The following is a 51,016-nucleotide window of genomic DNA, read 5'->3' as shown; positions in this document are numbered from 1 at the left end:
GAATGAATTGACTGTGCTGATACTTACGTATCACTTGGTCACTCAGTTTCATTGATTAAATCTTTTAGACTAAATCATTTCACGAGTGCCCACACAGATTGCATGGTCAAATTGTTAAAGAACAATATCGATTTGGAACCGCTGTCCCGTCTCGATGTGGTGCATAATACAGTGATAAATTTTCAAGTCAACACATTTTTTAAAATTAATTTCTGCCAGCCCTTTATTTGTCTGGTCCCTTATAAGTTAACTTTTACTTTATTGCTTTATCTATATAGAAGAAGAAAAAATTATGAAATGATCAAAAAAAGATCGTACTTTACCCCCTAAACGACCAACAAACATCTTACACACCACTTAAGCACAAGTTATCCACAGAACCAAAAAACAGAATTAACACATTGATTTTTAATCACTTAAACTGCAACACCAACTAGTAAAACATCAAAAAACAATAAAAACACCCTGTTAGCATCCTGTTTAAATAAAAAGGCCAAAATATAAACTTTTGGCCTTTAATCATATAAATTACTTAATTTCGAGCAATGAAATAGGGATTCAATAGCTCTGGCCGATGATATGACAACGTTTGACCATCTAATAGTTGGACCGAACCACCAGCACTTGTAAGAACGCACTGTCCTGCAGCGGTATCCCACATCATTGTCGGTCCTAGACGAGGATAAACATGAGCTCGTCCTTCAGCAATTAAGCAGAACTTTAATGAAGAACCGACTTCAATAAACTTATGCTCACCTAACTGGGTAAGATACGCTTGCAATTCAGAAGATGGATGAGAACGACTTCCTACAACCGTTGGTACCGTTGCTGGACGAACCTTTAATACTTCTTTTGTTGCTGATGTAATAAGCCATGCCTGCGATCCATCTGCAATCCAACTTTTTTGCAATGCCGGGGCATGAACAACACTAAGAATAGGTTTACCTTGCTCAACTAACGCAATATTAACGGTGAACTCACCATTCTTACGAATAAACTCTTTCGTACCATCAAGTGGATCAACTAGCCAAAATTGCTGCCACTGTTGGCGAACAGACCAATCTTGGTGAATTAACTCTTCAGATAGGATAGGGATATTGGGGGTCAGTTGACGTAATCGACTAACAATTATTTCATTAGCAGCTAAATCAGCAGATGTGACTGGACTATTGTCGGCTTTTGTCTCTACCGAAAGTTGGCCATGATAATGTTGCAAGATGATATTGCCGGCATCAGTTGCAATGGCAAGAAGCGTATCGAGTGAAATAGCCAATAGAAACCTCCTGTGAACTATTTGCTAATAATATGGCGAGCGTACAGCTCATCAACACACTTCGATACTAAATCTTCTATGTGGTTATCGCTACCAGAAACCAAATGGATCTCAGGCTCAAGCGGTTTCTCATAAATAGAGTCAATGCCCGTGAATTGTTTAATTTCACCAGCTCTGGCCTTTTTATATAACCCCTTAGGATCACGCCGCTCACATTCAACTAATGAGGTATCGACAAACACTTCAATAAACTCACCATCTGCCACTAAATCACGAACTAACTGACGTTCTCTCCGTTCTGGCGAAATAAATGCACTAAGTACAATCAGTCCAGCATCAGCCATTAATGCTGCAACCTCTCCTATACGACGAATATTTTCCCTTCTATCTTCAATAGAAAAGCCCAAATCCCGGCATAACCCATGGCGAACATTATCACCATCAAGCAGATAAGTATGGTAGCCACGCTGAACCAATTCCTTTTCTAATGCACCTGCTATCGTCGATTTACCCGCGCCACTTAAACCGGTAAACCAGAGAATGCAGGGGCGCTGTTGTTTCAGCTCTCCTCGTATCTGTTTATTGACTAAATGCTGATGCCAAATCACATTGTCTTTGACTAAAACTGAAGTCATTGCAACACTCCTTATTAATTAAGAGGCAGAAAATGGGAAAAATAGAGGAATAAGCACAAGTACAGTGCTGGAATAAACTAAAGAGAGCGGCAATCCCAATTTAATAAAATCACGTAGCTGATAATTCCCTACGCTATAGACCAATAAATTAGTTTGATAACCATAGGGTGAAATGAAACTGGCACTAGCGCCAAAAAGAACGGCCATAATAAAAGGCATAGGATCCACACCGTATCCTAAGGCCAAACTATAACCGATGGGAAAAGCGAGAGCAGCTGCTGCATTATTGGTAATCAGCTCAGTAAGAACTAAAGTCAATAGATAGACAGCAATCAATCCACCATAGACGCCAAAACCGTTAAATGCCGTTATTAAAGCATCACCCAGCCGTTGCGAAAGACCCGTACTTAACATTAACTGAGCAAGAGATAAGGCCGAACCGACAATAACAATAATATCGATAGGAAAACGACGGCGGATTTCAGCCAGTGAGATCATGCCAAAAGCGAGTAATCCCACTAAAAGGATAGCCAATCCTTTTAGCAGGGGAACCCAATTTAAAAGCGCTAATGCAATCACCGATATAAAGCTAACCAGAACTAGCGCACTCTTTCTTTGATCAAAACGGGCACTGGAATCAAGACCATTAAACAGGACAAACTCACGTGAAAGTTGAGCTCTATTAGTAAAGAAGGTCTTCCCCGGCACAATCACAAGCGTATCCCCAGCTTCCAGGCGAATATTGCCAAGCCCGCCTGCTAAGCGTTCATGACCACGACGAATTGCAACAACAACACCATCAAAACGCTCTCGAAAATCGGTCTGTTTTAACGTCTTACCACATAAATGGCCAGAATGACTCACCACCATCTCTAACATTGATTGCCCATTAAGGTGATGCTGTCCAAAAAGCTCTAAGCCATGGATCTCTTGTAAGGTAGTAACACTGTCAATATCACCGCAAAAAAGTAAACGATCATTGGCAACCAATTCAGTATCAGGACACACAGGAGCAATGGTTCTCCCCTCTCGAATGATCTCGGCAAGAAACAATCGACGCAATGCACGTAGACCATTATCTGTGACACTTTTACCAATCAACTGCGAATGTGACGCTACGGTTGCTTCAAGAAAATAAGGTAATGAATCATCATGATCATCATCGTAAGTAGGCAGGCTATAACTTAGGGGGATCAAGACAAACAACCCGACCACCAGCACTGCTAAACCAATTCCAGATGGGGCGAAAAAGCTTAAACTGGGCAATCCTGCATTTTCTACAAAACTATTTACAATCAGATTTGTTGATGTGCCGATTAGCGTTAAAGTCCCGCCTAAAATAGCCGCATACGACAAAGGCAATAAGAGCTTGGAGGGAGCATGACGTTGGTTTCGTTTAACCGCACCGATTAGAGAAACCACCACTGCTGTATTATTGGTTAAAGACGATAAGATAGCAGTAGAAAGGCCGAGTTTAGTAACAACTTTAGAGTGGGATCCTTGGGAAATTTGTAATCCAACCCAACTGATCAAGCGCGTTTTCTCTAGCGCAATTGAAATTAGAATCAATAAAACTAAGGTCAGCAGAGAGCTATTAGTAAAATTCCCGGCAAGCTCAGGCAATGACAGTAAATTACTTTGGTAAGCGATGAATGCAATGCCCGCAAATAACCATGCAGGCTTAATCTTGGTCACCACTAAAGCAATGACCAAAACTAACAACATGGATAATACCGCTCCTTGCTCCCAACTCATCAGCCGCTACCCTAACAATTTACTGATATCAGAGCTGTTCCAGTGCGGAAAATGCTTACGAATAAGCGCGTTTAACTCCAATTCAAATTGAGAGAAATTAGCTTGGGTTTGATTATTTTCTAACGGCTGACGAACCATGCCAGCACCAACAGTAACATTGGTTAAGCGATCGATAATAATAAAGCCACCGGTATCTTTACACGCTTGGTAACTGTCAATAGCTAAGGTTTTATTGAATTTCACTTTTGCGAGTGCAATACCATTGAGAGACAGTTGCTCCGTGCTAAATTGAGTTAACTTATTAATATCAATCTGATGTTCAAATCCAATGACTTGGCCTTGGGTTTTATTACCTGCAATTTTAATATCGTATTCACGGCCAACGGTTAACGGCGACTCAGCCATCCAGACAATATCAGCCAATACTTGATTTGCTAAGGTTACAGACTCTGAGGCTGCAACGAGCGTATCACCTCGACTGATATCAATTTCATCGGTTAAAGTCACTGTAATCGCTTGCCCCGCTACGGCTTGCGGTAGATCACCATCAAACGTCACAATACGTTCGATATAAGATTCTTTTTCCGACGGAAGTACCTTAACCTTATCTCCTACAGTTAACGTACCTGAGGCCAATGTGCCCGCAAAACCACGAAAATCAAGATGAGGACGATTAACATACTGCACAGGAAAGCGCATCACTTGTTGTGCTAATGAGTGGTTAACTTCAACTTGCTCTAAAACTGCCAATAATGAGCTCCCTTGATACCAAGGTGTCTTTGCACTTAATTCAACAACGTTATCCCCCTCAAGAGCAGATAATGGAATAAACGTTATCTCAATATTGGGATCCAATTGTTGGGCAAACTCTAAATACTGTTGTGAGATCTGAGCAAACACCTTGGGATCAAAGTCGATCAAATCCATTTTATTGATCGCTACAATAAAATGACGGATCCCAAGCAAAGATGCGATATAAGAGTGACGACGGGTCTGATCGAGAATTCCTTTACGAGCATCAATCAAAATAACCGCAACATCACAAGTTGAAGCGCCTGTCGCCATATTTCGCGTGTACTGCTCGTGCCCTGGTGTATCGGCAATAATAAATTTGCGCTTTTGAGTAGAAAAATAACGGTAAGCAACGTCGATAGTAATCCCTTGTTCACGCTCAGCTTGCAGTCCGTCCACCAACAAAGCCAAATCAGGTTTTTCTCCGGTTGTTCCAACTTTTTGGCTGTCAGCATGAATCGCCGCTAATTGATCTTCATAGATTTGCTGGGAATCATGCAGTAAACGCCCAATCAGGGTACTTTTACCATCATCAACCGAGCCGCAGGTTAAAAAGCGTAATAATGATTTATTTTGATGTTGGTCGAGATAAGCTTCAATGCCAAGCTCGGCAACCTGTTGTTGAATTGCGTGGTTCATCTGCTCTCTCCTTAGAAATATCCCTGACGTTTTTTTAGCTCCATTGAGCCCGATTGGTCATGATCAATGGCTCGACCTTGGCGCTCACTGGATGTCGCCACCAGCATCTCTTCAATTATTTCAGGTAATGTGGTTGCCGTTGATTCAATAGCTCCAGTTAAGGGATAACAGCCAAGCGTTCTAAAACGGACACTCTTCTGCTCCACTTTATCGCTATCAGTAAGTGGCATTCGCTCATCATCGACCATAATTAACATGCCATCTCGCTCAACCACAGGGCGCTTATCGGCCAAATACAATGGAACAATTTCAATATTTTCAAGATAGATATATTGCCAAATATCCAGCTCAGTCCAATTTGAAAGGGGGAATACTCGAATGCTCTCACCTTTATTAATTTGACCGTTATAAGTACGCCATAACTCAGGGCGCTGATTTTTGGGATCCCAAGTATGATTTTCATCACGGAAAGAATAAACCCGCTCTTTAGCCCGAGATTTCTCTTCATCGCGACGAGCACCACCAAATGCAGCATCAAAGCCATACTGATTTAATGCCTGCTTTAGTGCTTGGGTTTTCATAATGTCGGTGTGTTTAGATGAACCATGTGTAAACGGCCCCACCCCCATCGCTAACCCTTCTGGATTTTTATGTACTAATAACTCAAAACCGTATTTCTTTGCTGTACGATCTCGAAATTCGATCATCTCGCGAAACTTCCAATCAGTATCGACATGAAGCAGTGGAAATGGGATCTTTCCTGGATAAAAGGCTTTGCGAGCCAAATGCAGCATGACCGATGAATCTTTACCAATTGAGTACATCATTACCGGATTATCAAACTCAGCGGCGACTTCACGAATAATATGAATACTTTCTGCTTCTAACTGTTTGAGGTGGGTTAAACGTGCTAAATCCATGACTGTCTCCATTTATACCAAGTTCACAACAGCTGCAGATGATGGCTGTGATTGTGTTTGATTAAACCATTGCAATTTCGACTGAAGAGCAACAACTTCTCCAATCACAATCAAAGATGGCGACTGGGCCTGCTTTGCCAATTCTGATAACTGCGATAATTGCCCTACCAGCACTTTTTGTTCAGCTTGGGTTCCTCGTTCAATAATCGCGATAGGGGTATGACTAGATCGCCCATAAGCTAAGAGCTGTTGTTGAATATAAGATGACTTAAGTAGTCCCATATAAATCACTAACGTTTGTCGTCCTCGAGCAAGCGTGCTCCAATCCAGATCATCTTGTTCTTGTTTTAAATGGCCGGTAATAAACATTGCACTTTGAGCATAATCACGATGAGTCAACGGAATACCGGCATAACTGGTTGCCCCAGCTGCCGCAGTAATACCCGGAACCACATCAAACTCAATTCCATGTTCCACCAAGACTTCCAGCTCTTCTCCTCCGCGGCCAAAAATAAAGGGATCGCCTCCTTTTAAACGCACTACTTTTTTACCCTGTAATGCAAACGCCACTAACAATTGGTTGGTTTGTTCTTGGGGAACACTATGACAACCCGCTTTTTTACCGACAGAAACAAGCTGAGCCTCACGGCGAACTAATTCTAAAATTTGAGGCGAAACAAGTTGGTCATAGAGCACCACATCCGCTTGTTGCATCTGTTGTAATGCCTTTAGGGTCAAAAGATCGGGATCGCCAGGACCGGCCCCAACCAGAGAAACATGACCGACTGGATTAGATTGATATGAAAGCGTGATGAGCTCTGCCTTAGCTTGCTCGATATTATTACTGGCAATCAGCTGAGCAAAACGGCCACGGAAGGCTTGCTCCCAAAAATGTCGACGCGCAGAAAAAGAAGGTAATACTTGCTTTAGCTGAGCACGAAACTCCCCTGCTACCTGAGCCATTTTGCCAAGATGCTGCGGCAATAACGTTTCTAATTTTTCTCGTACCAATCGAGCCAATACTGGCGCCTTTCCTGCCGATGAGATAGCAATCACAATAGGCGAGCGATCAATAATAGAAGGAACAATAAAGCTGCAACGTTGTGTATCATCAACCACATTAACCAAAATCTGACGTTGATTTGCCGCTTGATAAACCAACGTATTTACCGCTTTAGAATCTGTTGCTGCAATCGCTAAAAACATGCCATTCAACAACTCAGGGGAAAATGAATCAGCCAGTAGTACCACTTGTTGATTGGTAATTGCGGCTTGTATTTCGGGGCTAACACTCTTTGCTACTAGATGCACATTTGCACCAGCCTGCAATAACATTTGCGTCTTACGCCAAGCAACCTCACCACCACCTACAACTAAGCATGGACGTCGATTGATATCGGCAAAAATGGGGAGGTATTCCATAACCGTTTCCTATCTTCCTGAACTGTTAACCACTATAAGAAGGGATAGTTATTGCCGGAAATTCTAAAATTATCTTTTTTATTCCAAAAAGTTTGGCTGGAATAAAACATCATAAGAAAAGGAACGAATTTGTAACTCTGAGAGAAAAATACAGGAAGGAAGCCAATAATTTCCTGTTTATCTAATGAAAAAAGATTAACTTATAGCCAATTCTTATTAAGAAGCGAAATGAATATGGCAATCGTTTGGCTCTCCTTTGCTGCTTTTTAAACCTACTTAAGTCACAGATAGCGATAATTTCGAGAGCTTAAGCACAATTAAACGATCAGTTCACATTTCTTGCGGCAAAAATTTGCTACTTTTGCCACGCTTTTCTATGTCTATGTTTTTGGAGCAAACAATGAAACTATCTGCCAAGCCACTTTCTATTGCGGTACTTGGTGGCCTACTTGCGATTGCAGGTCCGGCTACTGCAGAAACGATTAAACTACGTATTCTGGAAACGACAGATATCCATACCAACGTAATGGATTACGACTACTACAAAGATAAACCAACGGAAAAAACCGGTTTGGTTCGTACTGCAACTTTGGTAGAAAAGGCGCGTGATGAAGTGCCAAATGCTATCTTGGTAGATAATGGTGACTTGCTACAAGGTAGTCCAATGGGTGACTACATGGCAGCAAAAGGCATTAAGAAAGGCGAAGTTCATCCTGTATATAAGGTGATGAACCAACTGGATTACGAAGTGGGTAATATTGGTAACCACGAATTTAACTATGGTCTCGATTTTCTAAAAACCAGTCTTGAAGGGGCAACCTTCCCATACGTTAACGCCAACGTGTACGACTTAAAAACCGGTAAGAACCTATTTACTCCATACCTTATCAAAACACATACGTTCACCGATACCGATGGTAAAGCACACCAAATTAAAGTGGGTTATATCGGCTTTGTTCCACCTCAAATCATGGTTTGGGATAAAAAGAACTTAGAAGGTAAGGTAGAAGCTAAAGATATCAAGCAAACTGCAGAGAAATTTATTCCGCAAATGAAGGCGGAAGGTGCCGATATCATTATTGCAATTCCACACTCTGGTGTATCTGCCGATCCTTACAAGGTTATGGCTGAAAACTCAGTGTATTACTTAACTCAAGTAAAAGGCATTGATGCCATTGCATTTGGTCACTCTCACGCAGTTTTCCCAGGTAAAGATTTTGCCAAACTGCCTGGTGCTGATATTAAGAAAGGAACAATCAACGGTATTCCTGCCGTTATGCCAGGTCGCTGGGGCGATCACGTAGGTGTAATGGATCTAGTATTAGATAAACAAGGTGATAGCTGGAAAGTTATTGATGCTCAAACTGAAGCTCGTCCAATTTTTGATATGGCCAAGAACAAACCTATTGTCGATGCCGATCCGAAACTGGTTGCCGCAGTTAAAGTCGATCACAATGCCACTCGTGATTTTGTAAATCAGCCACTCGGTAAAGCAAGCGATGAGATGTACAGCTTCCTTGCGTTAGTTCAAGACGATCCTACTGTACAGATCGTTAACCTAGCACAAAAAGATTATGTTGAACGCTTTATTCAAGGTGACCCAGATCTAGCGGATATCCCAGTTCTTTCTGCAGCAGCACCATTTAAAGCAGGCGGCCGTGGTAACGATCCAACAAACTTTACCGAAGTAGAACAAGGTGAGCTGACTTTCCGTAACGCGGCAGACTTATACTTATACCCTAACACTCTAGTTGCTCTTAAAGTGAGTGGCCAAGATGTGAAAGAGTGGTTAGAGTGCTCAGCAGGTCAGTTCAATCAAATCGATCCAAATAAAACAGAGCCTCAAGGTCTGATCAACTGGGAAGGTTTCCGTACTTATAACTTTGACGTAATTGATGGCGTAACTTACAACATTGATCTAACCCAGCCAGCTCGTTACGACGGTGAATGTAAGCTGATCAATCCAGACTCGCACCGTATCAAAGATCTTGAGTTCAATGGTAAAGCGGTTGATCCAAAACAAGCCTTTATTATTGCGACCAACAACTATCGCGCATACAGCGGTAAGTTTGCCGGTACAGGTGAGAAGCATATTGCTTTTGCCGCTCCTGATGAAAACCGCACCGTACTTGCCGAGTACATCAGCCGTGTGAGCAAAGAGAAAGGTCAAGTTGTACCAAGTGCTGACAATAACTGGCACTTCAGGCCAATTAAGAGCGAGAAACCAGTTACCATTACTTTTGAAACCTCACCAACAGAAAAAGCGGCTGAGTTTATTAAAGAAAAAGGTCAGTACCCAATGAAACAAGTTGGTACCGATAAAGTGGGCTTTGCCGTTTATAATCTAGATCTATCAGCGAAGAAATAAATCTCTTTTATTACTCGCAATTGACGACAAAAAATAAAAAATGCCGCAACAAATAACGTTGCGGCATTTTTATATGTATTAGAAATACGACTACTGACGGCGATAACTACCCGTTGGTTGTAGAGCAAAGCTGACCGTACGACCATCATCGGTAATTTGCAGATCTGTAACTTCACCACTGCTATTGGTACGAAAACGCAGAACCTGTCCACGATGAATACGACTAATAGGTTTATCACTACCCTCGACTTTAGCCATTAAGAAAGCATCACGATCATTGAGTGATAGCTTACGGAAAATATTCGCCAGCGTTTCACCAGACTGCACAGTATACGAACGCCAAGGCCCAGCAGACGCTTGAATTTTAGCTTCTTGAGCTGCGGCATTTTTCACTTTTTCCATATAAGGTGCAGAGCCATCCAATGGATAGATTTTCGATGGATAAGGTTTTAACTCTGGACGAGGACCATTATCAACCATACCGCCAGTTGGATGTGGCTGATTAGGATCTTTGACCGCTTTAGCTGCACCCGAAGCTTTATCATCTGGCGCTTTGTCATCTTGAGCACGGTTGGTGGTCGCAGAAATATCCAGTTTAATCGTACCTTGCTTATCACCATCAGAGGTTGAAGAGGTTGTTGATATTTCAGGCTGGGTAACCACACCGCCTAAATCTAAACTGATTTCACGGCGACCGTCACTACTGCCATCATTAAGATCTGATTGGAGGTCATTACTGGTTGGTAAGAAAAAAGCACCTATCATTAATACCCCAACTACCGTTACGGCTCGACGATGAAATGTTGGTAATTTTTGCCATCCGACAGTTAAGGGAGCAATGCCATCTAATAGGCGTTGTTTTAGCGCGTTCATATCTTTGGTATCTCGTTTGGTTCTATTTTTTCTACTTAAACGGCGATTAGCCTGTCCCATAATATCCACTCCATAGCAATTCCGATCACGCAATAGCCGAATCAGACTGACAACAGTTTACCGCAATAGGAATAACCTGTTATCCTGCACCCTTAATTCACTCGACCAAAGAGATGATCATCATGTTCGATGTAAAACTGGATACAGTTGAAACAAAAGCAAGTTACGGTATCGGTCTACAAATGGGCCAACAACTTGCACACAGCGGTCTTGAAGGCCTAAACGTTGCAGCTATCGCAAAAGGTATTGCTGCATCTCTAACTGGCGAAATGCCAGAAATCGAAGTTGACGAAATCAATGATGCACTTCGTGAACTTCACATGCGTGCTGAAGAAATTCGTCAAGCTCAAGCAAAAGCTGCTGCGGCTGAAGGCGAAGCATTCCTTGCTGATAACGCGCTACGTGAAGAAGTAACTGTAACTGATTCAGGTCTTCAGTACGAAGTACTTGTTGAAGGTAACGGCGAAATCCCAACTTCAGACAAGACTGTACGTGTTCACTACCATGGTACTCTAACTGACGGTACTGTATTCGACAGCTCTGTATCTCGTGGTCAACCAGCTGAATTCCCTGTAACTGGCGTTATCGCTGGTTGGGTTGAAGCTCTTCAGCTAATGCCTGTAGGTTCTAAGTGGAAACTATACATCCCACAAAACCTAGCATACGGTGAGCGTGGTGCGGGTGCTGCTATCCCTCCATACGCGGCACTAGTATTTGAAGTTGAACTTCTAGACATCCTATAAGTTAATCCCAACTCAATACTGTCACATTGTCATAAAACGGCGCTTCTTGCGCCGTTTTTTGTTCAAAAAATAACAAATAATTTCAAAAATACCCTTTTAGCATATAAAGTAGTGCCCAATTTCGATTTCTGCTCTAGGATGTACACCATACTAATAAGGAGAAATTGTCATGAACAAGCGCCATACTTTAACTGCGTTAGCTGTAATCGGTATGCTAACCACCAGCACTATGAGCTATGCATTTAGCCTATCAGATATCTTCGGCGGCTCGGATGTGCAACAAACAACCTCTGCAATTGCAAACAATCCACTAACTCAGCTACTAACAAACAAACTTGGTGTATCACCACAACAAGCGGCTGGCGGTGCTAGTGCACTATTAGCGTTTGCTTCAAGTGAACTGCAAGGCGATCAAGCCAAAGAACTGCAAAACCTAATTCCAGGTAGTAAAGCTCTTGCTGATGCGATCCCTGCTGGATTAAGTGGTCTACTTGACGATCCTAGCACACTCAATAAAGTATTTAGTATCTTAGGTATTGATAGCAAAACTGCTGATGAGTTTGCTCCTGTTATTATGCAATTTTTAAAACAGCAAGGCGCAAATCAAAACTTGCTAACGACCCTTGCCAATGTATGGGCACCAACGAACTGATTTAGTTCCCATTAATCATTGAGTTCCTACTAATCATAGCTTCACCTTGTATTAGTAGATACAAAACAGATTAAGAACGAAGGGCTTTAGCTAAAAGCCCAAACGAAAAAAGGACTCGCTAGAGTCCTTTTTTGTATGATAAGCAGGTCAAATTACAGCTTAGAATAACCAAGTTTCAACATTGGCAGGGGCTTGACCTTGCGATAGTGACTTCATGCCTTTGACACAGCGAACGATGTACCAAACATAAGCAAAAATAACGATAAAGAAACCAACAAAGACCGAACTTAAAATACCGCCAACAAACAGCAATAACAGACCGATCCAGAAAGTACGAATTTGGAAGCGGAAGTGATCTTGAAGCCATTGCGGTGCATCGCCTTTATTTACATACGCCATAATCACACCAACAATACCGGTCACCCCGATCACAAGACCTACCAAATATAGGATATAAATGATCTTGGCATTATTTTGTCCATTTGACATAAAGCTATCCCCTTAAATCACCAACAAAAAATATCTGACAAGCATTATTGAGCAGTGTTTTATAAATTGTCAATTGGGTTTTCTAATTGAAGAGAAAAACTCGATGAAAATACCAAAAATCACTCAGTTATAATGGTTAAATACCAGAACCATCTGCTTCTTGATCTTCATGTAAGCCACACTCGCGCTTTAAACCAAAAAAACGCGTTTCTTCTTCTTTCATACCGGGTTGCCACTTTTCACTTGTATGAACATCACCAATGGAGCGATATCCCTGCTCTTTTAAAGGATGATAAGAGAGTTGATGAGCTTCAATATAATGGGCGATATCCTCATCACTCCAATCAATCACAGGTAAAAATTTAAAGACTCCATTTTGAATAGCTAATACGGGTAAAGAGGCGCGAGTACTCGATTGTTGACGACGTAATCCAGAAAACCAAGTCCCCACTTTCAGCTCATCTAAAGCTCGGCGCATCGGCTCGACTTTATTGAGCTGGTTATAACGTTTAATGCCATCAATACCTTGCAGCCAAAGTTGACCATATTTAGCTTCTTGCCACGCCGGACTTAATGGAGCGCGATAAACCTGTAAGTTTAAATTAAGTTGCTGAGTTAACTTATCAATAAACTGATAGGTTTCAGGAAATAAATACCCAGTATCGGTCAAGATAACCGGAATATCTGGTTTGATTTGCGTGACCAAATGCAACATAACAGCAGATTGAATGCCAAAACTTGAAGCTAAAGCAAACTCTCCCGTCAAATGATCTAATGCCCATTCAACCCGTTGCTGCGCGGTAAAGGTTTCAAGCTCAGCATTAATTTCAGCCAAGGCTAAGATTTGACTGACCTTAGGTTGAGCCAGTAATGCTAAAAGATCATAATGGTGTTTAGGCATAAAAGTCCCTCTTTGATACTTCAACAGGAGCGATGATTCCAGCTCGAATCGTAAAATCCCCAAACCCTTCTTGAGCTTCACGTTCTTTAGCCCAACGGCTAACCAGTTGATCAATCTCCGTTAAGATCTCAGCAACAGTAATGTTTTCTCGGTACATTTTAGGCACTCGGGTTCCACTGCGATTTCCACCAAGATGTAAGTTGTAACGTCCAGGCGCTTTGCCGACTAACCCAATCTCTGCCAACATCGCTCGACCACAACCATTTGGACAGCCCGTCACGCGAAGAATAATGTTGTCATCGGTAGGTAAACCATGACGCTGTAGAATTTGCTCAACATCAGTGACAAAAGAGGGAAGAAAACGCTCTGCTTCTGCCATGGCTAAAGGACAAGTAGGTAACGAGACACAGGCCATCGAATTTTTGCGTTGTTCACTCACCCCATCATTGATCAGGCCGTGATCACGAGCGATCTTTTCGATCCGAGCCTTCTCGCTTAAAGGGACTTTTGCCACGATTAAGTTTTGGTTTGCTGTCATACGAAAATCACCTTGGTGGATCTTGGCAATTTCAGCGACCCCGGTTTTAAGCGGTTTATCAGGGAAATCCAATAGTCGTCCATTTTCAATAAACAAAGTTAGATGCTCATAACCATCAATACCTTGTACCCAACCAATGCGATCGCCTCGCTCGGTAAATTCATAAGGGCGACTTGGAGCAAAGCTCACACCTGCACGTTTTTCTACCTCAGCCTTAAAGACATCAACACCTACCCGATCTAAGGTGTATTTGGTTTTGGCATTTTTACGGTGAGAACGATTTCCCCAATCGCGCTGAGTCGTCACTACAGCCTCAGCAATTGCAAGGGTGTGCTCTAGAGCAATAAAACCAAAATCATCGGCACGGCGTGGATAGGTACTCTTATCACCATGAGTCATTGCTAGCCCACCACCGACCAAAACATTAAAACCAACCAACTCCCCTTCTTGAGCAATGGCAACAAAATTGAGATCGTTGGCATGCACATCAACATCATTTTGCGGCGGGATCACCACAGTCGTCTTAAACTTACGAGGCAAATAGGTGCTGCCTAAAATCGGCTCTTTGTCTGTAGTTTCTAGCTTTTCACCATCGAGCCAAATCTCAGCATAGGCGCGAGTTTTCGGTAATAAATGCTCACTAATTTTTGCTGCCCATTCATAAGCTTGTTGATGCAACTTAGACTCAATCGGGTTACTGGTACACAACACATTACGGTTTACATCTCCTGCGGTAGCAATCGAATCAATCCCGATCTGATTTAACGTCTGATGCATCAATTTGATATTGGGTTTAAGGACACCATGAAACTGAAAAGTCTGTCGTGTTGTCAGGCGAATACTGCCATATAAACTGTGCTCGGTTGCAAACTTATCAATAGCCAGCCACTGCTTAGGGGTTATCACACCACCTGGCATTCTGGCTCGTAACATCACATTGTGGAGCGGTTCGAGTTTCTGTTTTGCCCGTTCAGAACGGATATCTCGATCATCTTGTTGATACATGCCATGAAAACGAATGAGCTGAAAGTTATCACTGGTAAATCCCCCAGTAATAGCATCGTTTAGGTCTTGCTCTATGGTGCCACGTAGATGATTACTTTCTCGTTTTAGACGCTCATTGTCTGATAGTTTTTGCTCACTCATTAGTACACATCCTTTTGATAACGCTTTGCTTTTCTTAGTTCTGCCAAGTACTGTTCGGCTTGTTCTGCATTTTTATTACCGTGTTGCTGTACGAGAGTCAGCAGAGCTTGATGAACATCTTTTGCCATTTGACTTGCATCACCACAGACATAAAAATAAGCGCCGTCTTCTAACCATTGCCATACCTGTTTGCCATGCTCTAATAGCCGATGTTGGACATACACTTTCTCGACTTGATCTCGACTAAACGCCACATCAAGTTGAGTCAACAGGCCCGATTTCAAATACTTTTGCCATTCCACCTGGTAGAGAAAATCTTCCGTAAAACTACGATCGCCAAATAGTAGCCAGTTTTTACCCGAGGCTTCACGATTATCACGTTCTTGTAGAAAGCTGCGAAATGGTGCGATTCCCGTTCCTGGCCCAACCATAATAATGGGGGTACTGTCATTTTCTGGTAATTTGAAATGGTTATTGGTTTCAACAAAAACCTTTACCGCATCATCTTCCGCTAAACGTTGTGCTAAAAAGCCCGATGCACCACCCAAACGGATCTGATCTTTCTGCTGGTATTGCACAACCCCTACGGTGAGATGCACTTCTTCACCAACTTCACTCATACTGGATGCGATGGAATAAAGCCTTGGGGTTAAACGACGTAAGAGACTTAATAATTCAGTGGCGGTCAATTGCGCTTTTTTTTCTGCTATCACATCAACAATCTGAGTTTCTGCCGCGTATTGGCGCAATTTATCTTTATTGGTGATTAATTTAAGTAGCCGTTTACTTTGAGATAACTCAGCGTATTTTGTGACGAATAAAGGATTGGCTGCGGTGATCTCATAATGATGCTGCAAAGCTGTCGCAAGCGATAATGTCTCGCCATCAACGTCGACTAACGTTTCCCCATCTAAACCTAACGTGCTCAATAGTTGCGAGACCAACTCAGGATCATTTTGATACCAGATGCCCAAACTATCCCCTGGCTCATAACGTAATCCAGACCCTTCAAGATCAATTTCAATATGGCGAACATCTTTGCTGGAGTTGCGTCCCGTAATCTTTTGCTGCACGCTTAAAGAAGCCGTGAACGGATTTTGTTTGCTGTAGTTAATAGCCTGAGCACTGCTGTGGCTAATAGGTAACGGAACCACTTGAGCTGATGTCGTTAGAGCTTGTTGAATCTGCTCTAACGCTTGTCCTTGCCAAGTACTGATGTCTGCACTGTAATCGACATCACAATCAATTCTTGGCACAAACGCCTTCGCCCCTAATCGCTTAAAGAAAGCATCAAAATCTTTACCCGTCTGACAGAAAAATTCGTAACTCGAATCACCCAACCCAATCACCGCATAATTGAGCGGTTCCAGTTTGGGAGCTTTTTTCGATTGCATAAACTCATACAGTTCGACCGCATCATCTGGTGCTTCACCTTCCCCATGCGTCGATGCCACCAGCACAACATACGTTTCTTTAGCAAGATTTTTTCCTTTGTAATCTCCTGCCGCAACCACCTGGTTTTCAATGTTATGTTGATTTAAGAATGTCGCGACTTCCTGCGCAACACCTTTAGCATTACCCGTTTGAGAGGCATAAATTAGGGTTACTTTAGGGGCGGGGTTACTATGGGCATTAAGCGAAACATCCCCAGTGGCTTGCGCTACGGCAGCAACTGTGGGTGTTTGACTTAAGCCCCAAAAATAACCGCTGATCCAAGCCAGTTGCTGGGGCGATAATTCGGCGGCGGTTTGGGCCAACGTTGCTAGTTGTTGATCATTGAGCGGGCTTAATGCCGTCAATGGATTTGCAGCTTCCTTTGATATCATGACTACTCGATCCCTCTACATTGCTTAGGGTTAGATTAGCCACTTCTATAAATAACAAGAAAGAATAGATAAGAATGTTTTATAACCGTTTGTAAGGTTATGCACAGAAATAAACCACGCCAGATACGACTCCTAATCGCTCTAGCGCAGTAAAAAATGGATAATATATAAGGTGATTAGTTAGAACTCATCAGCAATACGAACTTGATGAAACCCTACCTCAAAAGCCTGCTCTGTAGCGCTATCAATATCACTGTAGCATTGCTCACTACCACCACTGTCGGTAAGCGGAACTAAGCCTCCACGGCGATGGCGAAACTCCACAATCCAACCATCGTGAATCGAAGGTTCAATGACCGCTTCAACCAAATCGCGTTGTGCATATAAACGCTGTAATTCAGTTAATGTCATAAGCCTATCTCCCTGTCCATTCCACGCACACAGCCACCATAGGCAAATACGTGGTATTGATATCATTATCTGTATAGGCGACGCTTGCGCGACTACAGAGAACTATACCAAGTTACTTTTTATAAAAATGGTACAGAATGCAGAAAATAGGCAACAAAAAGCCACGAAAAGATCGTGGCTTTTTTATTATTCAATAAATTCTAAGGCTTAGAAATCCACTTCAGCGCCTAGGAACCAACCGTCTAGTTTCACATCATTACGAGCTTTATCAAAATCGTAATCCATCATGCGGTAACCGCCACGAAGGTTAAGATCTGCAACGACTAGAGGTAGTGTGAATTTCACACCAGCTTGGCCATCAAATGTTTTAGTACTATCGATGTTGCCGTAGTTTAGCTTAGTAAATACAGCAAGAGGAGTCATTGGGATACCAATTTCTGCATTACCGTATAGGCTTGGCTGCCACTTATCAAAATGGTCTGGACCAATATTTACTGAGCTAAAGTTAGTCATAGTTAGACCAAGATCCAGCGCTACTAGATCGTTATCTAGGATCTCGTAGTAAGCAGTGAAATCAGTTTGATCAAATTTTGCGTTATTAGCATCAATGTTGTTGTAACGGATCTCAACATTTGGCACTAGTGGAATAAAGTGCTCAAGAGAAACGTAGTAAGAACCTGATGTAGAATCGTCCGTGTGACCAGCAACTTTAGAGTCAGCGAACCATGCATCAGCACCAACTTTAACACCTAGAAGAGTATCTGCTTGGGCAGGAATTGCTGCAAACGTTGCGGCTAGCACTGCAGCTGATAGCGCTAATTTTTTCATTATTAGAGTCTCCGCTCTTGGTTTATTTGTTTTCGACACCGCAAGAATATACCAGATGCAAAAAAATAGCGCTCAATTCTCTTGTCAGATTTACATAATTATACCCAACTATGACACCTTTCTGACCTACAACTAGTAACGACGGCGGTAATCGTTATCACGACGAGCCTGCTTTTCCTTGTGCTCTCGGTAGAAATAGACACCAATGGCAATCACAATAATCCAAGGTAGCAACTTAATCACTAACCCCAGCATTCCCGCTACCATCATCAGAGCAAAACCTGCCGCTACTGCCACCAAAATACCGATAACACTAATACCTGTGAATACCAATACCGCAGTAAATGCTAATAAAAATAACAGTTCAAACATAACCTTATCCTCTAAATCGTCAGCGTTAATCGCTCTTTTTCTTGTTGTTATTTATTCACTTTATCGCAAGCTATCAGACAAAGACAGCGGCTTTAAAGACTTTGTTATTGTTCGATATTGCACAAACCGAGCCAAGTTAAAGAATTTAAAATTCTCTTATATTTCAGGTAAATAAAAAGGCCACTCACATTACTGTAAGCAGCCTTATCTCAAATACTGGTCTAATTAGCTAACTATTGGCTTTTTTGACGAGCTACACATCTAAATGAGCAGGAATTTTAGCCAGAGCTTGTTGTAGTACTTCAATGCCAGAACCTGGTTTATGAGCATTTTCACTAATATGACGACGCCATTGACGTGCACCAGGCATATTTTGGAACAGACCTAGCATATGACGAGTGATATGACCTAAGTAAGAACCTTGTGCCAATTGCTGTTCAATGTATGGGTACATCGCTTCAACCACTTCACGACGTTTCATTACAGGTTTTGTGCTGCCAAATAAACGCTGATCAACTTCTGCCATAAGGTATGGGCTTTGGTACGCTTCACGGCCTACCATCACACCATCCATATGTTGCAGGTGCTCTTCCATCTCTTCAAAGGTTTTAATGCCACCATTAATGCCCATAGTTAGTTCTGGAAAATCTCGTTTTAGCTGATACACACGAGGATAGTCTAGAGGTGGAATTTCACGGTTCTCTTTTGGACTTAGACCTTTTAGCCAAGCTTTACGAGCGTGAATAGTAAAGTTATCACAGCCGCCTTTTTCCGCTACGGTTCCGATAAAATCAGTCAAAAACTCATAAGAATCTTGCTCATCAATACCGATACGCGTTTTAACGGTTACAGGAATATCCACCACTTCACGCATAGCGGCAACACAGTGTGCCACCAACTCAGCTTCGCCCATCAAACATGCGCCAAACATACCGTTTTGAACACGATCTGAAGGACAACCTACATTTAAGTTAATCTCATCATAACCGCGCTCTTGCGCTAACTTCGCACAACGAGCAAGATCAGCAGGGTTCGAACCACCTAACTGTAGCACTAATGGATGCTCTTCTTCGTTATACGCTAAGAAATCGCCTTTACCGTGAATAATCGCGCCAGTTGTCACCATCTCAGTGTACAACAGAGCATGCTCACTCATTAAACGGTGAAAGTAACGGCAATGACGGTCGGTCCAATCAAGCATGGGAGCGACAGAGAATCGAGCTGATGGATACATAGTTAAAATCTCACTAAATTTCAGCGCCTTAGCTATATAACCCACTATGGCGAAGCTAGATAAATGGTGTTTCTTTGTAATCGAGAGGTCGTTGGTCTTAACTCAGACTCAAAAGCTTGCAAGGTTACAAGAATAGGGAGCGGGATTATACAGATCGAAACCCTATGCTTCAAATTTGCTCTTGCTCAGTTTATATCTCCTCGCAAACGAATACCTTTAAGCCTCGGCTATGGTACACTAAGTTGCTTATCGTTATTTTTTGAGGTCTTATGGCAAATCAAACACAGCTGCTGGAAAAAGCACAACAGCTATGTGATCAACGAGGTGTGCGTTTAACACCGCAACGCCTAAAGGTATTGGCTTTGATTATTGAGCACCATAGCTCAATTACTGCCTATGAACTGCTGGATCTGCTAAAAGTGAGTGAACCTCAGGCTAAGCCACCAACAGTGTATCGCGCACTGGACTTTTTGATGGCTCAAGGGTTTATTCACAAAGTCGAATCCACCAACAGTTACATTGCCTGTTGCGTGCTAGGCCATGCCGATCACTGCTCACAATTGCTGATTTGCGATGAATGCGGTTATGTGGAAGAGTGCCATGACGATGATTTAGCCAAACTATTGCGCCAAAAAACAGAAAAATACGGCTTCAAGGTTGACCACCATGTGGTAGAAAGCCATGGCGTTTGTCGCGACTGCTTGAGCTCAAAACAATAGCCTTAGTGACATTAAGGAAAGAACATCTTTATGAAAGCAGAATTTGTAAACCCATTTCTCGCCTCCTTACTCAACGTGGTACAGACTATGACCACTATGGAGCTTAGCCCGCAAAAACCGCGATTAAAGAAAGACGAAATTGCCCGTGGTGATGTGTCTGGTCTTATCGGAATGATTGGCCCCCAAACTAAAGGGTCGATGTCGATCACCTTCGATGAGAAACTCGCGCTAGAAATTATGCACCGCATGGTCGGCGAACGTCCGGTGGGAATTAATGAAGAAATCACAGATATGGTAGGTGAAATCACCAATATGGTTACCGGTGGTGCCAAACGTATTTTAGCCGACAAAGGTTACGATTTTGATATGGCAACACCAGCTGTTGTATCAGGTCGCGGCCATACCATTACTCACAAATGTGAAGGAGCGGTGATCATTATGCCGTTTGAGTCTGACTATGGACGCGCATTTATTGAGATCTGTTTTGATTAATTATCATGTCTGGCTTATCGGTCGAAATAAGCCAGCATTTTCTCTTTTTTCCTTGTGAATCTTACCTTTGTGACTCTCTCCACCAATTGCATTCCCAACCTCTACCAAGCTCATAAAATCATCACAAAAAACTATTCAGCTTAAAAAATAGCGGCTAGACTTTATTATGTTTGATAAGCATCTGGTTACCTAATTAGCCGATACTCAAAAACAGCAAGAGGCTGGCAACAGCACGTTACAAGCAATCTCATTCAAAGGAAATATCGTAAATGAGTAAACTGACTGGAACCGTTAAGTGGTTCAACGATGAAAAAGGATTTGGTTTTATCTCTGGTGTTGATGGCAAAGATGTGTTCGTACATTACAGTGCGATCCAATCTCAAGGCCGTCGTACCCTGCGTGAAGGTCAAAGCGTGGAATTCATCGTCACTGATGGCCAGAAAGGTCCACAAGCAAGTGAAGTTGTTGCACTGTAAAACAGGTAACCGCTCCATTGTTATACGAAAACGCCGCATCGAGTGCGGCGTTTTTTGTTTAAGCTATCTGCTATTTATGCAATAACGCTTAGCTGCGCCACTGTTTAAACGCATTGATAAGACCGTTAGTTGAGCTGTCGTGAGAAGCTACTGCATCTGCACTGTTTAGCTCTGGAAGGATCTTGTTTGCTAGTTGTTTACCTAGCTCAACACCCCACTGGTCAAAGCTTAGGATGTTCCAGATAACACCTTGAGTGAAGATCTTGTGCTCGTATAGGGCAATCAAAGAACCTAAAGTTTTAGGAGTGATCTCTTTAACTAGGATAGAGTTTGTTGGACGGTTACCTTCAAATACCTTAAATGGTACAAGATCTTTCACTTCATCCAGGCTCTTACCTGCTGCAACAAATTCAGCTTCTACTTGCTCTTTAGTTTTACCAAATGCAAGCGCTTCTGTTTGAGCGAAGAAGTTAGCCATTAGCTTAGGATGGTGATCGCCAATTGGATTGTGGCTAATTGCTGGTGCAATGAAATCACATGGAATTAGCTTAGTACCTTGGTGAATAAGCTGGTAGAACGCGTGCTGACCGTTTGTTCCTGGCTCACCCCAAATGATAGGACCTGTTTGGTAATCTACTGGGTTACCACCACGGTCAACATATTTACCATTTGATTCCATGTTGCCTTGCTGGAAGTAAGCAGGGAAACGGTGCATGTACTGATCGTATGGCAAGATAGCTTCGGTTTCTGCACCGTGGAAGTTGTTGTACCAAATACCGATTAGCGCAAGAATAACAGGTAGGTTTTGCTCAAGTGGCGTTGATGCAAAGTGCTTATCCATCTCATGGCCACCTTCAAGCAATGCAACAAAGTTGTCAAAGCCAATAGATAGAGAGATAGATAGACCGATTGCAGACCATAGAGAGTAACGACCGCCAACCCAGTCCCAGAACTCGAACATGTTGTCTGTATCGATACCGAACTCAGAAACTGCAGGAGCGTTAGTTGATAGCGCTGCGAAGTGTTTTGCTACGTGCGCAGAATCTTGAGCTGTTGCTAGGAACCAATCACGCGCAGTTAGTGCGTTAGTCATGGTTTCTTGCGTCGTGAAAGTTTTAGACGCAATCAAAAATAGCGTGGTTTCAGGGTTTAAACCTTTTAGCGTTTCAGCAACATGCGTACCATCAACGTTTGATACAAAGTGCATGTTCAAACGAGTTTTGTATGGCTTAAGTGCTTCAGTCACCATGTATGGACCTAGGTCTGAGCCACCAATACCGATATTTACGATATCTGTGATCTCTTTACCTGTGTAGCCTTTCCACTCACCGCTTACAATACGGTTAGTGAAGCTTTTCATTTTTTCTAGAACAGCGTTAACAGCAGGCATTACATCTTCACCATCTAGGATGATAGGTGTATTGCTACGGTTACGAAGTGCTACGTGCAGTACTGCGCGATCTTCAGTTTGGTTAATCTTCTCACCGCTAAACATAGCAGTAATCGCAGAAGCTAGATCGGTCTCTTTTGCTAGCGCAAATAACTTATCTAGTGTCTCTTGAGTGATTAGGTTTTTTGAGTAATCAAGAAGAATCTCAGAACCGAATGTTGCAGAGAACTTAGCAAAGCGCTCGCTATCTTGGGCAAAAAGATCAGTCAGTTGTTGATCTTGAACTTCTTCAAAATGTGCTGTTAACTCTTTCCACGCTTGAGTTTGCGTTGGATTGATGTTCTTTAACATGGTGACGTTCCTAGTTTTCTTGTGTTTCATTCGCTGAGCAATCCTATTGCTAAACGAACCCCCGATTGGAATTCTTGCACCCAAATTTAGGTTTATGCGCTAATTTTACATCTAATGACTGAGTATGACGAGATATGATAAGCCTAGTCATTGCGTAAAATCATGAAAAACAAGATTGATAATACCGATAAATAGTCATTTGGAATAGGGATAGATCCCCTGAGGATATACAGATGTGGCAACAGAAACAGATTGAACTGACAGCGAAATCACGGGGATTTCATCTGATCAGCGACGAAATAGAACAACAACTGCCTGAACTGGCGCAATATACAGTAGGGTTATGCCATATCTTTATTTTGCATACTTCAGCCAGCTTAACCATTAATGAGAATGCCGATCCTACCGTTCGTAGCGATCTTGAAGCTCATATCAATAAACTGGTTCCTGAACGTGCGCCCTACTATCGCCATACCTACGAAGGTGATGATGATATGCCCGCTCATATCAAAGCGTCATTATTAGGAAGTAGTGTGATGATCCCGATTAAAAATGGCCGATTAGCATTAGGAACATGGCAAGGTATTTACTTAGGAGAGCACCGTGATTATGGTGGCCGCCGCCATTTAATGGTGACTTTACAAGGTGAGTAACCATTCATAACTATCCAAATAAAAACGGATGCCAAGAACTGATAGCATCCGTCTGATTTTTATTTCGTTATGCTGCTCTGGTCATGATAATCAGATATTAAAACGGCTGATTCACCATCACTCGGAACGTGCTCTCTTCTTGGCCCCATGCCATTTCAGCACGAACAACAACCCCTTCAACTTGGAATCGCATTGCGCCACCTGCGCTCCATTTCATGTCTTGGTGTAAAGTAGAAAGCGAATAACTGTCGGCAACGCGTCCTGCATCAACAAAAGCAACCCACTGCCACCACGGTACATCATACCAATCAAAAACAGGCCAACCACCTAAAGGCTGCCACTCTGGCATTACTCGGTACTCTAAGCTATAACTTAGCGCTGAACGCCCAGCAAATCGTCCACCTTGATAACTGCGTAAACGATATAAACCACCTAAACGTACTGCGGCAAACTCAGGAGGTCGCTGATATTGCTCTTGACCAGAAACGCTCTCGCGATTATTCCAACTTGGGGTATCTGCGGTGTAGACGTTAAAAGCAATCACTTGTTGATCAAACAAATCACCCCATTGGCCCAAATTCCAAAACCAACTTTGATTGATTTCCCATTTCCACCAACTTGGTCGCTCCGATGCCCCTGGATCATAGGTTAACTTAACTTGGGTATGGCTGCCTTCGGTTGGGTTTCGAGTATTGTTTTGATTATCCCAATCTAAACGAGTTTCTAGTCCCCACACACTATCTGCGGTTGAAAACTGAGTTGTTGGCAGCGATGGAGAATGCTCAAACTGACGTGATTGATAGAAAGGACGAAATTCAATGGATGAGACCCCACTGTTCCAAGGCGCATGACCTGTAATTTTACGAGTAGGAATAAGTGCTGACTTGATCGGCTCTTGCTTAGCACTGCCCCATGGCAAAATATAACGAGCACTCAATTGATACCAAGCTTCATTGGCATCGGCGATAACGGCATCATCAGTACTGGAATCATTTCCAGCACCCGCACCAAGAAAGTAATCAAAATCTTGATAGTTTGCGCTATAAAGCTCAGTTCCCAATAGCCAACGTCCTTGCTCAGATGGCGCAAAATTATAGGCCCCCAAATAGGTCATCCATGTGCCTTTGTTGGTTACAAGCCCAGCACCAAGCAATGAAGCCTGTGGTTGACCCGCCCCTTTTACAACTCCGGCCAAGCCAATAGAAAAGCCCATGCTGTCGGTTGAAAAAGCAAAAGGGACGGCAGCGGCATCGTGATACCAAGAAGAGTTCTTATCTTCCTGCTTGTCGTCACCGCTTGCGGCCCCCACAGTTGGAAAGCAAAAGAAAGCCGTAGCAACTGCCACGGCCTTAGATATATGTGATGTCATCAACCTCATCCAGATTCTCTGTTGTTAGGTGTAGGTCATGGCAACGCGCGAAGTCAATTTAGTTACTAACTCATAGGCAATCGTACCTATGTGCTCAGCAACCACTTCAGCTGGTAATCCGTTACCCCATAAAATGGCTTCATCGCCAACTTTATCTTGAGCATCTGGGCCAAGATCGACAGTAAGCATATCCATTGAGACACGACCGGCCATTGGCACAATGCGGCCATTCACTAATATCGGTGTGCCATTGGGCGCAGAACGAGGATAGCCATCACCGTAACCAATCGCAATAACGCCAACTTTTGTGTCACGTTCGCTGGTCCAGTTACCACCATAGCCCACTTGCTCGCCTTTTTTCACATCGCGTACGGCAATCAAGCTTGATGTCAGGGTCATCACAGGCTTTAAGTTATAAGCCGACGCCGACATTTCAGGTTCAGCAAACGGAGAAATCCCGTACATAACAATACCAGGACGAATCCACTCTAAGTGACTGTCTGGCCATGCTAACACGCCAGCAGAAGCGGCCAAAGAGCGCTCCCCAGTACAACCTTCCGTTAATGCTAAGAAAGTCTCAAGTTGCTGATTGGTCACATCGCTTTGCAGATCGTCTGCACAACCAAAATGGCTGATGTAGCGCAGTGGTTTCGCTACGTTGTGACACGCATGAAGACGAGTAATAAACTCATCAATCTGCTCAGGGCGAACACCAAGACGATGCATACCAGTATCAATTTTTAGCCAAACAACAACAGGGCCATCAAGTTTTGCCTGCTCTAGAGCCTCTAATTGCTCGATAGAGTGCACGACTGTATGAATGTTATTGGTTACTAATACAGGTAAATCAGAAGGAGAATAGAAGCCTTCTAGTAATAAAATCGGTTTAACAATTCCACCAGCACGCAGCGTCAATGCTTCTTCAATACGTGCAGCACCGTATGCATCAACCGTTGGCAAGCTCTTTGCCACATGCAATAAACCGTGGCCATAAGCGTTGGCTTTTACAACGGCCAAAATCTTACTGTTGGGTGCTTGAGTTCTCAGCTGGCGCAAATTGTGCGTCAATGCTTCTGTATCAATATGAGCGGTCGCAGCTTTCATTCAAAATCCTAGTTTTGTGGAATTATTTTTATTCTTCATCATTCTTCATCAAATGCCGGACCCGCGTAATTATCAAAGCGCGAGAACTGGCCTTGGAAAGTCAGACGAACCGTACCGATAGGACCGTTACGTTGCTTACCAATGATGATTTCAGCAATGCCTTTTAGCGCACTGTCTTCGTGATAAACTTCATCTCGATAGATAAACATGATCAAGTCGGCATCCTGCTCGATCGCACCGGATTCACGCAAATCTGAGTTTACTGGTCGTTTATCCGCTCGTTGTTCCAAGGAACGGTTAAGCTGAGACAGCGCCACAACAGGCACGTTCAATTCTTTCGCTAATGCTTTTAACGAGCGCGAAATCTCCGCAATCTCTAAGGTACGGTTATCTTGCATTCCCGGTACGCGCATTAACTGTAAGTAGTCGACCATGATAAGGCTGATACCGCCGTGGTCTCGGGCAATTCGACGAGCACGTGAACGCACTTCGGTCGGTGTTAAGCCTGAGCTATCATCGATGAAAATATTTTTCTTTTGCATCAATAAGCCCATGGTCGATGAAATTCGAGCCCAATCTTCATCATCTAACTGACCCGTACGGATCTTGGTTTGGTCAACTCGAGATAACGACGCTAACATACGCATCATGATCTGTTCTGATGGCATCTCAAGCGAGAAGATAAGAACGGGCTTATCTTGATCCATTGCTGCGTTCTCACATAAGTTCATCGCAAACGTGGTTTTACCCATAGATGGACGGGCAGCAACGATAATCAAGTCAGACGGCTGCATACCTGCGGTTTTCTTATTTAGATCGCTAAATCCAGTCGATACCCCAGTCACACCGTCTTGTGGTGATTGGTACAGCAGCTCGATTCTTTCTAACGTTTTTTCCAAGATAGAGTCGACATTCTGCGGCCCTTCTTTATCGTTAGTTCGCTGTTCACCAATGGCAAATACTTTACTCTCAGCCATATCCAGTAGGTCGTCGGTAGTGCGACCTTGAGGATCGTAACCGGCATCAGCAATTTCATTTGCCACACCAATCATGTCTCGAATAATGGCACGCTCACGAACAATATCGGCATACGCTGAAATGTTCGCCGCTGATGGGGTGTTTTTAGCAAGCTCAGCCAGATAGGCAAAACCACCCACATCTTCTAATTTATCATTCTGTTCTAACTGTTCAGAAAGCGTAATCAAATCCAGTGGCTGACCACCATCAAGTATCGCGGCGGCAGATTCAAAGATAAGGCGATGGGGACGACTGTAGAAATCTTTCGCCACTACTTTTTCAGCAACGGTGTCCCACTTCTCGTTATCCAACATTAAGCCACCTAGCACCGATTGCTCAGCTTCTAGGGAGTGTGGAGGCATTTTGATTGCATCCATCTGTTTATCTTTTACTTTGTACGATTTACTAGTTTCTGCCATAAGAATTGCTGTGCGTTACCGAAAGTGAAGCTGGTTAGTATACCCTATCCAATCCGAGACCATTAGTTTTCTTCGTTAGCATTTTAATTATGACTCCTTTTGTGAGGCAATGGAGGAAGAAATAGTGATTCCTAACTAAATGCTGACAAAATCCCGATACACTGCACATTCTTTGCTGCATAAGTGAACGTTATAATCGAGTATCATTCGAAGGTAGGAAAGAGCTCAGGTATACTCCCCTTCCTAAAAATATTCACCCTATACTGTTGAGAGGTTGTTTTGGCTCGCTATTTACTGATGTTATTGTTATTGGCAAATACCGCTGCCTACGCTGAAACAGCTCAAACACCCGATGAAACGAATGAAGAGTCGGTGCCATCACCTCTCACCACAGAGCTGGAACTGGGTTATCAATCGCTCTCAGGTAACTCAGATTCACAGTCGATGAATACCCGTCTTAAATTTATCTACACCAAACAGCGCTTTTATAATACGGCTGAATTTAAATTCTTATTGGCAGAAAAAGACGGTGAAGAAGATAAACGTAAAGGTTCAATTGAAGTTCAGTCAAACATGATCATCGATGACCGAACCTATGTTTTTGGTAACGCCAATTACATCGATGACCGTTATGGCCCTTATTATGCCGACTTTACCTTCTCAAGTGGTTTAGGTTACCGTTTATTTCGTTTACAAGATTTTCAGATGCGAGCAGAAGCCGGTCCCGGTTATCGCCACCAAGAGCCCAATTTAGATGAGATTGGCTCGGGCGACATCATCAAGCGAAACTTGGTCGATGAGCCTATTTTACGTGGCTATACCACCATGACTTGGAAACCATCGAAAACAGTTGAGTTCTCAGCAAGCTTAACGGGTGTGGTAGGTAACAGTAACAGTACGATAGAGAGTGAACTGAATATGACCAGCTCAGTTACCGAGCGCATTGCGATTAAGATTTCCAATACGCAGAAACTGTATAGCTGGGTGCCCGATGGGCTAGAAAAGCGTGACTCAACAACTATGATTAATATGTTGTTTAAGATGTAAGATCGAGAAAGCGAGAAAGCGAGAAATAATACGCACAAACAAAAAAACCAGCCCGGAGGCTGGTTTTTCTATTAAAGCTAAAAGCGATTACTCTGCAGCAACAACGTTTAGTTTAACAGTTGCGAATACATCAGAGTTTAGCTGGATGCTAACTTCGAATTCGCCAGTAGTGCGTAGTGCACCTTCAGGTAGACGTACTTCGCTCTTAACTAGTGCAACGCCAGCTGCAGTTACAGCGTCAGCGATGTCACGAGTACCGATAGAACCGAATAGTTTACCTTCGTCACCAGCTTTAGAAGCGATAACTACAGCTTCTAGTGCGTTTAGTGCTTCAGCGCGAGCTTGAGCAGCAGCTTGTTGCTCAGCAACTTTAGCTTCTAGCTCTGCACGACGTGCTTCGAACATTTCAACGTTAGCTTTAGTTGCCATTACTGCCTTAGCTTGTGGGATAAGGAAGTTACGAGCGTAGCCAGCTTTTACGTTAACTTGGTCGCCAAGGCCACCTAGGTTAGCGATTTTATCAAGTAGAATAACTTGCATTATCTTGTCCTCTATAAAAGTCTAAAAACTACTACCGATTACTGATGCTTGTCAGTGTATGGTAGAAGTGCTAGGTAACGAGAACGCTTGATAGCGCGAGCTAGCTGACGCTGGTATTTAGCGCGAGTACCAGTGATACGGCTAGGAACGATTTTACCAGCTTCAGTGATGTAGTTTTTTAGAGTTGCTACGTCTTTGTAGTCAATCTCTTGTACGCCTTCTGCAGTGAAACGGCAGAATTTACGACGACGGAAGAAACGAGCCATGGGCTATCTCCTGATCTAAATTATGTCAATGTGATCGGCATGTAATACTAATTTACCAATGCCATTACGGCCGGTTTGATAAGAGATAAAACCTCCTACCTTAATATGACTACCGATAGCTAAATCTTGAGTGAGTACTTGTTGACCTTTGCCGCTGACTACCACGTTAATATAACAATATACTTGGCGTGGTAAGCCGGCTTCCTGTTGTATCGAGCGATGCTCAAGCACAAAGTGACAATGAGGTATTCCCGCAGGAGATTGGCTTCGCTTGGGTTGTTTGGCAATAGTACCAACTAACTCCAGACGATTGGTCATTTATAAATTACTCAGCAGCTGCTTCGCCTTCAGATTGTGCTTCTGCACGCTCTTCACGCTTAGTGAAACGCTCTTCTTTAGCCTTCATCATTGGAGATGGCTCAGTGATAGCGCCTTTAGTACGCATGATCATGTTACGGATCACTGCGTCGTTGAAGCGGAAGTTTGACTCAAGCTCGTCAATAACAGCCTGCTCAGCTTCAACGTTCATTAGAACGTAGTGTGCTTTGTGCAGTTTGTTGATTGGGTAAGCCATTTGACGACGACCCCAATCTTCTAGACGGTGAATCTGACCACCAGAATCTTTGATAGCAGCAGTGTAACGCTCGATCATGCCAGCAACTTGCTCGCTTTGATCAGGGTGCACCATGAATACGATTTCGTAATGACGCATTGGTTGCTCCTTACGGATTATTCAGCTTCCCTTGTCGGCTCGGTTATCCTGGGGAAGCAAGGAACGAAAAAAAGAACCGAGAATTTAGAGGCAGGATAGTACAGAGATTGGACAATCTTAGCAAGCAAATTTTCTTGTTGGCGAGACAAAAACAAAAAGCCTAAAGAGCATTACCTCCTTAGGCTTTTCTATCATAGAGTTAAACAAAGAATGTTTCTAAGATTAGCGCTCGATACGCTGACGTACTGCCTCAAACAGACAGATGCCGCTAGCAACAGATACGTTCAAACTCGATACAGAACCGGCCATTGGGATCTTAATAAGATCATCGCACGTTTCACGAGTTAGACGACGCATACCTTCACCTTCTGCTCCCATTACAATAGCAAGCGGACCGGTTAACTTAGTCTGGTAAATATCGTGAGTCGCTTCACCTGCGGTGCCCACAATCCAGATATTTTTCTCTTCTTGCAGATAACGCATAGTACGAGCAAGGTTTGTCACTCGAACCAAAGGCACCACTTCTGCGGCACCACAAGCAACTTTACTTGCTGTAGCTGTTAACTGAGCAGAGCGGTCTTTTGGCACAATAATCGCTACCGCACCGGCTGCATCTGCATTTCGTAGACAAGCACCTAAGTTATGAGGATCGGTTACACCATCAAGAATCAGCAGTAATGGATTTTCTTTACCCGCTAAAATCGCATCTAAGTCGTTTTCATTGAACTGCTTACCAGGACGAACGCGAGCGACAATACCTTGATGGTTTGCCCCATGAACTTTGTCATCCAATGCCTTACGACCCGCTTGCTGCATGGTTACACCCAGCATTTGAAGTTCGTTTAGAATTGGCAGTAGACGCTCATCTTGACGACCTTTTAGCACAAATACTTCGATAAAACGGGAAGGATCTGATGCTAATACTGCTTTAACGGCGTGAATGCCGAAAATCATTTCATTACTCATGGATTATTTCTTCTTTGCTGCTCGTTCCGCTTTACCAGCACGCTGCTTTTTCTTTTTACGTGCTGCCGTCGATGGCTTTGCTTTAGCCTTGGTATCGGTTGATGCTTTCTTCTTGCCGCCTTTGCCGCGACCTTTTGGTGCTTTATCATCCTCAAATTTTGGAATAGCACCTTGTTTTAGCTTCTGGCGAGTTGAACGGCAATCTTTCTTTTTCTCTGCTTGCTGTTGTTCTTGCTTAGCAGGATCTACGACTGCCGCCCCATCCTCAACACGATAAACCTTCAAACTTTGACGTTTTAGGCCTTCAGCTTTACGCATGCGCTGTTTCTTATCACGGTTTTTCGCCGTTTTGCCTTCGCCGCGTACTTTACGTTTACTGCCAACCAAATCAAAGTCAATTTGACGATCATTTAGATTAATTGCAGCCACTTTTACTTTGACAGAGTCACCTAAGCGGTAGATTTGACCTGAACTTTCACCAATTAAGCGTTGGCCAATCGGGTCATATTGATAGTAATCATTCGCTAAATTACTAACATGCACCAAACCATCAATATTTAGCTCGTTAAGACGAACAAAGAAACCAAAGCCTGTCACGTTGGCAATCACACCATCGAACTCATCGCCTAGGTGGTCTTGCATGTATTCACATTTCAACCAATCGGCAACATCGCGGGTCGCATCATCAGCGCGGCGCTCAGTCATAGAGCACTGCTCACCTAGCACATCGATATCATCAAATGAGTAGTGATAACCGCCTGTTGGTGTCCAACGATCTTGATTACGACCTTCCTGCTTAGCGATTAGATATTTAATTGCACGGTGCAAGGTTAAATCGGGATAACGACGGATTGGTGAAGTAAAGTGAGCATACTGCTTAAGAGCCAAACCAAAGTGACCAATATTATCGGCTTGATAAACCGCTTGCTTCATTGAGCGTAGCAGCATGGTTTGAATCAATTCTTTATCTTCACGGCCTTCGATTTGGTGTGCCAATTTCGCGTAATCAGCAGGTGCTGGCTCAAAACCACCATCAAGCTGAAGACCTAGCTCACCTAAGAAGTCTCGAAATCCTGTTAAGCGCTCTTCACCTGGAACATCGTGCACACGATACAGAGCAGGCTCTTTGGCTTTTTCAACAAAACGAGCCGATGCGATATTGGCTAAGATCATACATTCTTCGATAATCTTATGCGCATCATTACGCACTGCAGGCACAATACGATCAATTTTACGATCTGCATTGAAAATGAACTGCGTTTCTACCGTTTCAAATTCAATTGCGCCACGTGCTTCACGAGCCTCTTTTAGCACTTTATACATGCTATAAAGCTCTTCAAGATGAGGAACTAGTGGCGCATAACGTTCACGCAACTCTTCATCACCTTCAAGCATTTTGCTTACTTTGGTGTACGTTAAACGGGCATGCGAATTCATTACCGCTTCGTAGTGCTTATAACCAGATAATTTACCCGTATCGGAAATGGTCATCTCGCACACCATACACAAGCGATCCACTTGCGGGTTAAGTGAACACAGGCCATTTGATAGCACTTCAGGTAGCATCGGAATAACTTGTGATGGGAAGTAAACCGAGTTACCACGTTTAACCGCCTCTTTATCTAAAGCAGAATCGTGGCGAACGTAGTAGCTCACATCAGCAATGGCAACCCAAAGACGCCAGCCGCCTGATTTTTTCTTCTCACAAAAGACAGCATCGTCAAAGTCGCGCGCATCTTCACCATCAATGGTAACCAATGGCAACTGACGCAAATCAACTCGACCTTGCTTCGCCTCTTCTGGCACTTCTTCGGTTAAGTCTTTGATCTGTTTTTCAACATCGGCTGGCCATTCATGAGGAATATCATGGGTGCGTAACGCGATTTCAATTTCCATACCTGGTGCCATATTTTCACCAAGGACTTCCACCACTTTACCTACAGCGTTGTACTGACGAGTCGCTCGTTGGGTGATTTCAACCACCACCACATTACCCATACGGGCACCTAAGCGATCGGCTTGTGGAATCACGATATCTTGCGCAATACGTGAATCATCTGGCACCACATAACCCATGCCATCTTCAATAAAGAAGCGACCAACAATTTGAGCCGTTGTTGGTTTTAATACTCGAACTACGCGACCTTCTTTGCGACCACGTTTATCGACACCTGCCACTTGAGCTAAAATGTAATCACCGTGGATCACACCGCGCATCTGATGAACAGGCAGCAGTAAATCGTCGTCTTTTGACATGTTGCCTTCTGGACGAACAAAGCCAAAACCATCACGGTGACCCATGACGTAACCTTTGATCAGATCCAGACGTTCAGGCAGTGCATAACACTGACGACGAGTAAAAATTAATTGACCATCACGCTCCATCGCACGTAAGCGACGGCGTAATCCTTCGTATTGGTCATCCCCTTCCAATTTCAATTCCGCAAACAACTGATCACGACTGATTGGCGTATCAAAGCCTCGAATCACTTCAAGTAGCATCTCGCGACTTGGAATCGGATTTTCATAGTTAGTTGCTTCGCGATCGCGAAATGGGTCGACCGGTAAATCGGTTGTACCTGTAGACATATGTTGATCCTGTTGGCCCTAACATACCTTAAGTATATTGCGCCGATAGGTGAAAGATGGGAGCCAGTTCACTATCGTGACAAGCTCCACTAAATATTATTTACTGAGAAGTTATAAGTTCAGTAAAAACAGACTGTTAGTCAATATGATTCAATAAAATGCGCAGTGGTGGATTATCATCAACTAATGAGGCCAACGTATGTTTATCCAACTCAGCCAAAAATACTGCGCGCGCGTCCGCTAGCACATTCTTCAAACGACATGCTGGCGTAATATGACAAAACTCATCGCTACAATTAACAATTTGCAGCGGTTCAATGGCACGAACTACATCACCCAGTACAATGCTTTCAGCAGCCATACCTAAGCGAATTCCGCCATTTTTACCTCGAACAGTTTCAACGTATCCTAATTGGCCAAGTTTATTAATAATTTTGACCATATGATTTCGTGAAACATTATAGGTTTCGGTTACTTTAGTAATACTGGTCAACTCACCTTGAGGTAAAGTTGCCAGATATATCAAGGCTCTTAGGCCATAATCGGTAAAACTTGTTAACTGCACAAATAACTCCTCCTTTGCAATATTTTAATCTTGTTCTTGACTAAAAGATACCTATCAGATACAACATATAACATATATTATAAATACAAGTTAGAGAAAGAAGTAATGATTAGCCAACAAACTATCGATATTGTTAAAGCAACAACGCCGGTAATTGCAGAGACAGGTCCTGCCTTAACTGCCCATTTTTATCAGCGTATGTTTCAGCATAACCCTGAACTTAAAGATATTTTCAATTTAAGTCACCAACGAAATGGTGCGCAACGAGAAGCATTATTTAATGCAATTTGTGCCTATGCGACTAACATTGAAAATCTTGAAGCTCTATTACCTGCAGTTGAAAAAATTGCTCATAAACACACCAGTTTTATGATAACAGCAGAGCAATATCAAATTGTTGGTCATCATTTATTGGCCACTATTGATGAATTGCTATCCCCTGGGCAGGAAGTTTTAGACGCTTGGGCCGAAGCTTATGGCGTATTGGCTAATATTTTTATTACTCGTGAAGAAGATATTTACCAAGAAAATGAAGCAAAGCAAGGTGGCTGGCGCGGTACTCGCGAATTTGAACTCGTTGAAAAGCGCCAAGAAAGTGATGTCATTACGAGCTTCACATTTAAACCAACGGATGGCCAACCGGTTGCAGCATTTAAACCAGGTCAATATTTAGGTGTTTACTTAAAGCCTGAGCAGTTCGAGTTCCAAGAAATTCGTCAATACAGCTTATCAAGCGCACCCCAGCCAAATACATACCGAATCTCGGTTAAGCGTGAAGATGGTGGTTTAGTATCAAGTTATCTTCATGATAGCTTAGTTGAGGGTGATAAAGTACTATTGGCTGCGCCTGCGGGTGACTTTTTCTTGGAAGAGAACCCAACGGCTCCTGTGACTCTTATTTCTGCAGGTGTCGGTTTAACGCCAACACTTGCCATGCTAGAAACTCTACAACAACACGATCAATCCGTTTATTGGCTCCACGCTGCGCACAATGGTCGTCATCACGCCTTTAAAGATCACATCAAGCAATTAGCACTAAAAAATGCTCAAATTAAGCCAACTACTTGGTATCAAGAACCACAAGCCGATGATGTATTAAGTGAAGATTATGATTATGTGGGCTTGATAGATCTGACTCAATTAGCAGCAGAATTGACTAAAGATAAAGATATGCAGTTTTATTTCTGTGGCCCAGTTGGATTCATGCAACACGTTGCCAAACAACTTATGGCGATGGGTGTTGAGCAAGACCGTCTACATTATGAATGCTTTGGTCCTCATAAAGTGATCTAATCACTTTACATTGTTGCCAATAGCCTAAAAGAGAAAACCTCCATTTACGGAGGTTTTTTTGATCTACCAAAGCAGCTCTTCTCGCTTGGCTCTGGCGATAATATTAGCGGGCATTTGATGCTCTAGTCGACGACGTAGCTGAGTAATACGCTGATGTTGATTTCGGTTGTCGGTCACACTGAAATAGAGCCACCGATATGCGTCTTCATAATCCAATGGGCTGCCATAATCTTTAAGTAACAGTTCGGCTAGCCGAATTCTTGCTGCAATATTTCCCATTGCAGCCGCTTCACGAAGATACAAGATCGCTCGATCTCTGTCTTGTTGAACCAAAGTACCTGTTGCGTAATAACGACCTAATTGCTCAAGTGCTGCTGGTAAGCCCTGATTTGCCGCTTTCTTCATATAGTAGAGCCCAGTTTCCGCATCTTTGGGCACACAGACTCCCCAAGCTAACATATCACCATAAAGAAACTGGTAAGCGGGAGACTGAACACGTCTTGCTCTAGCTATAATATCTTGGACCAATTGGCAATCATCAGCTTTTACCTGTGCTAACTGACTATTGGTTTCAAAAAGATGGATCAATTGAGAGTCTGAATAAACAGGCACAGCATCGCCAACCCCTTGAGACCAACCCCAAATAGGTATGATAGCGGCACTTAACAGCCATAACTTTACGGCAGGCTTCATTATTAGCTCTCATTATTATTGCGATAATTAAGTATCGACCAATAACCGCCGAACTTTAGACCTTGGCTCGGTCAATTTTCTGCCTCAAGATCACATCTTAAATTGCAACGGTTTATATATTTTAGATAACAAAAAGCCAGCACTAAGGCTGGCTTTCGATTTAAGCATTTTTCAGCTACGAACTAGATCAATTATTCGCCGTATGGGTGAACTTTGATGATAGTTTCGTTACGGTCAGGACCTGTTGAGATGATATCTACAGGAACGCCTGTTAGCTCTTCGATACGTGCAATGTAATCTAGTGCTGTTTGAGGAAGCTCTTCTAGTGTTTTAACACCGAAAGTCTTCTCGCTCCAACCCGGCATTGTTTCGTAGATTAGCTCTAGATCTTCGTACTCGTCTGCAGCCATTGGAGATACTTCTAGGATCTCACCAGTCTTAGTCTTGTAACCAGTACAGATCTTAAGTTCTTCTAGACCATCTAGTACGTCTAGCTTAGTTAGACAGAAACCAGAGATAGAGTTGATTTGTACTGCACGACGCATAGCCACAGCATCGAACCAACCTGTACGACGTAGACGACCTGTTGTTGCACCAAACTCATGGCCAACAGTACCTAGGTGTTTACCGATAGGATCTTGCTTTTCTAGACCATCGTATAGTTCAGTTGGGAAAGGACCTGCACCAACGCGAGTACAGTAAGCTTTCGCAATACCTAGGATATAACCAAGGTGACGAGGACCGAAACCAGAACCTGCAGCAACACCACCAGCTGTAGTGTTAGAAGAAGTTACGTACGGGTAAGTACCGTGGTCGATATCAAGTAGAGTACCTTGCGCACCTTCGAACATGATCTTGTCGCCACGTAGACGAGCGTCATCAAGCTCTTTAGTTACGTCAATAACCATTGAAGTTAGGATGTCAGCTTGTGCCATCACACCTTCTAGCACTTCTTCGTAGCTTACAGGCTCAGCATTGTAGTAATGCTCAAGCTGGAAGTTGTGGTAAGCCATAACTTCTTTTAGCTTCTCAGCAAATGCTTCTTTATTGAATAGATCGCCAACACGAAGACCGCGACGTGCAACTTTATCTTCGTAAGCAGGACCGATACCACGGCCAGTTGTACCGATAGCTTTTTTACCGCGAGCAATTTCACGAGCTTGGTCTAGCGCAATGTGGTAAGGAAGAATTAGTGGACAAGCTTCTGACAGGAATAGACGCTCACGAACTGGAATACCACGCTCTTCTAGCGGGCCCATTTCTTTCATTAGTGCATCTGGAGAAAGTACAACACCGTTACCGATGATGCATTTAACGTTGTCACGTAGGATACCTGATGGGATTAGGTGAAGAACAGTTTTCTCACCGTCGATCACTAGAGTATGACCTGCGTTGTGACCGCCTTGGTAGCGAACCACATACTTTGCATCTTCTGTTAGTAGATCTACGATCTTACCTTTACCCTCGTCACCCCATTGGGTGCCTAAAACGACTACATTGTTTGCCATCTTTCTTCGTCTATCAGTAGTTAAAAAAGAATTCTAGCACCTTAACTCACGCCTTGCAGTCATTTTTTGACCATTTAGACCAAAACGGCCAAATCCAATGCGCAAATTACGAAATACTAGAGTGAGGAATACATCATATAGGCTATCACTACACCAGCAACCACCAAACAGCCACCAATACGGCGTAATGTGTTATCACTTTGCTGACTTAATTGGCCAACCATGTCACGCCAGCCACGAGGAGCAAGCAGTGGCCCCAAACCTTCAAAGACTAAGACTAGCCCGATAGCCAACCAAATTGAATTTGCCATAATTTTTTACTCAGAATAAAAAAAGACAAGGCCACAAGACCTTGTCTTCCTATTATAAAGAGCTCGTTATCAGAGCCAAGCCTTTACTTAATTCGCTTTTGGATTTGCTTGGTTCATGTAACGGAAGAACTCTGTATCAGGGTCGATAACCAGTACGTCATTCTTCGAATTGAAGCTCTTCTCATAAGCCTTTAATGAACGCCAGAAACTAAAGAATTCAGGGTTCTTCGTATACGCTTCAGCATAAGTATCGGCTGCTTGAGCATCTGCATCACCGCGTAAAACCTGAGCTTTACGGTTTGCTTCAGCTAAGATAGTCGCTACTTTTAGTTCAGCACGAGCACGTAGCTCTTCTGCACGCTGACGACCTTGAGAACGGTAACTACGCGCAACCGACTCACGTTCTGCTCGCATACGACGGTAGATAGATTCGCTGATTTCATCTGGTAGGTTGATTTTCTTAATACGGAAATCCACCACTTCAATACCAAGATCTTTCGCACTATCACGAGTTTCACTTAGTACATCGGCCATGATTTGATCACGCTGACCTTCTACTTCTTTAACATCATTTTCAGGCAGTAGACCTTTAACAATCTCTTCAGCAATTTGAGTCTGTTGATCGTTAGCATCATCAGTTTTCGCAGCTTTTGGCTGCGCACTGTCTTTACCAGAGACAATTTGCTTGATCTCTTTAGCACCGATTTCTGCGCGAAGACTATCAACCACTTTACGCTTTAGTAGCGCTTCAGCCGTTGAAATATTACCGCCACCCGTTGCTAAGTAGTACTGACCAAAGTTTTGGATACGCCACTTAACATAAGTATCGATAATAACGTCTTTTTTCTCTGCAGTAAGGAAACGGTCTGCTTGATCGTCCATAGTTTGAATACGTGCATCTAACATATGAACACGATCAAACACAGGCACTTTAAAATGCAAACCTGGTGCGTAGACCTGAGCCACTTCAGTATTGTTATCTTTGATAATTCGACCGAAACGAACCACGATACCACGCTCGCCTTCCTTAACAACGAAGACAGACATCAGCAATAGAGCAATAAAAATCACCACAACTGGGATCATTAACTTACGCATAATTAATATCTCCCCTGACGACCAGTTTCTGTACGAGGTACAGGAGTCACTGGAGTTTGTGGTTCAACTTTCTCTAACTCGATACCACTGAAACTTTGACTGTCAGTTTCAGGAGCCTTCGCTTTAGGTGCTTGATTGATCATTTTATCAAGCGGTAAATACAGCAAGTTACCATTTGATTTAGTGTCAATTAACACTTTACTTGTATTGCTGTACACACGTTCCATGGTATCGAGATACAAACGCTCACGTGTCACTTCTTTTGCTTTTAGGTATTCAGGTAATAGCTTATCAAACTGAGCTACATCACCTAGCGCACCATTAACAACACGCTCAGAATAACCTTCGGCTTCGTTCTTAATACGCTCTGCACGACCAATTGCTTTTGGCAAGATATCATTGCTGTAAGCTTCGGCTTCACGAACATAACGCTCCTCATCCTCACGGGCAGCAATAGCATCATCAAATGCATCTTTTACCGCTTCCGGTGGACGAGCAGACTGGAAGTTCACATCAACAACACGGATACCCATATTATATTTAGCAATGATCTTATCAATCGCCTCTTGGGTATCAGCTCGAATTGCCTGACGGCCAGTTGTTAGTGCCTCATCCATTGTTGAGTCACCAATAACAGCACGTAGTGCAGAATCAGTTGCTTGACGTAAGCTATCATCGGCATTAGTTACACTAAATAAATACTTTTCAGCATTATCGACACGATACTGAACATCCATTTCAACTTTCAGTACGTTTTCGTCTTTAGTGAGCATTAGGCCTGATGCACGTAGCGAACGAATCGCTTGTACGTTTACTGGAATCACTTCATCAATAAAAGTTGGTTTCCAGTTCAAACCTGGTTTTACAATTTGGTCAAACTTACCAAATCGTAATACCACACCTTGTTCCGCTTCCCCGATGGTATAAAAACCAGAGAAACCCCAAACTGCAGCAGCTAATACTGCAACGGCTCCTAAACCAACGGCTCCGCCGCCAGAAGAAGACCCTTTGTTATTCCCTAAAATTCCGCCAACCTTACGACTGAGCTTTGAGAAAACTTCATCTAAATCTGGTGGTCCTTGATCGCGACCACCACGATTTTTATTGTTATTTCCCCAAGGATCATTGTCGCGGTCGCCGTTATTGCCAGGCTCATTCCACGCCATTATAGAACTCCATCAGTATGATATGACGACAGTTTTATTACTTTAGCAATCCATTAAGCAACGATAAAGTCATCTAACGAAGTACTTTCTCTTTTTTGTAACCGTGACCAATCGGCCAACTGTATGCGGATATCTATGGTCAAACAGCCGTCCGACTCATATTCTTCTCGCAAGATACAACCTAATTGATAAAACTTACTACGATAACGCCCGATCAACTCAGGTGGTAAACGTAGTGTGTGTTTTACCATGGTCCCAGAAAGACGCTCAGTTAATGCTTGGAACAACAGGTCTAACCCGATACCTTCCATAGCAGAAACCCAAACTCGACGTGGAACGCCATCGTCATCACGCTCAATACGCGGTTTGGCACCTTCTAGATTATCGATTTTATTCATCACCAATAATGATGGGACTTCGTGAGCTTCAATTTCTTCTAAGACACTTTCAACAGCATCAATATTTTCACGGAAGCGATCATCACTAGCATCTACAACATGAAGCAATAAATCTGCTTCTTGAGTCTCTTTTAGTGTTGCTTTAAAAGCCGCGACCAAATCATGGGGTAAATGACGAATAAAACCTACAGTGTCAGCTAATATTGCCGTACCGACATCTGCGACTTCAACTTTACGCAAGGTAGGATCTAGAGTTGCGAATAACTGATCGGCAGCGTAAACGCCAGCATCAGTAATACGGTTAAACAACGTAGACTTACCCGCGTTGGTGTAACCAACTAATGAGATTGTTGGGATTTCAGCTCGATTTCTCGCACGTCGGCCCTGCTCTCGCTGTTTTGCCACTTTGTCTAAACGACGTAAGATGGCTTTAATACGCTCACGCAATAAACGTCTATCGGTTTCCAGCTGGGTTTCACCTGGACCTCGTAGACCGATACCACCTTTTTGACGCTCAAGGTGAGTCCAGCCACGAATTAATCGAGTAGACAGATGACGTAACTGAGCTAATTCAACTTGCAACTTACCTTCATGGGTACGTGCTCGCTGGGCAAAAATATCAAGAATTAACCCGGTACGATCAACTACTCGACATTGGCACAATTGCTCAAGGTTACGTTCTTGTGCAGGAGATAAGGCGTGATTAAAAATCACAATATCAGCATCAACAGCGCGAACTGCATCTGCAATTTCTAAAGCCTTACCTTCCCCCACATAATATTTAGGGTGGGGAGTTTTTCGACTACCTGTTACTACACGTAGCGAATTGACTCCCGCCGAAGAGACCAACATTTCAAATTCACGTAAGTCTTCCCATTCCCCTTCTTGCGTGAAGTTGACATGAACAAGTACGGCCTGCTCACCGGCTTCATAACGGTCAAACAAGCTATCAACTCCTTAATTGAAGAATATTACTCTTCAATTTTTTCTTGAGGACGCTCAGCTGTGCCTGTTGCTGCGTGGTGATGATTCACCGGACGAGCAGGTACAACTGTTGAAATTGCGTGTTTATAAACCATCTGGTTTACAGTGTTTTTAAGTAGGATCACAAACTGATCAAACGATTCGATTTGGCCTTGTAGTTTGATACCGTTAACCAGATAAATAGACACCGGAATTCTTTCACGACGCAGCGCATTTAAAAACGGGTCTTGCAGAGATTGCCCCTTAGCCATTATTTCTTTTCCTTATTGGTTTGTAGTTGTAGTTAGCAACGAACAAAAACTAAAATACGCAAAACAGTTCTGAGTATACACCTTTATTAACCGTCATATCTTACTGAGTTTGTGACGGTTTGTAACGATGTATCCACATCCCCGCTATCCAACCACGTCAAATCTTTCCAACTTCTTAGCCAGGTGATTTGACGCTTCGCTAATTGACGGGTCGCGCAGATACCACGGAAGACCGCTTCATCTTGATCGCAATGACCGTCCAAATAATCCCACATCTGACGATAACCTACACAACGGATTGATGGCAGATCAGGATGAAGATCACCACGCTCATAAAGCGCTTTAACCTCTTGTTCAAAGCCAGCTGCCATCATTTTCTCAAAACGCAGCTCAATTCGTTGATGCAGAACAGTCCTATCCTTGGGAGCGATTGCAAATTGGTGAACTTTATATGGTAAAGCATCACCTTGAGTTTTCGTTAACTCAGTTAAAGTTTTGCCGGAAATACGGAAAACTTCCAATGCACGAGACAATCGTTGTGGATCATTAGGATGAATCCTAGCCCCTGATACTGGGTCGATTCGCACTAATTCCTCATGCAAAGCTTGCCAGCCTTTCTCTTTTGCTTCTTGTTCAATACCAGCACGGATCTCAGGATCTGCCGCCGGCAATGGAGAAAGACCTTCTAACAAGGCTTTGTAATACAGCATGGTTCCGCCCACCAATAAAGGTATGCGCCCTGCTGCAACTATATCAGCCATTTCTTTAAGTGCATCAGCACGAAAGTCTGCAGCTGAATAACTTTGCGCTGGATCACGAATATCAATAAGTCGATGAGGCGCAAGGGCCAGCTCATGAGCATCGGGCTTTGCCGTTCCGATATCCATCCCCTTATAGATAAGGGCAGAGTCGACACTAATCAACTCTACAGGTAACTCTTGGCGCAAACGGATCGCTAAATCTGTTTTGCCTGATGCTGTTGGCCCCATTAAAAAAATGGCCTGTGGTAATGGCTTACTCATATTCTACTTAAATGCTTCTATGGCTGTATGCAGATCAACGGAACGCAATAATCGATCATAATGGTCGGTTAATTGGGCTCCCCAAAGCTGCTCTAGTTCAGTCACTAATTGAATAGCTTGCGACAGTGAATATTGCTCTTGAGCAACCACACATTGTTGCGCAAACCAATCTAATAACTTATCCCACCCCTGCTGAGTTGGATCTTCAGCAATGGACCCTAAGTAGGTTAACAAATTTGGGATCAATTGTTGTAAGTTTTGCTGCCGCAAAGGCATACAAACTGACATGATAATAAGAGATTGCTTTCCTTTTGCTTTTAATTGAATTCCTAACTTCTGTAATAACGCTTGATGCTGCTGAGCCGATTCTAACAACTCAGGGCTAACAGGGATTGAATGCGGTATTAATAGTGGCTGTGGTTTCAACCCTTCGCTCTGCGCTAACTTCAGTTGTCCTTGAATTCTTAAATTTTGAGCCACCTCTAATGATAATAGAGCAAGATTTTGATTTCGGCTGACAACTAGATACTGTTTTTCAACAATAACCAATGCCTTACCTAACCCTTCAACCTCAGAACTTACACTTGAATGCTGACGAATTGGCTCGGGCATACTTGGAGCATACTCTTGCCATACATTCGATTCAGTTACTGTTGGTGAATTCATATGAGCGTCATTAAACGTCGTATCTAATGCTCGCTCTTCAACCGCGTCTGGTGTTTGAATTAAACGTTGATATGCCGCCACTTCAGCAGGACTCGGACCACCTTCAGCTCGATAGTTTGTCGTTCCGTAGTGGCGTGAAGGCGTATTTATGATGGCACCTTGCTTCTCTGAGCGATAGTCACTTGGTGGCTGGGAGTGATTAGATATTTCACGAGCTGTTTTAGTTGAACCTGTCTCGTAATGTGTCTGCTCTCGCCACTGTTTAGCAGGTTGTTTATTTGGGTAATCAGGCGTTTGCTCTATCGCTTGATAGGTTGCGTCTGGTACAGCATGATGTGAGTATTCACTATCAATATTAGCTTTTGCACTTAGACGCTGAGGTGACTGTATCTCGATAAAATCATCACTTTGCTGCAAGGCACTTTGAATACCCTGATAGATAAAGTCATGAACAAGACGAGCTTGATGAAAACGCACTTCATGTTTTGCTGGATGAACGTTTACATCAACATCGTGAGGATTGAGATCGATAAATAAAACATAAGCTGCATATTGCTCTGGCGCTAAACTGCTCTCATAAGCTTGGCGAATCGCATGATTGATAAGTTTATCTTTCATCATTCGGCCGTTTACATAGCAATATTGAATATCGTTTTGGCTGCGCGCACCTGATGAGCTGCAAATCCAACCAGATAATTTCAGATCGCCATGGGTGAGTTCAACCACTAAAGCATGTTGTAAAAAACCTTGACCACAAGCGGTTGCTAGCCGACGTTCCTTTTGCGCTTGAGTTTGTGCTACTCGATATTGACGAATAACCTTACCGTTATGACGCAAAGTAATATTCACATCGAACCGGCTTAGAGCGATTCGTTTAATGAGCTCATCAATATGGGCAAATTCGGTTTTTTCTGCTCGAAGAAACTTACGGCGGGCAGGGGGATTAAAAAATAGATCTAGCACTTCAACCGTAGTACCAACAGGATGAGCGGCTGGTTTCAGTTGTACCGCCATATCTCGCCCTTCAGCATAAGCAGACCAAGCTTCTTCTTGTTCAGCAGTACGGGAAGTTAAAGTTAGACGAGCCACAGAGCTAATACTGGCTAGGGCCTCACCACGAAAGCCTAAGCTCATAATGGCTTCGAGATCATCAAGAGAGGAAATTTTGGACGTTGCATGACGGCTAAGAGCAAGTCCTAACTCATCTTTAGGAATACCTTTGCCATTATCGCGAATACGAATAGTCCGGCTGCCACCTTTATCAATATCAATATCAATTCGGGTAGCGCCGGCATCAAGACTGTTTTCAACCAGCTCCTTAACAACAGAAGCTGGTCGTTCTACCACTTCACCTGCAGCAATTTGGTTAGCAAGACGCGCAGGTAAAATTTGAATGGGCATAATTAACTTCTTGGTATAATGAGTGTCTGACCTACAGCTAGTTTATCAGATCGTAATTTGTTCGCATTACGGATACTAGCAATACTGACCCCGTACTTAGAAGCAATTTTACTTAAAAATTCACCACGTTGCACTTTATGAGTGATCTGTTTCGGTGCTTTAACCTCAATTTTCAGTTTTTGCCCCAACATAACATTATCGGACTTAAGTTTATTGAGCGAACGAATACGGCTCATAGTTGTGCCGTATTTTTCTGCTAACTGACCTAAGTATTCACCGCGTTTTACCGTATGATAAATCACTTTCGTTGATGTTGATGACGATGAAATGGCAGCAGTTTTAGTCGCTACTGATTTTTGTGAGGGAGTACTTACTACGTTTCCTCCCCTTGGAATCACTAAGACTTGACCAATATTGACTGAATTTGATTTCAGATTATTAGCTGAGCGAATCGTTGCCATCGACACACCATAACGGTTCGCAATACCACTTAATGTTTGTCCTGACGTTACTTTATGCTTAACCGTTGAACCACGAGAAGCGAACATCGTTCCTTGTGGTGGGTTGGCTTTAAAGTAATCAACAATACCGCGATAAACCGCATCAGCAATTTTGGCTTGATGTGCAGGTGAAGTTAGCAAGCGCTCTTCAGTTGGGTTTGAAATAAATCCAGTTTCCACCAACAGAGATGGAATATCAGGAGATTTCAATACCGCAAGGCTCGCATGCTGAGGCTGGCTCTTATGTAAACGAGTGACTCGACGCAATTGATGTAATACGCTCTCTGCAACGTCATACCCTTCTTTTTGCGAGTGGCTAAATTGCAGGTCTAATACTGCACGGCTTAAGTATTTATCTTGAGAATTACCCGATAAAACATCACCGCCACCTAACAGCTCAGATTGCTTTTCACTCTGCTCCAACCAACGACCAATTTCAGTGTTTGCTCGACGGTTGTTAAGAACCCAAACCGATGCTCCACGCGGTCTTGGATTTGTAAATGCATCGGCGTGAATAGACACTAACAATAGTGCTTTATTCTTACGTGCAATTTCAGAGCGCTTACTTAACCCAACATAGTAATCTCCACGGCGAGTCATTACCGCTTCCATACCAGATGTTGAATTCAGCTTAGCAGCCAGCTTTTTGGCAATCGCAAGGGTGACATTTTTTTCATACTTACGATGTGGACCAATCGAACCAGGATCTTCACCGCCGTGGCCGGCATCAATGGCAATCACGATTTTTCCCATACTTTTTGGCATATGAGCCGTAGCCTGAGAAGTTGCCGGGGTTGATTTTGACTTATCCACGACCAAATTTGATTCACCACCAGGGTGTGGCAGATCCAACACTAAGCGATGTCCATAGCGACCACCTGGGGTCGGAGCTAGCGCAAAAATATTGGGCTTAACATCGTCTTTAATTTCAAAAACCAAACGAAAATCGCCTTTTTTAGGCGCATTACTGCTGCGGATCTGGCTTAAAATCTCACTATTTTTTACCACCACAGGAAGTTTAGTATCTTTACTCGTCGTCTTTAAATCGACGACCAGACGATCAGGTTTAGTTAGAGTAAATGTTGAATAGACTGGCTTATCTTGCATGTCTAATACAACTCGAGTTTCATCCGGAGCAGGCCATACACGCACTCCTTTGAGCTCGTTAGCCCAAACACTTGAACTGACTAAACTCGCCCCAACGATCAGTAGGTTTAAATAACTCCGTAACGCCATCCTAGTTAACACTTCTCCAAGCGTGATAGTAACTGCTCACCATATTCAGACTGAGCGGTTATGATCACTTTACGTTGCTCACCGTGATACAACATTTCTAATTCCAGATCTGGTTGTGGTAATAAACCCGTACCTTTTTCAGGCCATTCAACCAAACAGATCGCATCATTAGAAAAATAATCACGAATACCCATAAATTCTAATTCTTCAGGATCGGCAAGACGGTATAGATCAAAATGGTATACCTGCCAAGGCGCAAGATCATACGGTTCAACCAAGGTATATGTTGGACTTTTCACATTACCTTGATGTCCGAGAGAACGAATAAAGCCTCGACTAAAAGTGGTTTTACCGGCGCCAAGATCACCATGAAGATAAATAGTAGTTTGCTGTGAGCAGGCAGTTGCTAGTTGCAGACCTAACTCAACAGTCGATTGTTCATCTGCAAGAATTCGTTCAAATGTTTTCATGGTTACCGTACTATTCTGTTCGTATTGTACTTGAGTTAATTAAAATCACTCATTCATCATATTTAAGCTGTCAAACCATCAAATTGAACAGCAATTGTTGATTATACGATGATTTTTTTAATGAGGTGAATGTTTATACAAAATCCGTCAAACAATGCCAACACAAAATACGAAAACACCGATAGATTCCAAATTAGAATTACCGCCCAAATTGGCAGAAATTCCCTCTATTATTCCAGAGGTTTGCACCATCAATGACAAAACTTTGTCAGTTCACTATGTCATATTTTAGATAAATTACGGCTTAAGTTGCCAGAAGAAATCAATAATAAAAACAAGGGAAAATAGCTTAATAAAGCACTCTGACTAAATTTTTTGGTTCAATTTGTCATATCCAGACTCTATCTATTTTGTGATAAACTTCGCCCCTTTCTCTGTAACCTGTGATTCTGTTATGACTATAGATCTCAACCAACTCAGCCTCGATATCAAACAATGGGGTAAAGAATTAGGATTCCAACAAGTCGGTATTTGCGATGTGGATCTATCTCAACATGAAGCACAATTACAGCGGTGGCTTGATGCGGGTTATCACGGCGATATGGATTGGATGGCACGACATGGCATGATGCGAGCAAGACCTGATGAACTCCATCCAGGAACAGTGCGAGTCATCAGTGTTCGCATGAATTATTTACCGCCAGAAGCAGGATTTGCTCAAACATTAAAAGCACCTGAAAAAGGTTATATTAGCCGTTATGCCCTTGGTCGTGATTACCATAAATTAGTCAGAAATCGATTAAAGCAACTAGGACAAAAAATTGAGGCTGTTGTCGGTCCATTTGGCTATCGTCCTTTTGTAGATTCAGCACCGATCTTGGAGCGCCCTCTCGCGCAAAAGGCTGGATTAGGCTGGACAGGAAAGCACTCACTAATATTAAATCAAGATGCTGGCTCTTGGTTCTTCCTTGGAGAGCTTCTTATTGATTTGCCACTACCTGTGGATGAAGCTCTAGAAAATCAATGTGGTAAATGCGTGGCCTGTATGACCAGCTGCCCTACCGGAGCCATTGTTGAAGAAGGGGTAATCGATGCCCGTCGCTGTATTTCGTACTTAACGATTGAATACAGTGGCGTGATCCCTGAAGAGTTTCGTCCTTTAATGGGTAATCGCATATACGGCTGTGATGATTGTCAACTGGTTTGCCCTCACAGTCGTCATGGTGAAATCACAGAAGAAACTGACTATCACTGTCGACCAACTTTAGCTCAGCAAGATTTACTCACTTTATTTAGCTGGGATGAAAAAACCTTCCTAAAAAATACAGAAGGTTCAGCAATTCGTCGTATTGGTCATATCCAATGGCTACGTAATATCAGTATCGCTATGGGTAACGCCCCTTATCAAGAAGCCATATTAATTGCCTTAGAAGAATGTCTTGGCCTTGATGAAACCTTGGACATTCATCTTAATTGGGCCATTGGGCAACAAAAAAAGAGAAGGGATGAAAACTCAATAACGGTGATTTCCAATAAAGCGCAGCGTTTAGTTCGGATTATAGAAAAAGGCTTACCACGGGATGCGTAAGCCTTTAGAAGTAGAATATATATTTATTTGTGGTTAGCTAACTCAACCAAAGTTATCTTTTCTGCTAATTGCTCTGGTGTCAGCGTATTAAGTAAGTGGGCATTTTCAGCATTAATCTGATTGGTCTCTTCAGTTCGCTGACGAGCGGTAAGACGAGTTAATTGAGCCACCAACTCATTGGTTAACTCAATATCACGTTTTACCTTAAGCTCCTTAGTGTGAGTATCAAGAGCCAACAAGGTTACTTGTGAGTTGATCTCTGCTTGATAGTGCTCATCAGGAATAGCAGCAGCATTAAACTGAACATCTAATACAATATCACCAATTTTAACCACAATAAGGCATCCGCCAGCTTCTGTTGCCAATAAGCCTAGTTCAACCGGTGCGGTAGTTAGAGTTTCAATCTCAGCACGAGTTAATCCCCCAAGGCCAATAAAAATCTCATTACCTAAATCACGACGACATAGTTCTATCATAGCACCATCATCAAACTGGAATGGATGTTGCTCCACAACTTGCCCTAACTGCAAGGACACTGAGCAGTTATGGTCGTGGTTATCGTGGCCATGGTGACCGCAGCAATGATTGTGGTGATGATTTGTCATCATGATCTCCTAGTAAACGCATTTCGACTTTACCGATAAGTTTAACCACTTCTTTCTAATAAACAATCTAGCCAAGTTTTAAAACACTATTACTCAACAGTAATGATCACATCAAGAAAGGAGGGGAAGAGAGACTAATCCACTTTGCCAAGATTAATTAAGCCTCTATTGCTCTATATAGCATTGAGGGGTTAAACCAAAATCAGAGAACAGCCGCCACAAAGACTAAGCACCAGTAGAAGAATGCTGTTGATGACTTGATATGTGGATAAGTAAATGAGGACAAATAATGCAGTTAATAGTGTGGAAAAAGTTCTTATAGTAGGAATTTTGAGGGAAGGATCAAAACTTTAAACACAGGGTGTGAATAAAAAGATACAGAGGGTTATCCCAAAGCAAAATATATTGATCAAGCTGTATATAACTTATAGCAAACTATAATATTTACCATATTTTACATACACTTACCCTGTGAATAATTCTTTGGATAAAATAAGGAAAAACATTCAGACTTCGGACTAAAAAAATTTATGCACACCTAGGCGCCACATCTAATCAACTGAGTTACCCACAATATTACTAATGTGGATAAAGCTGTTAAACCATCTATGATTTTTTTTATCTTCTGCTAACAAGGCAATGTTATACCTAACTTATTAACAGGTTTTCCTGGTCTAAAATAAAGAAATAGTTAAATCCATTTAGCAACCTTTATTAAAGGGCTAAATAACTATGACTACATTGGGAAAAGAGCGTATGGATAGCCAATCCACTCAATACTTAACAGCCTGTCCTAGTATCAATACCGAAAAAACAAGACGCAAAAAACAACCGATAAAGGCTGCTTGATCAAGTTATTAAGGATAGCTGAAGCGATTGGCTTCTAATATGGGCCTTGCTTATTGCAAGCGCACTTGAGGTAATACACTAAGCGAACCGGTCATACGAGAACCTTAGGAATACTACATGAGACGAATACTTCACAGTATACGTTCACCGATAAGTTCGATGATAACTTAAATTGGAGCGACACACGAGGTTCCTGATCTTCGAGGAACTAGGCGTGACCTCAACCTTGGCAAGGTTGCGCTCTACCAACTGAGCTAGTGTCGCAATTTCACTGTTAGGTACAATGAGAACCTTTAATTTGGAGCGACACACGAGGTTCCTGATCTTCGAGGAACTAGGCGTGACCTCAACCTTGGCAAGGTTGCGCTCTACCAACTGAGCTAGTGTCGCAATTTCACTGTTAGGTACAATGAGAACCTTTAATT

Annotated in this window: 48 protein-coding genes and 2 tRNA genes; 10 read left to right on the top strand and 40 right to left on the bottom strand. The window is 42.9% G+C overall.

The window, feature by feature from the left end:
• Window positions 1-532: 532 nt before the first annotated feature.
• Genes cysQ through cysG form a run of 6 tightly spaced genes read right to left on the bottom strand, consistent with a single transcriptional unit; the run spans window position 533 to window position 7,436 of the window.
• A complete protein-coding gene (gene cysQ, locus CTN07_RS18140; RefSeq protein ID WP_005301513.1) occupies window positions 533-1,273 on the bottom strand; it encodes a 3'(2'),5'-bisphosphate nucleotidase CysQ in 741 nt (246 codons plus the stop codon).
• Window positions 1,274-1,290: 17 nt separating this feature from the next.
• Entirely contained in the window at window positions 1,291-1,908 is a 618-nt protein-coding gene (gene cysC / locus CTN07_RS18135) for an adenylyl-sulfate kinase (RefSeq protein ID WP_005301515.1), read from the bottom strand.
• Window positions 1,909-1,926: 18 nt separating this feature from the next.
• Complete coding sequence (locus tag CTN07_RS18130) at window positions 1,927-3,663, bottom strand: SLC13 family permease (RefSeq protein WP_036764479.1); 1,737 nt, start codon at window positions 3,661-3,663, stop codon at window positions 1,927-1,929.
• Between the two features lie 6 nt (window positions 3,664-3,669).
• A complete protein-coding gene (gene cysN / locus CTN07_RS18125) occupies window positions 3,670-5,094 on the bottom strand; it encodes a sulfate adenylyltransferase subunit CysN (RefSeq protein ID WP_005301540.1) in 1,425 nt (474 codons plus the stop codon).
• Window positions 5,095-5,105: 11 nt separating this feature from the next.
• Window positions 5,106-6,014: a sulfate adenylyltransferase subunit CysD gene (cysD, locus tag CTN07_RS18120; protein WP_036764481.1), complete on the bottom strand. Its 909-nt coding sequence runs from the start codon at window positions 6,012-6,014 to the stop codon at window positions 5,106-5,108.
• 12 nt (window positions 6,015-6,026) lie between these two features.
• The gene (gene cysG / locus CTN07_RS18115; protein ID WP_005301543.1) at window positions 6,027-7,436 is read right to left on the bottom strand and encodes a siroheme synthase CysG; all 1,410 of its coding nucleotides are present in this window, start codon (window positions 7,434-7,436) and stop codon (window positions 6,027-6,029) included.
• A gap of 400 nt (window positions 7,437-7,836) precedes the next feature.
• Between cysG and CTN07_RS18110 the strand changes: the two genes are divergently transcribed.
• The gene (locus CTN07_RS18110; protein ID WP_005301546.1) at window positions 7,837-9,804 is read left to right on the top strand and encodes a bifunctional 2',3'-cyclic-nucleotide 2'-phosphodiesterase/3'-nucleotidase; all 1,968 of its coding nucleotides are present in this window, start codon (window positions 7,837-7,839) and stop codon (window positions 9,802-9,804) included.
• Window positions 9,805-9,894: 90 nt separating this feature from the next.
• Here the strand turns inward: CTN07_RS18110 and CTN07_RS18105 are convergent, their stop codons facing one another.
• Window positions 9,895-10,737, bottom strand: coding sequence for a LysM-like peptidoglycan-binding domain-containing protein (locus CTN07_RS18105; protein ID WP_005301548.1), 843 nt, complete (start codon window positions 10,735-10,737; stop codon window positions 9,895-9,897).
• A 122-nt stretch (window positions 10,738-10,859) separates the two neighbouring features.
• On the opposite strand from CTN07_RS18105, the gene bamJ reads away from it, so the two are divergent.
• Together bamJ and CTN07_RS18095 are read left to right on the top strand one after the other, a co-directional pair.
• A complete protein-coding gene (bamJ, locus tag CTN07_RS18100; RefSeq protein ID WP_005301550.1) occupies window positions 10,860-11,480 on the top strand; it encodes a BamJ family beta-barrel-assembly machinery protein in 621 nt (206 codons plus the stop codon).
• 169 nt (window positions 11,481-11,649) lie between these two features.
• The gene (locus CTN07_RS18095; RefSeq protein WP_005301552.1) at window positions 11,650-12,132 is read left to right on the top strand and encodes a DUF2780 domain-containing protein; all 483 of its coding nucleotides are present in this window, start codon (window positions 11,650-11,652) and stop codon (window positions 12,130-12,132) included.
• Between the two features lie 159 nt (window positions 12,133-12,291).
• Here CTN07_RS18095 and CTN07_RS18090 read toward each other — a convergent pair whose 3' ends face one another.
• The 8 genes from CTN07_RS18090 to dusA all read right to left on the bottom strand — a co-directional run bounded on the left by CTN07_RS18090 (window position 12,292) and on the right by dusA (window position 19,877).
• Window positions 12,292-12,621, bottom strand: a complete 330-nt coding sequence (locus tag CTN07_RS18090; protein WP_036764483.1) for a DUF4870 family protein — start codon at window positions 12,619-12,621, stop codon at window positions 12,292-12,294.
• Between the two features lie 136 nt (window positions 12,622-12,757).
• Complete coding sequence (locus tag CTN07_RS18085; RefSeq protein ID WP_005301556.1) at window positions 12,758-13,522, bottom strand: phosphoadenylyl-sulfate reductase; 765 nt, start codon at window positions 13,520-13,522, stop codon at window positions 12,758-12,760.
• Window positions 13,515-15,206 carry an assimilatory sulfite reductase (NADPH) hemoprotein subunit gene (cysI, locus tag CTN07_RS18080; RefSeq protein ID WP_005301559.1) on the bottom strand — a complete coding sequence of 564 codons (1,692 nt, stop codon included), beginning with the start codon at window positions 15,204-15,206 and terminating at the stop codon, window positions 13,515-13,517. Before cysI ends, CTN07_RS18085 begins: the two co-directional genes overlap by 8 nt.
• Complete coding sequence (locus CTN07_RS18075; RefSeq protein WP_005301561.1) at window positions 15,206-17,032, bottom strand: assimilatory sulfite reductase (NADPH) flavoprotein subunit; 1,827 nt, start codon at window positions 17,030-17,032, stop codon at window positions 15,206-15,208. The genes cysI and CTN07_RS18075 overlap by 1 nt, the downstream gene beginning before the upstream one ends.
• Window positions 17,033-17,212: 180 nt before the next feature.
• Entirely contained in the window at window positions 17,213-17,443 is a 231-nt protein-coding gene (locus tag CTN07_RS18070; protein ID WP_036764485.1) for a hypothetical protein, read from the bottom strand.
• A gap of 207 nt (window positions 17,444-17,650) precedes the next feature.
• On the bottom strand, window positions 17,651-18,271 hold the full coding sequence (locus CTN07_RS18065) for a TIGR04219 family outer membrane beta-barrel protein (RefSeq protein ID WP_005301563.1): 621 nt from the start codon (window positions 18,269-18,271) through the stop codon (window positions 17,651-17,653).
• A gap of 132 nt (window positions 18,272-18,403) precedes the next feature.
• Window positions 18,404-18,643 carry an envelope stress response protein PspG gene (gene pspG / locus CTN07_RS18060; protein WP_005301565.1) on the bottom strand — a complete coding sequence of 80 codons (240 nt, stop codon included), beginning with the start codon at window positions 18,641-18,643 and terminating at the stop codon, window positions 18,404-18,406.
• Between the two features lie 253 nt (window positions 18,644-18,896).
• Complete coding sequence (gene dusA, locus CTN07_RS18055) at window positions 18,897-19,877, bottom strand: tRNA dihydrouridine(20/20a) synthase DusA (RefSeq protein ID WP_036764488.1); 981 nt, start codon at window positions 19,875-19,877, stop codon at window positions 18,897-18,899.
• Between the two features lie 269 nt (window positions 19,878-20,146).
• Here dusA and zur point away from each other — a divergent pair, with 269 nt between their 5' ends.
• From zur to CTN07_RS18040, 3 genes are all read left to right on the top strand, one after another.
• Complete coding sequence (gene zur, locus CTN07_RS18050) at window positions 20,147-20,596, top strand: zinc uptake transcriptional repressor Zur (protein WP_036764490.1); 450 nt, start codon at window positions 20,147-20,149, stop codon at window positions 20,594-20,596.
• Between the two features lie 30 nt (window positions 20,597-20,626).
• Window positions 20,627-21,088 (top strand): chemotaxis protein CheX, encoded by a 462-nt coding sequence (locus tag CTN07_RS18045; RefSeq protein WP_036764492.1) that lies wholly within the window; start codon window positions 20,627-20,629, stop codon window positions 21,086-21,088.
• Between the two features lie 269 nt (window positions 21,089-21,357).
• Complete coding sequence (locus tag CTN07_RS18040; protein ID WP_005301575.1) at window positions 21,358-21,564, top strand: cold-shock protein; 207 nt, start codon at window positions 21,358-21,360, stop codon at window positions 21,562-21,564.
• An 88-nt stretch (window positions 21,565-21,652) separates the two neighbouring features.
• On the opposite strand, the gene pgi is transcribed toward CTN07_RS18040, so the two are convergent.
• Complete coding sequence (gene pgi / locus CTN07_RS18035; RefSeq protein ID WP_005301578.1) at window positions 21,653-23,305, bottom strand: glucose-6-phosphate isomerase; 1,653 nt, start codon at window positions 23,303-23,305, stop codon at window positions 21,653-21,655.
• Window positions 23,306-23,538: 233 nt separating this feature from the next.
• Between pgi and CTN07_RS18030 the strand changes: the two genes are divergently transcribed.
• A complete protein-coding gene (locus CTN07_RS18030) occupies window positions 23,539-23,958 on the top strand; it encodes a secondary thiamine-phosphate synthase enzyme YjbQ (RefSeq protein WP_036764494.1) in 420 nt (139 codons plus the stop codon).
• Window positions 23,959-24,055: 97 nt separating this feature from the next.
• Here the strand turns inward: CTN07_RS18030 and CTN07_RS18025 are convergent, their stop codons facing one another.
• Genes CTN07_RS18025 through CTN07_RS18015 form a run of 3 tightly spaced genes read right to left on the bottom strand, consistent with a single transcriptional unit; the run spans window position 24,056 to window position 27,867 of the window.
• The gene (locus tag CTN07_RS18025; RefSeq protein ID WP_005301582.1) at window positions 24,056-25,336 is read right to left on the bottom strand and encodes a BamA/TamA family outer membrane protein; all 1,281 of its coding nucleotides are present in this window, start codon (window positions 25,334-25,336) and stop codon (window positions 24,056-24,058) included.
• A 15-nt stretch (window positions 25,337-25,351) separates the two neighbouring features.
• On the bottom strand, window positions 25,352-26,431 hold the full coding sequence (gene alr / locus CTN07_RS18020) for an alanine racemase (protein WP_005301584.1): 1,080 nt from the start codon (window positions 26,429-26,431) through the stop codon (window positions 25,352-25,354).
• A gap of 38 nt (window positions 26,432-26,469) precedes the next feature.
• A complete protein-coding gene (locus tag CTN07_RS18015; RefSeq protein WP_036764498.1) occupies window positions 26,470-27,867 on the bottom strand; it encodes a replicative DNA helicase in 1,398 nt (465 codons plus the stop codon).
• A 279-nt stretch (window positions 27,868-28,146) separates the two neighbouring features.
• Between CTN07_RS18015 and CTN07_RS18010 the strand changes: the two genes are divergently transcribed.
• Window positions 28,147-28,914: a DUF481 domain-containing protein gene (locus CTN07_RS18010; RefSeq protein ID WP_036764500.1), complete on the top strand. Its 768-nt coding sequence runs from the start codon at window positions 28,147-28,149 to the stop codon at window positions 28,912-28,914.
• 87 nt (window positions 28,915-29,001) lie between these two features.
• Here CTN07_RS18010 and rplI read toward each other — a convergent pair whose 3' ends face one another.
• The 7 genes from rplI to nsrR all read right to left on the bottom strand — a co-directional run bounded on the left by rplI (window position 29,002) and on the right by nsrR (window position 34,552).
• Window positions 29,002-29,454, bottom strand: coding sequence for a 50S ribosomal protein L9 (gene rplI / locus CTN07_RS18005; protein WP_005301592.1), 453 nt, complete (start codon window positions 29,452-29,454; stop codon window positions 29,002-29,004).
• 38 nt (window positions 29,455-29,492) lie between these two features.
• Complete coding sequence (gene rpsR / locus CTN07_RS18000) at window positions 29,493-29,720, bottom strand: 30S ribosomal protein S18 (RefSeq protein WP_002539422.1); 228 nt, start codon at window positions 29,718-29,720, stop codon at window positions 29,493-29,495.
• 15 nt (window positions 29,721-29,735) lie between these two features.
• On the bottom strand, window positions 29,736-30,038 hold the full coding sequence (gene priB, locus CTN07_RS17995) for a primosomal replication protein N (protein ID WP_036764502.1): 303 nt from the start codon (window positions 30,036-30,038) through the stop codon (window positions 29,736-29,738).
• Between the two features lie 7 nt (window positions 30,039-30,045).
• Window positions 30,046-30,432, bottom strand: a complete 387-nt coding sequence (gene rpsF, locus CTN07_RS17990) for a 30S ribosomal protein S6 (RefSeq protein WP_005301625.1) — start codon at window positions 30,430-30,432, stop codon at window positions 30,046-30,048.
• A 222-nt stretch (window positions 30,433-30,654) separates the two neighbouring features.
• On the bottom strand, window positions 30,655-31,398 hold the full coding sequence (gene rlmB / locus CTN07_RS17985; protein WP_005301629.1) for a 23S rRNA (guanosine(2251)-2'-O)-methyltransferase RlmB: 744 nt from the start codon (window positions 31,396-31,398) through the stop codon (window positions 30,655-30,657).
• A 3-nt stretch (window positions 31,399-31,401) separates the two neighbouring features.
• Window positions 31,402-33,987 (bottom strand): ribonuclease R, encoded by a 2,586-nt coding sequence (rnr, locus tag CTN07_RS17980; RefSeq protein ID WP_005301632.1) that lies wholly within the window; start codon window positions 33,985-33,987, stop codon window positions 31,402-31,404.
• A gap of 136 nt (window positions 33,988-34,123) precedes the next feature.
• Window positions 34,124-34,552, bottom strand: a complete 429-nt coding sequence (gene nsrR / locus CTN07_RS17975; protein WP_036764504.1) for a nitric oxide-sensing transcriptional repressor NsrR — start codon at window positions 34,550-34,552, stop codon at window positions 34,124-34,126.
• A gap of 105 nt (window positions 34,553-34,657) precedes the next feature.
• On the opposite strand from nsrR, the gene hmpA reads away from it, so the two are divergent.
• Complete coding sequence (hmpA, locus tag CTN07_RS17970; protein ID WP_005301634.1) at window positions 34,658-35,845, top strand: NO-inducible flavohemoprotein; 1,188 nt, start codon at window positions 34,658-34,660, stop codon at window positions 35,843-35,845.
• A gap of 63 nt (window positions 35,846-35,908) precedes the next feature.
• On the opposite strand, the gene motX is transcribed toward hmpA, so the two are convergent.
• From motX to tsaE, 11 genes are all read right to left on the bottom strand, one after another.
• A complete protein-coding gene (motX, locus tag CTN07_RS17965) occupies window positions 35,909-36,538 on the bottom strand; it encodes a flagellar protein MotX (protein WP_005301637.1) in 630 nt (209 codons plus the stop codon).
• Window positions 36,539-36,729: 191 nt separating this feature from the next.
• Complete coding sequence (locus CTN07_RS17960) at window positions 36,730-38,046, bottom strand: adenylosuccinate synthase (protein ID WP_005301639.1); 1,317 nt, start codon at window positions 38,044-38,046, stop codon at window positions 36,730-36,732.
• Between the two features lie 116 nt (window positions 38,047-38,162).
• Window positions 38,163-38,357, bottom strand: a complete 195-nt coding sequence (locus CTN07_RS17955; RefSeq protein ID WP_167543631.1) for a DUF2065 domain-containing protein — start codon at window positions 38,355-38,357, stop codon at window positions 38,163-38,165.
• Between the two features lie 87 nt (window positions 38,358-38,444).
• Complete coding sequence (gene hflC / locus CTN07_RS17950) at window positions 38,445-39,455, bottom strand: protease modulator HflC (RefSeq protein ID WP_005301641.1); 1,011 nt, start codon at window positions 39,453-39,455, stop codon at window positions 38,445-38,447.
• A 2-nt stretch (window positions 39,456-39,457) separates the two neighbouring features.
• Window positions 39,458-40,621, bottom strand: a complete 1,164-nt coding sequence (hflK, locus tag CTN07_RS17945; protein WP_036764508.1) for an FtsH protease activity modulator HflK — start codon at window positions 40,619-40,621, stop codon at window positions 39,458-39,460.
• A gap of 53 nt (window positions 40,622-40,674) precedes the next feature.
• Window positions 40,675-41,964 carry a ribosome rescue GTPase HflX gene (gene hflX, locus CTN07_RS17940; protein WP_005301649.1) on the bottom strand — a complete coding sequence of 430 codons (1,290 nt, stop codon included), beginning with the start codon at window positions 41,962-41,964 and terminating at the stop codon, window positions 40,675-40,677.
• Window positions 41,965-41,990: 26 nt separating this feature from the next.
• Entirely contained in the window at window positions 41,991-42,254 is a 264-nt protein-coding gene (hfq, locus tag CTN07_RS17935; RefSeq protein WP_036764510.1) for an RNA chaperone Hfq, read from the bottom strand.
• Between the two features lie 86 nt (window positions 42,255-42,340).
• Window positions 42,341-43,276: a tRNA (adenosine(37)-N6)-dimethylallyltransferase MiaA gene (gene miaA / locus CTN07_RS17930; RefSeq protein ID WP_005301655.1), complete on the bottom strand. Its 936-nt coding sequence runs from the start codon at window positions 43,274-43,276 to the stop codon at window positions 42,341-42,343.
• Between the two features lie 3 nt (window positions 43,277-43,279).
• On the bottom strand, window positions 43,280-45,343 hold the full coding sequence (gene mutL / locus CTN07_RS17925; RefSeq protein WP_107183736.1) for a DNA mismatch repair endonuclease MutL: 2,064 nt from the start codon (window positions 45,341-45,343) through the stop codon (window positions 43,280-43,282).
• A gap of 2 nt (window positions 45,344-45,345) precedes the next feature.
• Entirely contained in the window at window positions 45,346-47,079 is a 1,734-nt protein-coding gene (locus CTN07_RS17920) for an N-acetylmuramoyl-L-alanine amidase (RefSeq protein ID WP_005301660.1), read from the bottom strand.
• A 5-nt stretch (window positions 47,080-47,084) separates the two neighbouring features.
• Window positions 47,085-47,549, bottom strand: a complete 465-nt coding sequence (gene tsaE, locus CTN07_RS17915; protein ID WP_036764512.1) for a tRNA (adenosine(37)-N6)-threonylcarbamoyltransferase complex ATPase subunit type 1 TsaE — start codon at window positions 47,547-47,549, stop codon at window positions 47,085-47,087.
• 454 nt (window positions 47,550-48,003) lie between these two features.
• On the opposite strand from tsaE, the gene queG reads away from it, so the two are divergent.
• Window positions 48,004-49,137 carry a tRNA epoxyqueuosine(34) reductase QueG gene (gene queG / locus CTN07_RS17910; RefSeq protein WP_036764514.1) on the top strand — a complete coding sequence of 378 codons (1,134 nt, stop codon included), beginning with the start codon at window positions 48,004-48,006 and terminating at the stop codon, window positions 49,135-49,137.
• A 23-nt stretch (window positions 49,138-49,160) separates the two neighbouring features.
• Here queG and CTN07_RS17905 read toward each other — a convergent pair whose 3' ends face one another.
• The 3 genes from CTN07_RS17905 to CTN07_RS17895 all read right to left on the bottom strand — a co-directional run bounded on the left by CTN07_RS17905 (window position 49,161) and on the right by CTN07_RS17895 (window position 50,981).
• A complete protein-coding gene (locus tag CTN07_RS17905) occupies window positions 49,161-49,745 on the bottom strand; it encodes a hypothetical protein (protein ID WP_157132369.1) in 585 nt (194 codons plus the stop codon).
• Between the two features lie 1,019 nt (window positions 49,746-50,764).
• A tRNA-Gly gene (locus CTN07_RS17900) sits at window positions 50,765-50,855 on the bottom strand.
• A gap of 35 nt (window positions 50,856-50,890) precedes the next feature.
• Window positions 50,891-50,981: transfer RNA gene (locus tag CTN07_RS17895), tRNA-Gly, on the bottom strand.
• Window positions 50,982-51,016 lie beyond the last annotated feature (35 nt).

The organism is Photobacterium damselae, assembly GCF_003026815.1.
Lineage (GTDB): Bacteria > Pseudomonadota > Gammaproteobacteria > Enterobacterales > Vibrionaceae > Photobacterium > Photobacterium damselae.
This window is presented reverse-complemented; position numbering and strand designations above follow the sequence as displayed.

Bases quoted from the DNA above. Each gene is read 5' to 3' on its own strand.
- cysC (WP_005301515.1), bottom strand. From the start codon at position 1,908: ATGACTTCAGTTTTAGTCAAAGACAATGTGATTTGGCATCAGCATTTA.
- CTN07_RS18130 (WP_036764479.1), bottom strand. From the start codon at position 3,663: ATGAGTTGGGAGCAAGGAGCGGTATTATCCATGTTGTTAGTTTTGGTC.
- cysN (WP_005301540.1), bottom strand. From the start codon at position 5,094: ATGAACCACGCAATTCAACAACAGGTTGCCGAGCTTGGCATTGAAGCT.
- cysD (WP_036764481.1), bottom strand. From the start codon at position 6,014: ATGGATTTAGCACGTTTAACCCACCTCAAACAGTTAGAAGCAGAAAGT.
- cysG (WP_005301543.1), bottom strand. From the start codon at position 7,436: ATGGAATACCTCCCCATTTTTGCCGATATCAATCGACGTCCATGCTTA.
- CTN07_RS18110 (WP_005301546.1), top strand. From the start codon at position 7,837: ATGAAACTATCTGCCAAGCCACTTTCTATTGCGGTACTTGGTGGCCTA.
- CTN07_RS18105 (WP_005301548.1), bottom strand. From the start codon at position 10,737: ATGGGACAGGCTAATCGCCGTTTAAGTAGAAAAAATAGAACCAAACGA.
- bamJ (WP_005301550.1), top strand. From the start codon at position 10,860: ATGTTCGATGTAAAACTGGATACAGTTGAAACAAAAGCAAGTTACGGT.
- CTN07_RS18095 (WP_005301552.1), top strand. From the start codon at position 11,650: ATGAACAAGCGCCATACTTTAACTGCGTTAGCTGTAATCGGTATGCTA.
- CTN07_RS18090 (WP_036764483.1), bottom strand. From the start codon at position 12,621: ATGTCAAATGGACAAAATAATGCCAAGATCATTTATATCCTATATTTG.
- CTN07_RS18085 (WP_005301556.1), bottom strand. From the start codon at position 13,522: ATGCCTAAACACCATTATGATCTTTTAGCATTACTGGCTCAACCTAAG.
- cysI (WP_005301559.1), bottom strand. From the start codon at position 15,206: ATGAGTGAGCAAAAACTATCAGACAATGAGCGTCTAAAACGAGAAAGT.
- CTN07_RS18075 (WP_005301561.1), bottom strand. From the start codon at position 17,032: ATGATATCAAAGGAAGCTGCAAATCCATTGACGGCATTAAGCCCGCTC.
- CTN07_RS18070 (WP_036764485.1), bottom strand. From the start codon at position 17,443: ATGACATTAACTGAATTACAGCGTTTATATGCACAACGCGATTTGGTT.
- CTN07_RS18065 (WP_005301563.1), bottom strand. From the start codon at position 18,271: ATGAAAAAATTAGCGCTATCAGCTGCAGTGCTAGCCGCAACGTTTGCA.
- pspG (WP_005301565.1), bottom strand. From the start codon at position 18,643: ATGTTTGAACTGTTATTTTTATTAGCATTTACTGCGGTATTGGTATTC.
- dusA (WP_036764488.1), bottom strand. From the start codon at position 19,877: ATGTATCCATCAGCTCGATTCTCTGTCGCTCCCATGCTTGATTGGACC.
- zur (WP_036764490.1), top strand. From the start codon at position 20,147: ATGGCAAATCAAACACAGCTGCTGGAAAAAGCACAACAGCTATGTGAT.
- CTN07_RS18045 (WP_036764492.1), top strand. From the start codon at position 20,627: ATGAAAGCAGAATTTGTAAACCCATTTCTCGCCTCCTTACTCAACGTG.
- CTN07_RS18040 (WP_005301575.1), top strand. From the start codon at position 21,358: ATGAGTAAACTGACTGGAACCGTTAAGTGGTTCAACGATGAAAAAGGA.
- pgi (WP_005301578.1), bottom strand. From the start codon at position 23,305: ATGTTAAAGAACATCAATCCAACGCAAACTCAAGCGTGGAAAGAGTTA.
- CTN07_RS18030 (WP_036764494.1), top strand. From the start codon at position 23,539: ATGTGGCAACAGAAACAGATTGAACTGACAGCGAAATCACGGGGATTT.
- CTN07_RS18025 (WP_005301582.1), bottom strand. From the start codon at position 25,336: ATGAGGTTGATGACATCACATATATCTAAGGCCGTGGCAGTTGCTACG.
- alr (WP_005301584.1), bottom strand. From the start codon at position 26,431: ATGAAAGCTGCGACCGCTCATATTGATACAGAAGCATTGACGCACAAT.
- CTN07_RS18015 (WP_036764498.1), bottom strand. From the start codon at position 27,867: ATGGCAGAAACTAGTAAATCGTACAAAGTAAAAGATAAACAGATGGAT.
- rplI (WP_005301592.1), bottom strand. From the start codon at position 29,454: ATGCAAGTTATTCTACTTGATAAAATCGCTAACCTAGGTGGCCTTGGC.
- rpsR (WP_002539422.1), bottom strand. From the start codon at position 29,720: ATGGCTCGTTTCTTCCGTCGTCGTAAATTCTGCCGTTTCACTGCAGAA.
- priB (WP_036764502.1), bottom strand. From the start codon at position 30,038: ATGACCAATCGTCTGGAGTTAGTTGGTACTATTGCCAAACAACCCAAG.
- rpsF (WP_005301625.1), bottom strand. From the start codon at position 30,432: ATGCGTCATTACGAAATCGTATTCATGGTGCACCCTGATCAAAGCGAG.
- rlmB (WP_005301629.1), bottom strand. From the start codon at position 31,398: ATGAGTAATGAAATGATTTTCGGCATTCACGCCGTTAAAGCAGTATTA.
- rnr (WP_005301632.1), bottom strand. From the start codon at position 33,987: ATGTCTACAGGTACAACCGATTTACCGGTCGACCCATTTCGCGATCGC.
- hmpA (WP_005301634.1), top strand. From the start codon at position 34,658: ATGATTAGCCAACAAACTATCGATATTGTTAAAGCAACAACGCCGGTA.
- motX (WP_005301637.1), bottom strand. From the start codon at position 36,538: ATGAAGCCTGCCGTAAAGTTATGGCTGTTAAGTGCCGCTATCATACCT.
- CTN07_RS17960 (WP_005301639.1), bottom strand. From the start codon at position 38,046: ATGGCAAACAATGTAGTCGTTTTAGGCACCCAATGGGGTGACGAGGGT.
- CTN07_RS17955 (WP_167543631.1), bottom strand. From the start codon at position 38,357: ATGGCAAATTCAATTTGGTTGGCTATCGGGCTAGTCTTAGTCTTTGAA.
- hflC (WP_005301641.1), bottom strand. From the start codon at position 39,455: ATGCGTAAGTTAATGATCCCAGTTGTGGTGATTTTTATTGCTCTATTG.
- hflK (WP_036764508.1), bottom strand. From the start codon at position 40,621: ATGGCGTGGAATGAGCCTGGCAATAACGGCGACCGCGACAATGATCCT.
- hfq (WP_036764510.1), bottom strand. From the start codon at position 42,254: ATGGCTAAGGGGCAATCTCTGCAAGACCCGTTTTTAAATGCGCTGCGT.
- miaA (WP_005301655.1), bottom strand. From the start codon at position 43,276: ATGAGTAAGCCATTACCACAGGCCATTTTTTTAATGGGGCCAACAGCA.
- mutL (WP_107183736.1), bottom strand. From the start codon at position 45,343: ATGCCCATTCAAATTTTACCTGCGCGTCTTGCTAACCAAATTGCTGCA.
- CTN07_RS17920 (WP_005301660.1), bottom strand. From the start codon at position 47,079: ATGGCGTTACGGAGTTATTTAAACCTACTGATCGTTGGGGCGAGTTTA.
- tsaE (WP_036764512.1), bottom strand. From the start codon at position 47,549: ATGAAAACATTTGAACGAATTCTTGCAGATGAACAATCGACTGTTGAG.
- queG (WP_036764514.1), top strand. From the start codon at position 48,004: ATGACTATAGATCTCAACCAACTCAGCCTCGATATCAAACAATGGGGT.
- CTN07_RS17905 (WP_157132369.1), bottom strand. From the start codon at position 49,745: ATGATGACAAATCATCACCACAATCATTGCTGCGGTCACCATGGCCAC.